The following is a 57,671-nucleotide window of genomic DNA, read 5'->3' as shown; positions in this document are numbered from 1 at the left end:
CCAGTCGTCCTCGTCATAGGCACCAGGTTTGCGAATCAAATCCGTCGAGAGTTTAACTTTGCCAATGTCATAAAAAAGCGCCGAAAATCCGAGCTGTGACAGGCGCGGTCGGTCGAGATTGAGCCGTACGCCCATAGTCAAGGAGTAGACACACACATTTGTCGAATGAGCGTAGGTATAGTCGTCAAAATTGCGAATTGCGGTGAGCTCGATTAGCGAGGACTCATCGCGAGTAATGTGGTCGATAAGACTGTGGACCACCCTGCGTGTTTTGGAGGCGTTTATTCCCTTATCCTTAGCTGCGCTGAGCACAACTTCCTCTACGACCGACACGGCTTGGAAGAATGTCGTTCGCGCCGCAGCCCTGACTTTCTGACGCACTTCTTTATTTTCAAATGGAACTTCGCTTCCAACCTCTTTGAATGACAGCAATTGAATCGACGGCAAGCCATGGTTCTTCAGTTTCCCGCTGAGAGATTCAATATTTTCCTCCGATGGGCGCATGGCGGAAATGAAGGTGAAAAATCGGCTCAACTCTTCAAGGGTAACCGACGATTCAATGTGAGCGCCAGCGACACCAAGCATTTTCCACTCGGCGACCACGCTTGCAGCGCCGGACAGACCCTGGTCATCGAAACGCACCATCTGTTCATTGACAAAATAACGACCTGAGATAATTTTGATGGAAATTCTGCTATGCTCAGAAGCAAGCCCTTTGAATATCTCGTAAAACCCGCTCAGACGGCTTTTAAAGGTTGCATTATTCTGCTCCAATATTCGCGCTGTTTTGTAGAGCACGAAAAAAGAAGTAAGCATGTTTTCTTCAGCCTTGCCAGCCAACAAGCGGGGCGCAGCGTCAGTTGCTGGACTGTTCATTTCGTTCCTCCGAATATGGTTTCACGCCGTCTGCGGAGAGTTTCCTGAGCCCGCTTGCGAATGCCGGGCCGCCAGCTTGAGCAGAGCCTGAGCAGAAGCTTCTCGCACCGTTCACTCTCATTGAATCTCAGGGACTCAAATGCAGATGCTCGCACAAATGAAAGCTTCTTGTTAAAACCAAAGTTATATTTGAGGATTTTCTCCGAGAAGAAATCGATGGCTTCAGCTCCTCCCAGCTTGGAGAAAGCGTTATGAACTGACTGACGCTCTTCTATATCCAGCGTGTCGAGTCGATCTCCCATAATGAGGGAATTAATAACAGTAAACGAACGAGGCGTTTGTTTTAAGACGATTGATTCGATAGCTTCTTTGCGTATTGCGGCCGAAGTATCAAAAACCATCATTCCCAAAACAGCCAATGATTCTTCCACCGGACTATCTTTGAGCCGGCTGATCAATTCCTTGCGCACAGCAAGGTTTTCATTTGAGGCAGCTTTACGAAGGTAGTTGAACGCAGCCGGATCCTCTATCTGTGCCAGGACAGTTATTGTATTGATAACTACATCGGGTCGCTTGTCGAATATCCCTTTGGCGATGATATGGATTTGTTCTTTACCCGCTTTGACGAGAAAATCAGAGAGCATGGCATAGTATCCCCGGTCGGTGATCCAGCCAACAAGTTCAGTTATTCCCAGAAGCGATTCTTTGCCGAAGACTTGCAGATACCTGCGAAGGTCCGCGGGGCCAAGATTCGGGTGAGTGTTAACCGAGTCGGCCAGCAGTCTAATCCGCTCACGGCTTCCGGCCATCGCCCTCGCTTCTTTCAGACGTTCCGCCCACATCGGTTTCTCTGCCCTGACAGCAGCATCGAGCGTCTCAAAGTATTCCAGAATTTGTCCGGCCTCCGTCAGACGTCCGTTTTCTATGAATTCGCCGTGTACTTTTTCGATAATGGTAACTGTCTCATAGAAACCAGTCATGTCGGTTTCCTGATGCAGCATCTCTTTGCAGAGTTCAAGAGTAGATTCATTCATATCGAAATCAGCATCGTGAGCAGTTAATGTTTTTACATACTCTTTCTCTTCCTGAGAAAGTTTGAGTTCATCATTAAGCAGCAATGCAGTTTCGATGACTGAGCGTCCCGAAAGTGGACCCGAACTGCCGGAAGCAGAGGTGGATTTACTTCCCACAGCATCTCGCGGGAGTTCTGCGGGGAAATTAAAAAGCTCCGAGATTCCGGGCTGGGAACTATTGCCACTTGCTTCTTTAAGGCCCAGTTCCTCAAGCTGCTCTGAATCGGAATCGCTATATCCGATCTTCTTCGCGCTGGAATGTGTTGGTTGGGACAGTCCGGAACCCGAGGCTGTTGGTTGTTGTCCCTGTTTTGGCGCTGGACTTTGTCCAGTCGTCATTCCCTGATTCTTCGCTTGAGGTATACCAAAGTTCCCATTTTCGATGAAAATGCTATCACCGAAAACTATTTCTTCATCAGCATTAGGGCTGCCATCATCGAGTATATCCCCTTCGGTAAAAATGGAATTATACTTGTCAGCGCTGTCTCCCGACGAATATCCGCCGCCACCTCTTTGGGTCTCTTTGACTTTAAGGTCTCCTTCGTAACCTGAGAGGGCGACATCTTCAACAGTATTGAAGGTGATGTTCGGGCTTCCCATTTCCCAGAGCAGGGCGACAAGGTCCAAAGATTTATTGGTCGCATTTACAAATGTTTTGAGCACATCAAGGAAGTGATAAATGTCGTCAACGCTTAATTCCGCGCCGAAACGAATCGTAGTAATCCCGCTGGTGAAAAAGAGTCCTGCAAGTGACTCTTCCTTGGATTTGTCAGTGTAGGCGACTTCGCCGTTATAGACAAGGTTGTCCTTATTGACTGTGACGGCAATCTCTCCAAAGTCTTCGATAAGGTCGACCAGCTTTTCTGAGAATGTACGCTTAAGCGAGGCCGGCAGAGGATTACCCTCCGGATACATCGAAACGACTTTGATTACTTTCAGCAGGTCTTTGAGGATGAGGCCAATACTCGAGAGTGTTTTTGAGTTAGCTGTTTGTATTTCTATCATAAAATATGCCTATCGATATACTATTCGGCACATTATGACTAATCTTGAAGGAGAGACAGACACAGAAAACCGACTTGAGACAATCAAGAGTTATCTCAATGCAGTTGAATAACCTATAAGGAAAAGCCTGTTAGAGTAATTCGATCTTCTGTCTGTTTTTGAGAACCTTTTTGGTCGCATTCCGGGTATCGAAAATAGCCTTTGACTTGTCCACAATCCACTGGTAATTATAAAGGGTATGGTCGGTTACGATAACCACAAGATCCGCTTTTGCCAAAACAGAGTCTGTCAACTTGGTCGATTTTGCCAATTTATCACGCCAATTGAACGTCGGAACATAGGGGTCGTTGTATGTCACCTTTGCCCCTTTGTCTTCGAGTAATTTTATTACGTCCAATGCCGGAGATTCACGGACATCCTGAATGTCTTTTTTGTAGGCCAATCCCAGCACGAGTACCGAGGATTTATTTAGGGCTTTGGCAAAACGATGATTCATGAATCCGGAAATACGCTCGACCACATATTCGGGCATGTGGCTGTTAATTTCCCCGGCCAGTTCAATAAATCGGGCGTAGTAGTTGAGCGACTTCAGTTTCCATGAGAGATAATGCGGGTCAATGGGAATGCAATGCCCTCCAAGTCCCGGCCCGGGATAGAACGGCATAAATCCGAATGGCTTCGTTGCCGCGGCATCAATAATTTCCCAGACATCGATTTTGAGCCGCTCGCACATCAGAGCGACTTCGTTAACAAGGCCGATATTCACCGAGCGGAAAGTATTCTCAAGCAGTTTGACCATCTCCGCGGCCTGGGTCGAGGAAACGGGATAGACGTTTGGAATTGTGGCTTCATAAAAAGTCTTAGCCACTAATGTGCAATTGGGTGTAATTCCCCCGACCACTCTTGGTGTGTTGCGGGTATTATACTTGGCATTACCCGGGTCAACGCGCTCAGGCGAGAAGGCAAGAAAGAAGTCTTTGCCGACTTTCATATCCCCCCCCTGCAAAAGCGGCAAAATCAATTCTTCGGTTGTACCGGGGTAGGTTGTGGATTCAAGGACCACAAGCGAGCCCTTTGTAAAATTGTCCTTCACAAACCCCATTGCCGAAAGGATGTAGCTGACATCGGGGTCTTTTGTTTTCGATAGCGGGGTCGGGACACAGATTGAAATTATATCAAGACCTGCAAGATCTTTCGGATTATCGGTCGCGAGAAACTTGCCGGTGGCCACAGACCCAGAGACAACCATATCAGGAATGTCGTCGATATCGGACTTTCCGGAGTTGAGCAATCTAACTTTTGTCGTTGAGATATCAAAGCCTGTAACTTTGAAACCGGCTTCGACAAGCGCCATTGCCAATGGAAGTCCCACATAGCCAAGACCTATGATGCCCGCTCTGGCTTTGCGGTCTTTTATCTTAGTCATCAGGGTATCGTAGTACGACCCTTTTACCTTTTTCGTCTTCATTTAGCCTTTCTTTCTCATTGATCGAACCTCAGTCCGCCAATACTGCAGTGTCTCCTGCAAAGTTTCACGAACACTGTATCGGCTTTTATACCCAAGTTGTTCAACCGCTTTCCGATTATCACCGCGCAAAATTGGAATATCTGATTTGCGAAGCCGCGCCTTGTCAACTCCCACTTTTATCTTCGCAGATGAGAGGCTCACCAGCCCCTCAAGCAACTTCTTTACCTCTACACTTTTTCCGCTGGAAAGTTGATAGATTTCGCCGGGTACTCCTTTTTCAACGGCCAGCCGGTAACCAGATACAATGTCTCGGACATCTGAGATATCCCGCCGCGCCGAAAGATCGCCCACACTGATAATCGGCTTTTGAATCCCGGCTTCGATCATGGCCACTTGCTTGGCAAACGATGGCACAACAAAGCTGTCAGTCTGCCTCGGGCCGCTGTGAGTGAAGGCGCGCGTAATGACTACTGGAAGACCATGTTGGCGAAAATAATACAAACTGGTCTGTTCCGCGGCCGCTTTGGAAATGCCATAAGGCGATATCGGATTGAGTGGCTGATTTTCTCTCAAGGTCTTATTCACAGGAGAAAATTTCCCATAGCAATCCGCAGAACCGACAAACAAAAAACGCTTTAGCGATCTCGTCTGCTTTGCCGCTTCAAGGAGATTGACTGTGCCACTGAGGTTTACATCAAAAGTCAGGCGCTCCATCTCAAAAGATTTCCCCACCGAGGCAATCGCGGCCAGATGAAACATATAGTCCGGTTTAAGGCGTATCACAATCTGTTCGGTTTTTTTCGCGTTTGTAATATCCAGTTCCACAAGGTTCAGTTTCTTCTGAATGTCTTTGAGATTACGAAGAGGCTCTTTCGTATTTGTTGAACCTGAAACAGTGTAGCCATGCGCCAAAAGCTCTTCGGCCAAAAACGATCCTGCAAACCCGGCGATGCCGGTGATAAACGCGTGCGGACGCTTCATTCGTTCAAAACGCTCTCAGCGCTGACAGACGCTTCATATCGGCATCGACCATCATTGTGACTAACTGTGTGAACGATACTTTTGGCTCCCATCCGAGTTTCTTGCGCGCTTGGCTCGGATCACCCAGAAGCAAATCAACTTCTGCCGGTCGGACAAAGCGCTGGTCGATGGTCACATATTTTTTGTAGTCCAAATCAAGGTGGCCAAATGCAAGTCGGACAAATTCTTCAACCGAATGCGTCTCACCCGATGCGATAACGAAATCGCCCGGATTTTCCTGTTGGAGCATAAGCCACATTGCCCTAACATAATCTCCGGCAAAGCCCCAGTCGCGTTTTGCGTCAAGATTGCCCAGCGCGAGGTTTTTTGCAAGTCCCAGTTTTATCCGAACGGCCCCATCGGTTATCTTACGCGTGACAAATTCAAGTCCCCTGCGCGGCGATTCATGGTTAAAAAGGATTCCCGATGAGGCATGCATACCATAGCTCTCGCGATAATTCACTGTGATAAAATGGCCGTAGACTTTGGCCACACCATACGGCGAGCGCGGATAGAAGGGGGTGCTTTCTTTCTGAGGAACTTCCTGCACCTTGCCGAACATCTCCGACGATGACGCTTGGTAGAATTTTATTTTCTTGTCGACATGGCGAATCGCTTCGAGGACTTTGGTGACACCCAGAGCATCGAATTCACCGGTCAAAACCGGCTGCACCCAGCTTGTGGGGACAAAAGACTGCGCGGCCAGATTATAAACCTCGTCGGGGTGGTGCGTATCAATTATCGAAATAATGGAAAGCTGATCAAGTAAATCGGCCTGTACAAGAGTCACACGATCGGTAATATGGTTTATGCGCTCGAAAGATTCAGTGGATGCACGTCGCACCATGCCGATAACCTCATACCCTTTTTCCAATAGAAGTTCAGCGAGGTAGGAGCCATCCTGTCCAGTTATACCAGTGATAAGAGCACGCATTCCGTATTCCTTATAGAGTCGGTTGTTTGTCCGTCGTTACTAAATCGGCAAAAAGCTTTCCAATATAGAACTGGCGGTTCAACGGGTCAACGGCTAAAGCAAGCAGGGATTTAGCTTTGTCTCTAGTTGAAATATAGGAAAGTATCGATTATACTTGAACGGATGCTACCACCAAGGAGACATAATGAGACTTTTCGTGTCCATCGGCACTATCGTATTAGCCATAGCCGCCATATTTATTGCGCCAGCAGATGCAATAGACCGAATATCCAAGCCAAACAAGGCAACTATGATTGATCCACAGGCTGAAATCACTGCCGATTCACTGTTAAAGCTGGCCGACTCGACCTTTCAAAAGCGCGACTATGCGACCGCGCTTGAACAATACGATTCGGCCGCCGCGCTGGCCCGCAAAGAGTTCAATCCGTCAATTGAGACCGAGGCCCTTTCACAGATGGCCCGTATGTATATTGGGCTGAACCGCATTGAAGAAGGCCGACCTATTCTTGAAAAAGCGAAGATTCGGGCCAATCAGAGTGACCAGATGGGCTGGAGTCGGTATTTGAGTGTGCGGGGACGCTTCGAATGGAAAGAGGACAGCCTTCCCAAATCCCGTGAGACGTTTATGGAACTGCATGAATACTGTCGAACCAACAACCTTTGGGCGCGGGCGGTCGATGCCGCAAATATGCTTGCGATTGTCTGCGAGAAACCCGAAGAGCGCATCGATTGGAGCCGACAGGGGATCGCCGCCGCCGAGGAAGGCGAAGTCCCAAGCTGGCTTGGGCCGCTTTGGAATAATCTTGGCGCCACATTTTATGAGATGAAAGCCTATGATAGTGCGCTTGCGGCCTATATCACTTCGCGCGAATACCACTGGCGTCATTCGGCTGAACGCTCGAAACTGTTTGCCGATTATCACATAGGCATGACCTATCGCCATCTGGGGGAATATGACGAGGCCGCAAAATGGATTCGCCCGATGCTGGCTTGGGCGGAGCGGCTGGAAGACCATGATGCCATCGCTCAGGCGCTTGAGGAGATGGGCGAAATTGAGATTGGGCTGGGCAAGACGAAACAGGGTGTTGAGACATTAAAGCAGGCGTTGAAAGAATATAGAATTGCTGGCAATGACAAGTCAAGACCTGATATTTTCAACGCGCTGGTCGAGAGGGTGAAGACGCTGGAGTAGGGGGGGTATTCTTCGAATTTATCCTATATCGATCAGACTGCATTTGTTAGTGATTGCTTTTTGAACAACCGCCTTTAAATCTTCATTCGAAATTCTGAGAGCCTGAGCCGTTGTAATTCTTATCAAAGAAAATCCATTCTTTTCACAAAGCATCGCTTTCTTGGAATCGTTTATCGTAATTCTTAAAAGATGCTCTTCTCCCCACACTGGCTTGAAATGTTGCTCTCCTTGAACTTCGATTGCAAGATTTTCACCAGTTAGTACGATGTCAAGTTCCAATTTTCCTAACCAGTCGAAGCCGCGATAATTGTAAGTAAAGCTTGTTGTCGGAAAGAGCTCCTTTAGTCTGTTTCGTAGAGAACGCTCCGCCTTACTAGATCCACGTATGGCCACCTGTCTTGCAAGCACGGCTGGTCCTATCATATCGAGATAAGAAGACAATAGTCTTAAAGCCTTTGCTTCTCGATTGTGATCACGGTAACGATATTGTGGCCAGCTCATGCTACCGTAAAGTTTGACATCTGTATCGTCCAAATGCTCTGGAGCGAGAAAGTCGGGATGTCGGAATTCTACGGCCACAGTTCCGTTATCCCACAAACACAGATTTGCAATACAAATATTTTCGCGAGTCTTGAATGATAGAAAGTAATTTGGTACAGTAGACTGTTCACGCGGATTTGATTTAGTCGCCACTAGTTCGTGTCGTTCCACTCCAGCGAGTAGTCTATTCGCCCGTGCTAATGATGCTGGGTCTGCTCGTTGATCAAATGTCTGTTTGGCCAAAATTGTCTCCCTTTATTCTATGCATATTATACATCTCAGATTGCTCTTGTTAAAACTAAATCCTCAACCCGTCATTGCGAGCCGCGGCTTCTTAGACGTGGCGTGGCAATCTCATGTTAGTCTGCTGCCGTGAGCGTCGCTTTAACTTTGGTGCGCGACCGGGACGTCCCGCACGAAGAACGGATATAGGGGCACCGGAAGGTATGATCTACGAATATCGGAGAACATGAGATTGCCACGTTTCACTTCAGAAAGTGAAACTCGCAATGACGTACTGAAACACTACACTCGTAATCTTGTACCACACTCGGCCACGGCGGGAAAGTGGGCAGACAGTGTTAGTCTTCGTGCGGGACGTCCCGGTCGCGCACCGATATTGATACCCACCGTCCCAACGAATGTCGAGACGCTTTGTGCGATGACAAAGAAATTTTATCACATGTCATTCCAGTCCGCCGTGGCGGAGAATCCATCTTCTCCGATAATTGTAGGTCAGGCAGCCCCGTCATTGCGGGCCGCGACTTCTTAGACGTGGCGTGGCAATCTCATATTTGGATTTGATCACCTCGGCGCTCGATATAAAATCAGAACTACTTGAGCGAATCTCTCAGTACTACGAAGTCAACGTCTGTCCTTTCTCCTTCAAGAAGTTTTGACCACATCCTCGAGGATTGTACTCTTGCAACATCGCTGAATCCCGGCGCTAGTCGGTCTATAGTTTCGAATAATTCGTCGTCGCTTACTTCAAAACAATACCGAAAGATATCGAGACCACTTGAGAATATTTTATCATACGCGTTCGACGGAGGAAAAATGTTTGAAAGACGCACGATGGCGTCCTTCAATTCGGGTTTTGGTAGGTAGCATACGACCGCCCAGCTTATGACTTTCAAAGCCTCGTACTCATTCCACTTTCTATCACAACTCCGTCTGCGAGTGCGGATTCTGCCACTGGCGCTAAGTTGTTCGAAATTCGTCAATATCTCAAAGAAAAAATCTGGCCATCGTTTCAAAACAAAATACCAGTAGTCTTGAAAAATATCCGAGTTCAATACCATTTCACCGCGATGGACGTGATAGAATTGCTTATATAATATCGGATCTTCATCCGAATTGATGCACCCTATAATAGATCCAATTACCTCTCGAGTAATTGTTCTAACGAGTGCGGAATATTCGATGCAGTCAGGTGCATAAACCAGATTATGAAGCAAGCTCAACTGGTGGTACTGTTGATAGAACTGGGCACTGGCGGACTCTGACTCTACCGGCTCAATATTTCTAATCTCAGTTACCAGTTCGGATGTGCCTCTTAAAGAACGATCCACCCCTGAAATTAGACCTTGTCCGGGACGCGGATTCAAGAGCGTTTGCTCAAAAGAATAGGGTAGGTTAATAACGCCCAATTCTCTAAGTGCCAAGTATTCAGGTTGTCGTTTTCCCATCAAGGGAAGGATGTCTTCACAATGCCTGGGATTTATTTGTGCCAAATTAATTATACTTCCAGGTATCTTGTCCAAATACCGAAACAATTTATCAAATAAACTGAAGCGAAGCACAAGTGATGAGCAGTCAACACCTCTTCCAGCCAACGAGGGGATTCCTCCATACTCTCCAAATATAGGATGTTCGATAGCTGGGAGCCAAAAATGAAGAAAGTAATCGACCGTCTCATCGGGGTAACACACTCGATCTTCTTCTTCTTCGTCTTCGTGCGAGGGTCTAAGTTTTTTGCCGATGGCAATATTTTTCAGGTAATCTGTCTTCCCAAGTAATTCCATGAGAAGGTCGGAACTGCCGCCCTTTTGAATGTGTGTGACAACCTGATCGTAATGATCCTGTTCCTCAAGATTCTCAATAAAGTACTTTGCCCACTCTAAATGTGCCTTGGTAAGCTCTGAACTGATCACTTCATCCAATAACAAGAAGTCGTGGAGCGTCTTGTGGCAAAGCTCGATTTGGTGTGACGGTGAATCGGGATAATCCCGCAACCATTGCCTTAGTTTGCTAATAACCGATTGCGTATACCGAGCATCTATGCCTCTTTGTTCGAGTATGGCCACCAAAACATCTAACCATACGCTACCTTCGGATACGAGCAATGTCGACAAAAATGGAACAATATGATCAAGAAACACTGTTCCATCGCTGTGCGACTTCCCCAAGTCATCAAGAGTCCGTTTATACAGGTCTTTCAATTTTTTTGGCAGTTGCTCGATTTCCTCTACGTTTAGATAAATATCATTCAAAACACCAATAACAACGTACTTTGCATATATAAATTGGCCATCTGTTGCCTTGGAAATTGCATTCGACCACTGTTCTCGAATTTCTTCGGAACGCCAGGTAGCGAGTTCACGTTTCACGTAATCAAAAATATCTTTTAGTTGTTCCTCATCTGTGAAGCTTAAAGTCATATCCGGATCACAGTCGAACTCTTTAATGTCTCTCGAAAGAATTACTGGAGTGACCAATCCCGACTCGGCTATTGTTTTGAGAAAGGCAATGATTTTTGATCTAGTCCCATCAGGCGCTTCATCGATCCCATCGACGATAAAGATAAACTTTCTTTCCGGCGAAGAGAATGTTTTGAGAACGTCAGACAACCAGTGCGCAATGTTAACGCTATCGAGATGTGGTTGTTCTTCTTGAGAAAAAATAGGCATATTCAATGAGTCGCTCAATTGCTTTGCAAGGCTGAGCCCCATATTGATGATCTCGTGAGTCAGGCTGTCATTATACAGGATATAATGAATGGCGACATAAATTGTTTGTTGCCCTTGTTGCCACTGTGGTTGTTTTAGTCTCCCGAACAAAGATGCCGCAATCGCAGATTTCCCAAAACCAGGTGGAGCAAAAAATAACCATGAAGATTTGTGTCTGGCTACCACCTCGTTTTCGATTTTGTTCATCAGATTTTTGCGACCGACAAACTTATCGGTTAAGGAACCAGTGCGGTTCTCAGTAATTTGGCTCAGCCAAGTAATGTTTTGCGGAAACTGGAAAGACTTAGAGTGGACCGATTTGGCTGATGGAGAGTCAGCCCGTTGGGACTCGCTATCGAAGTTATCTTGAAGGGTTTTCTTGATATCACTAGGAACGGACTCCACTTCTAAGGCATGAGTCTTAGAAGTTAAATCCTCTGGCGCTGAGAGAATTGCAAGCATTTTGGGTATTGAGGCTAGACCAGTTGCAAAATCTCTTTCGTTTCGAGGGGTACCGCCTTGGCGACGGCGATTGTGTGCGAGCGCATTATCCCTGAATTTTTTTACGTCATAGAAAACTTGTATGTCGGCCGGATCGAGCTTGAATTCCTTGCTGAAAAATGACAATCTTTAGGACAGTCTGAAAATCTTCATGGTCAAGGTGGCCGAATTTTCGGATTCGGATCTCGGCATCGCTTTTCTGCTTAGACGAGTCTAAAAGATAGTCATTCTCGAAAACTTGTTTCAACAATGTGGGGATAGAAGGATTGAATTTCTGGATTAAGAAAGGTAGGACGCTGGTATCAACAAAGTCGGAAATCTTGCCTTTTAGCTTAGGACTAATATCAGTCATATTGTATTTTGGATGACTCCTCGCTGCTATATATGCCATCATTCGAAGTCCAGCAAGCGAAATTCGCTGCCAGAGTGTGTGCAACGTGGTGTCGGGCGCCCCTACCCGACACATTTTAGACAGTCAGGCGGGGGCGCCTGACTGCACAAAATTTAAGGGGTCAGTCCGCCGCGGCGGACTGACCTACGAATATCGGAGAACTGAGATTGCTTCGTCACTTCGTTCCTCGCAACGACTCACTGCGAAATGACTGCGTGGATTCGGGTACCCCATTCCGGCGAGGTGGAGTGCACGACTATTTACCCTGGATACCCCGCCGCCGCGGGACTGACTTACGAATTAACTCAGCAATTCAAATACTCGTTCGCGAAAATCAGATCACCGGTGGTTTCATCCCCATGCCGCCCCATTCCTCAAACGATGGCCCGTATGCGCCGGTCACCGGCAGTCCCGCTTGGCGCATGAGAACTGTCATCTGGCCGCGGTGATGGGCTTCGTGGTTGATAAGTATCATGAGCGTCAGTCCCCGTTTCCACTGCATGCCGTACATGTTGTCTTCGTTGTGAAGCAGGCCATCGTTCCAGTCAGACTTGATCTTGGACAGCAATTCTTTTGAGGCAAGGTCATAGAGTTTGCGGATCATATCCGCGCTTGGCGGCATCGGATCCCCGCCCTGAACTTTGGTCAACTTAACTCCGGCCTGTCCCATCATTTCAGGAATGGTGGTTGTGATATGCCATGCGATTCTTCCAAGTGTCCTGTGATTTGAAGCGACAGCTTGCGATAGGGAGGCATCGGTCAGCGTCTGCAGGAGTTTGAGGGTTTTGCCAGATTCATTCTGCCATGATTTTGCGAAATCGTCGACTGTTGTAAACATAGTCTCCTCACACGTTGATGAATTGATATTTATTTGCCATAGTCTACATCATAATAGGAGGTTCTGCCATCACATTTTTTCCGGCGTTTGAGGCTCTTTGAACGGAGAAAGCACTGGCTGTATATCTCATCAGTAAATCACTTGTGCAAGATTCCGCTTATCGCTACCTTCCCACCATTAGCGGGCGGGCGGGCCTGAATTAAACAGCTAACAGTCTCATTTTTAGGGAATTTCTAATGGCGGAACAATATATTTACACGATGGCTGGCCTGAACAAACATTACGGCCAGAAGCATGTCCTCAAAGATATCTATCTCAGTTTTTATCCCGGCGCCAAAATCGGCATCGTCGGCTCAAACGGTTCAGGAAAATCGACCGTCCTGCGAGTCATGGCTGGAATTGACCAGGAATTCAACGGCAAGGCTGAACTCAGTAAAGGGTATCGCGCCGGGATTGTGATGCAGGAGCCTAAACTCGATGACTCGCTCTCGGTTCGCCAGACACTTCAATCGGCTTTTTCCGAGACGATGAAACTGGTGGCCGATTATGACAAAATAACCGCCTCACTTGCCGAACCGATGTCTGATGATGCCATGACTGCCGCAATGGATAAAATGGCGACACTTCAGGATAAACTCGATGCCGCCGATGCCTGGAATTTGGATCAAAAACTTGATCAGGCAAGCGACGCCCTCTGTTTGCCCGATGATGAGCGTGTGGTAAAAACCCTGAGCGGCGGTGAACGCAGGAGAGTCGCGCTGTGCAAGGCGCTCTTGGAACGTCCCGATTTGCTCCTTCTCGATGAACCGACCAACCATCTTGATGCCGAAACGGTCGACTGGCTCGAAAACCAGCTCCGCGAATATCCCGGTACAGTTATCATTGTCACCCATGACCGCTACTTTCTGGATAATATTACCAAATGGATTTTGGAACTCGATATGGGACAGGGGATACCTTACGAAGGAAACTATACTTCATGGTTAGAACAAAAGCTCGGTAAACTCGCCGCGGCTGAGAAAAAAGAAAGTCATCGTGGACGCGCGCTCGAACGCGAGTTGGCCTGGATTAAGATGAGCAACAAAGATAAACATGAGCTTACCCGCACCCGCCTTATTGAGTATGAGCAGTTGGTTGCGCGTGAGAAATCATCAAAGGAACGGGATGATGTTTCCGGGATTCAAATCGCGCCCGGCCCGGAACTCGGCGATAAAGTTATTGAGTTTGCATCAGTCTCCAAAGGGTTCGGCGGAGAGCCGCTGATTGATGATGTGAGTTTTTCAATTCCCAAAGGGGCAATTGTCGGACTTATAGGGCCGAACGGAATTGGCAAAACAACTCTGCTCAAATTGGTAACGGGAAACTTGAAACCTGATTCCGGGCAGGTGTCAATCGGTTCCACGGTTAAATTTGCTTATGCCGACCAAGGCCGCGAGGCCCTCAAATCTGGCCAAAGCCTGTTGCAGGAAATTGGCGAAGGAGCCGAAGAAATTATGATAGGCAAACGAGCAATCCCGTTACGTACTTATCTCTCTATGTTTGATTTCAAAGGTTCTGATCAGCAAAAACAGGTCACAGAACTATCGGGCGGAGAGCTCAACCGCGCCTACCTTGCCAAAGTCCTCAAAGTCGGCGGCAATGTTGTGCTTCTCGATGAACCGACAAATGACCTTGATGTCAATACCCTTCGCATGCTCGAAGAGGCGATTCAAAATTTCAGCGGCTGCGTGCTTGCGATAAGCCACGATCGGTTTTTTCTCGATAGAATCTGCACCCATCTTTTGGTCTTTGAGGGGGCTGGTCAAGTCAGGTGGTTCACCGGCAATTTCCGCGATTACGAAGACTGGCGCGCCAAAGAACTTGGCGGCAAACTCTTTGAAAACCGCAGAAATAGGTATAGGAAACTGGTCAAGGCATAGGGGTAATATTCCAACGACTTATTGGTGGGGAACGGGCGTCGGATTCTTGTACCACATTCCCGACATTCGTCGGGACGGTGTGATCTTCCCCAGTTCCGTCTGGTCTTGCCGACCTTCTTAGGGCGGTGTGACCTGACGGTCTTCCTTCATAATGAGAAAAACTTGTACCACACTGCTTGAGGTGCGATCTTTTCTTTACCCTTTGCTTCTGGGAGATATGAGGGTGAGGGTTTATTCGTGTGGAATACAGAATCGCCGAACCACGGGTGTTCGTCGCTACAAGAGAAAGAGAACTGAGTTGCCGCGGCCTGCCCGCCGTGGGGGAACGTACACCAGCCACCAGTTCTCTTAGCCGTGTCTGAAAGCTCTTAAAATATGAGTCATTTAGGTCAAAATCGACCTATTTTTACCCGTTCCTTGTGAAATTTTCCACATATTTCCCTTTTAAATTGACAAATAAATTTAAAACGCTGTATCTTCACGCCCTGTTAGACATCAACAAGTACTTAACATGTTATTGTTATTGTCCGACAGCGAATGAGTGGGGAGTAAAAGCCTCCGTCTTATTCTGGTGCAGGCCATTGAATGGCAAGCCGTTAAATGGTAGAGTAACAAACATTAATAAATCGGAGTTGCGAATAGCTCTCACAGCCGCAGTTCCACAGTATTTGTCCGGAAGGGCAAGAAGGAAGAAAGGATCAGTAATGATTAAGAAAGCCGCACTCGGTCTCACACTCGTAGCGTTGCTCGCATTTGTTGGTTGCGGCAAGGCTCCCGATGCCGAAATGACCGCCGCGCAAACCGCTTCGCAGACTGCCATGTCAGCCGAAGCCGAGCAGTATGCTCCGGCCTCATACCGTATGGCAATGGACACTTTGAATGCCGCCATGGCCGCCAAGACCGAACAGGATAGCAAATTTGCGCTTTTCCGTTCGTACGGCAGTTCCAAAGATATGTTTGTCCGCGCCGAAGCATTGTCCAAACAGGCCGAGGCCGATGCCGCGACTGCCAAGGAAGCTATGAAGCAGGAAGTCATGACCATGATTACCAACGCCCAGGCTGCTCTTGATTCAGCCAATGCCGTTGTCGCCAAAGCCCCGGTGGGCAAAGGTAACAGAGCAGAAATTGAACTCATTAAAACCGACCTTGTCAGCGTGGCTGCCACCTTCCAGGAAGCTCAGAATGATTTCAATGCCGGAAGCTATATGACCGCCAAGACCAAGCTTGAGGCCGTTATGGAAAATGCCAATCGGGTCGCCAGCGAAGTTGCCAATGCCGCTGCGATGAAGTCAGGAAAGATGTAATTATCTTCTGAATCGACCAGATTGCGGGGCGGTATAAACTGTTATGCCGCCCCATTTTCTTGAATGTCAGAGAAAACATGAAGAAACCGTTTACTATCATTTCGATGCTGACCGAAGCTGTCAAACAACTATGGCTTTCGGCCGCGCTCATTTTTGTTTTGTCACTTTTTATAAGCTGTCAGGATGCTCCTCAAGCACTTTTATCGACAGCAAAGCAATCGGTGGAAACGGCCGAAACGGCCGAAGTCGACCGGTATGCGCCGGAATCTATGAAACTCGCAAAAGTGCTTTTTCAGACAGCCCAGCTTGAGATCGCAAAACAGAATGGACGGCTCGCTCCCTTTCGGGACTATGCCGGCGCCGATTCTCTTTTGCGTTTAGCTGATGTTGCCGCATACAAAGCCCGGAGAGACGCCGCTGATTCACTTGGCTTTCTCCGCATAACCGCCTTTACCCAAGTGACGGCGGTCGGAAAAGATCTGTCAGAATGGCGGAAAAAAATCCAGAGCTCGCTCGCAAAACTTAAATTCCGCCAGGAATGGTACACCGCCGATATTGCATACAAAACCGGCCGCAAACTTTTCCAGGCTGGCGAATACGAATCCGCGCTTGCGAGTCTGAGTAAAGCCAAGTACGCGCTTGTGAAACTCGAAACAAAGATGGATAACATAGTCGATGGAGACAATCAGCGACTGCCTGTTTGGCGTGAGTGGGTCGATGAAACGATCAAAACATCAAGAGCCGAAAGCACATACGCCATAATAGTGGATAAGTCGGCTCGCAAAACCTATCTCATCAAATCCGGCCGACTTGTGCATACCTATTCCTGTGATTTAGGCTACAATTCTGGTGATCATAAATTGCGTTCAGGCGATGGAGCAACCCCGGAGGGGATGTATCAGGTGACAATGCTCAAAGCACGCGGCAGTAAATACTATAAGGCCCTGCCCATTAATTATCCCAACCAAGCCGACAAGAGACATTTTGCGGAAAATAAGAAAGAAGGCGTTGTTCCTCGTCTTGCCGGAATCGGCAGCGCGATTGAGATTCATGGCGAAGGCGGCCAGAACAAGGATTGGACCGAAGGATGTGTGGCATTGACCAACAGTGATATGGATCATATCTTTAAATATGTGAGGGTCGGCACACCGGTCACGATTGTCCGACGCTCTGATATGTGGCCATGAACAAAAAAGTATTTCTCAGCATCTTCTTTCTCGTTGCCGTTGTTGCCGTCGGCGCCTATTGGTCGATGACGACTCAGTATGGCACAAAAGCGGACAATGAGAGAGCATTGGCAAGCGCTGATGCAGCGGTCACCCGGCCCTCGCCGACGCTCGCCAATCCTACCGCAAAAGATATTCAGAAGGCGCGCAAAGCCCTCGGTAAGCTCAAACCAGTCAAATACTATATTGTCATAAACACCCACGACAATAAATTGACTTACCGCTCAGAAGACTCGGTCATTTTTGTGGGCGAGTGCTCGACAGGCTCAGGCGGAGAATTAACAGACAGCGCGACCGGCCGAAAGTGGATGTTCGATACACCGCGCGGGGTGTTCAAAATCAAAGGTAAAATCAAAGAGCCGTGGTGGCGCAAACCGGATTGGGCCTTTATCGAAGAAGGGGAAGCTGTTCCTAAAAATGATCAGGAACGTCTCGACCCGAATGTCATGGGAGATTACGCGCTTGATTTTGGCGATGGCTACTTCATCCACGGCACGATCTATGAACGCCTGCTCGGTGTCGGTGTTACTCATGGCTGTGTCCGGCTCGGATCAAAAGACCTCGATGTCCTCTATAAGAAAGTCCAAATTGGCACGCCCGTTTATATTTTCTAACCAGTCATTTTCACTCAGACATTTCTATCCTTTTTTTGTCTGGCTTACAGCATTTTTGTTTTGCGCCCTTATGGCCTGCGGGGGGGATGAAGTTCCCAAACCTACTGAAAAAGCAAAGGCGGCGATACCGTCGTCAAAGCCTGCCCCGAATCAAGAGCAGTTGTCATTGGAGTACAAGCGGCTCAATGCCGAACTCGATTTGGCTCAATCAAAAAAGCCGTACATGATTCTTGATTTGAAGCGCAAACTGCTTGTGTTGAAACTCGGGGGGGCCAAGGTTTGGGATTACGCCCTAACGATTGCCGATGCCGATTCGGATGACATTGCCGATTTTGGGAAGCGTTTGTCAAATCCGGAGAGCGGATTCACTCGACGGGTAAAGGCAAAGCACCTCTTTGCCGCAAAAGACCAAACACCCGATTCCATTCTGTCCATTGTCGGTGGCGCGCTCAAGGTCGACCCGACATTGATGCAGCGCGAACTGCCGGAAAAATTCCAGCTCGTATTTGACGATGGTTTTATCATGGAGTTTCGAAGCGATGTTAAAGGTGAAACCGAATCGACTTTGAAAAACACATATCTAACCGCAAGTCAGGCAATAAAACGTCTGTTCGGCAACGTCTATATCGTGACGACGATCGAGCCTGAGGCCGCGATGACTCTGTATCGTGCCGCTGATGTTGGTTTGGCGATGATGGTCGTCACGGATTGAAGTTCGTTTTTTTTCATTGTAAGAAGGCCGCCTAAAAGCGGGCAAGCAAATTCAAGCAGACACTACCGGCAAGTCGTTGCGAGGAGCGAAGCGACCCTCCACGGCGGAGTGCCATTTACCTTGTATGCTGTCCGGCGTCCTGAGAAAGAGGGCAGGCACAGGGACCTGCCCCTACATAATCTATAATTAATGGCGCTCTTATGCTTCTGTAGGGGCAACCCTCCGTGGTTGCCCAATTTTTTCTTCGTGCAGGCCGTCTCTGGCCTGCACCGACAGGGAGATCGCACCGACCCTCGCGGCGGAGGGGATACGCTAACTTAATGCAGACATTCCCGACACTGTCGTTGCGAGGAGCGAGGCGACATGGCAATCTCATATTCGTCTTTATCTTTGGTGCGCGACAGTCCGCCGCGGCGGACCGCACGAATATTAATACTGGATTCCCGTTTTTACGCCCGTCGGACAGGCACGGGAATGACATAAATGAAAGACACTCTTATGTTGATTCGCCCCCCCCTATAAAAAAATGCGCCATCAGGGATTCGAACCCCGGACCCACTGATTAAGAGTCAGTTGCTCTACCAGCTGAGCTAATGGCGCATTCTATCGATACAATTTTATGAGGGTGGATGGGATCGAACCATCGACACCCTGATTAAAAGTCAGGTGCTCTACCACTGAGCTACACCCCCATAAAACATTCGAGGGCAGAATATAGTCTGCCTAAAATACCCTCACGAGAGCTATTGTCAAACGGTTTTTCCTCCACTTTATCACGTAGTTCACCCATCCGCCTTTGGTAATCCGGCAATTTTACCCTATATTGACCCGAGTGCAAAAATGAAACAAAAGCCATGAATATCAATCAATTTTTCGATTTCACCTCCGGCCAACTGCGGATTCTTGCCCTCCTGACTGCGTCAGCAATCATAATGGGCTGTTATATTCTCATCAAGGCATATTCCACGCCGACATCGACCGCAATTTCGCTTCCTGTTTTTCTATCCGCCGAAGAGCGCACCTTGACCGGGGTGTTTGTTCTCGACCCCAACACCGCGCCCGCAGACTCGCTCGAGCTTTTGCCCGGCATTGGCCGGACGCTGGCCGATCGGGTTGTTGCCTATCGCGTGGAAAATCCGTTTGAACGCGAAGTGGAAATCACCGAGGTGAAAGGAATCGGGCCAAAATTGTTCGAGTCGATCAAGCCATACCTGAAAGTCAAACGCTGATGCAAACCAGCAGCGTGGGAATCGAAATCGGCCTTGAGACCCACACACTTGTGCAGGTCTCATCCGACGGTGGTCGCCCCGAAGTCAAACAATTGCGACTTGTCGATCGTGGGCAGTTGTCTGAATCACTTGCAATACATCCCAAAGCTATGTCGGTTGTGCTGCCGGACAGCGAGACCATAGTAAAGATGATTTCATTGCCGAATCATGGCCATCTTGATAAAAACGCCGTCGCCGAATTTGAGTTTGCGCAGTCACTGCTCGATGACAAGAATGCTTTCAGATTTATCACCATGCCTGGATTTGGCGAAGAGAAACAGCTTGGTGTGGCATTTCGCAAAAGTCGCGAGGAGCATTTGGTCCAGACGATTGTTTTATCACATTCCCTCCATGGAACCGCAATTGACACCATCCCTCGCGCACTGGCGCTTGGGCGCGGGTACCTGAATTTCTGTCTGCCCGATGAAAGCGAATTTCTCTGTCTGGTCGATGTGCATAAGCAGACAGAACTTGGTGCCTCGATCTGTTTTCTCTATAAAAGAGCAATCATTGGCCTTGCGAGAGTCGGGTTTGAACAAGCTGGCGCAGAGAGTGACGAACAATGCAAAGCAATTGGTTTTGAGCTCAAAACCATCATCAACTTTCATCTGGCCGGTTTGTTCGATATCGGCCTGACCCGTCCGCTCGGAACAATTTTGCTTTCCGGCGAACCGGCAACAAATAGGCTGTGTGCCACTCTCACGACTCTTTTCCCAGTCGGTGTTGCTTCACCGAAAGCGAACTATGGTTATTTTACGAATGTAGACGAGGCCGATATTTTGCCGGAGAATTGCCTGGCCGCACTCGGTGCGACAGTTTCGATTACCCAGACTGCGCCTACTGCGCATCAATAAGTTGTAGCTTGCCTCTTGTCATCTCTCGGCGTATGTTTTGGCCGATTATAATGTGGATATTAATATAAAATGAATGCAAATAAACCTAAATCCCTTGCCGTCTATCCCGGAACTTTTGATCCGACTACCAACGGGCATATTTCGCTTATTGAAAGGGCCCTGCACTTATTCGATGAAGTCATCGTGGCTGTCGCTTCGAGCGGAGCGAAGGGGCCGCTTTTCGATGCCGATGAGCGTCTCGATTTAATGAAAACCTCGATTGCCGAAATAACCGGCGGTGAGCGTGTGAAAGTTCTCAAATTCGATGGCCTGCTTGCGACCCTTGTCGATGACCTCAAAGCTCAAGCAATCATCCGCGGCCTGCGGGCCATATCAGATTTTGAATATGAATTCCAGATGGCTCTTATGAACCGCCGATTGGTGAAAGATGTCGAGACCGTGTTTCTGATGCCGGCGTTGTCATGGGTCTATCTGTCATCGACAATCGTAAAGGATGTTGCGCGGCATGGCGGCGACATAGCCGGACTAGTTCCGATACATGTGGAACTTGCGATAAAAAAGAAAATTGCCGGATCAAAAAAAGAATAGTATTGCCGCGACAATAGTTAATTTCAGCCAAGAGTTAGAACAGCACAGTTAGTATGAGCGAACAGAAACATAACAATAAAGCAGAACCCGCACCCGAAGCGGAAATTCAAGCCCCTCTCGCGGATCTCATCCGAATACGACGCGAGAAAATCCGCCAGATTCGGGAAATGGGAATAAATCCCTACCCCTACCGTTTCGAACGTAGCCACCATCTGAACGAACTGCTTGAGAATTTCGATACTCTTGCCGCAAACGAGCAATCAGTTTCAGTCGCCGGGCGAATTATGACGCGCCGCAAAATGGGCAAAGTCTATTTTGCAGACCTAAGGGATTCATCGACACGAATGCAGATTTATCTGCGGAAAGATGATGTCGGCGAAAGCGCCTTTGACCTGTTCGATATGCTCGATCTGGGAGACATAATCGGTTGCAAGGGAACTGTGTTTATCACCAAGACTGGCGAGAAGACTATTAAAGTCACACACTTGGAATTGCTCACAAAGACCCTGCACCCGCTTCCCGATAAACATGCCGGGTTGACCGATATTGAGACGCGCTACCGGCGACGCTATGTCGATCTTATAGTCAATCCCGAAGTGCGCGAGGTATTTGTCAAACGGACTCAGATAATTCAGTCGATACGGGATTTTTTGAACGGTCACAAATTTCTCGAAGTTGAAACACCGGTTTTGCAGCCGCTCTATGGCGGGGCATCGGCGCGGCCATTCAAGACGCATCATAACACGCTCGACATCCCGATGTATATGCGTATAGCCGATGAACTGTACCTCAAGCGATTGATCGTCGGCGGCTACGACAAAGTCTGGGAGTTGTGCAAAGACTTCCGCAACGAAGGAATGGACCGTCTGCACAATCCGGAGTTCACCATGATTGAGCTCTATTGGGCCTTTGCCGATTACAATGATATGCGGGCGCTTTTTGAATCGCTCTTGCGGAATACCGTGCATGCGCTCTATGGGAAACATACCATTACCTACAGCGAACATGAGATTGATTTTGGGCCGCCATTCAGATGGGTATCTATGATTGATTCGATAAAAGAACAGACCGGAATCGACTTTACTGACTTTTCATTCGAAGATGCCAAAGCCGAAGCCAAAAAACTCGGTGTTCAAGGCGCGGAATTATTTAATCGCGGAAAAGTTATCGAAGCCGTGTGGGAGCAGAAAGTCGAACACACCCTCATCCAGCCTACATTCATCACCGATTTTCCGGTTGAGATTTCACCACTCGCCAAGAAACATCGCAAAGATGACCGCCTCACAGAACGCTTCGAATTATTTATCGCCGCGCAGGAGATGGGAAATTGTTTCAGCGAGTTGAATGACCCGGTCGACCAGCTTCAACGGTTTCTGCAACAGCGCAAAGCGATGGCCGCAGGAGACGAGGAAGCGCAGCCGCTTGATGATGATTTTATCACCGCCCTGACCTATGGCATGCCGCCGACTTCGGGATTGGGTTTTGGCATAGACAGACTGGTAATGCTTCTGACTAATCAGCATTCGATTCGGGATGTGCTCTTTTTCCCCCAAATGAAAGACACAAAAGACGGCACAATTCCAGTCTCAAAGATACTCACGCAGCTAATCGAGGAAGAAGAGAAATAAACGCAAATGGCCGCAAGCGGATCTTTTGTCATTCGACCAGCAGTCGAAGCCGACACATCCCTTCTATCGAGGTTCATCCATGAACTTGCCGAATATGAAAAACTCTCACATGAGGCAATTGTTCCAGAGAAATTACTTAGGGAATCTTTGTTTGGTAAGCTGCCATCGGCGTATGCGATTATTGGAGAGCACGACAGTAAACCGGTTTCTTTTGCCATCTACTTTTTTAATTTTTCGACATTTTTGAGCCGACGCGGGTTATATCTCGAAGACCTCTACGTCAAACCTGAAATGCGCGGACATGGCTTTGGCAAACAACTGCTTGTCCATCTTGCGAAGATAGCCCGTGACAATGAATGCGGAAGGTTTGAATGGGCGGTACTTGACTGGAACGAACCCGCTATCGGCTTTTATAAAAAGCTCGGCGCAAAGCCGCAGGATGAATGGACAGTCTTCCGTCTTGAGCGAGATGGGATTGAAAGGCTGGCCGTGTCGGAGAAGTAGTTTATTTTATCGGTTTAACCCTTACATTGACATCCCAGTGAAGACCGGTAGTCGGTGTTGATATTCGTGCGGTGTGTTTCCAGGGGACTGGCCCACACCAAGTGACCGCCAGGTCACATCTTTGTCGTTGCTGCGCTTAGCCAAAGCCAAGACCTAACGGAAAAGAGAAGCCGCCACTGCGGACAGGCATCCGCGAGGACATAAGAAAAGCTGGCGATTTCGCGCCAGCTTTTCTTTGAATCAAAATCTTTGAGCTTTTGGACTCTCGTTCACTTAGAATTGAGCAAGCGCTCCACTTCATTTACGAGGTCACTGAAAACCTTGATCGTCGCATCGACCGGCTGTGATGTGGTCATGTCCACTCCGGCGTCTTTGAGAATATCGACCGGATACTTCGAGGTGCCGGTGCCGAGAAAACGATGATAGGTTTCGAGGGCGCCCTTTTCCTTTTTTAGAATCTTCTGTGACAGCGCCTGAGCGGCTGCGTAGCAGGTCGCATACTGGTAGACGTAATATTCATTATAAAAATGCGGGATACGTATTCCGGTCAGGTCATTCACACTGTCGATGACAAGCTCGGGGCCGTAGTAGCGCTGATTGATATCCCGCCAGGTTTTACGAAGGAAATCGGCTGAGAGAGCGCCCCCCTTCTCTACACGGTCATGGATGGCCAGCTCAAACTCCGAGAAGCTAACCTGGGTGTAGAATGTACCGATAATTTGATCAATGTAATGAATGAGCAGACGGAGCTTTTCGGTTTTGTCGCTGGTCTTTTCGAGCAGGTATTTCATGAGCACGGCTTCGTTGCATGTCGAAGCGACCTCGGCAGTGAAAATATAGTGGTCGCCGTATATAACAGGCTCGTGGAGGTTGGTATAGAAACTATGCATGCCATGCCCCATCTCATGGGCAAGGGTAAAGACGGCATCGAGGGTTCCATTAAAGTTTAGAAGAATATGCGGGTGTGAAGAGTGCGTTCCCCAGTTGTAGGCTCCTGAGCGTTTGCCATCGTTTTCGTAGACATCGACCCAGCGGGAGTTTAGGCCTTTTTCAAAATCAGCCAGATATTTTTTACCCATCGGAGCAAGACCCGCGATGATTTTTTGTTTGGCTTCATCGTAGGTATATTCTTTGGCTTTGCCCGGCAGAAGCGGCGCGCTCATATCATAGTTATAGAGTGTGTCCACACCAAGAATGCGTTTGCGGACGGCCGCCCATTTATGGAGCGGAGCAAGATTGGCATTTACCGCATCGACCAGATTATGATAGACGCTCGGCGGAATATTGTCGGCATCGAGGGCCATCTCAAGGCAGGTGTTGTAACCGCGGGCTTTCATCTGGAAATAGTCTGATTTAACCGATCCGGCCAGAGTCGCCGCAAGAGTGTTGACATGTTCAAGGTAGCCGCTATTGAAAGCGTGATTGGCGTCACGTCGCACACGTCGGTCAGGGGATTCGAGCAAAGCATAGTAGCGTTCTTTGGTCAGCTCGACTTCCTGACCAGTTTCATCTTTAATTGTGCCGTATGAAATATCGGCATTGTTTATCATTTCAAATATCTGCTGCGGCGATGAAGTTACCGGTCCTGCCATTGCCAGAAGTTCTTCTTCACGTTCGGAGAGAATATGCGCTCGTTGACGAGCAATGTCTTCGAGATAGAAGCGGTAGACATCAAGCTCGGGTGTGCTTTTGAGAAATGTCTGTAATTGATCGCCGCTGAGTGAGAGAATTTCAGGCACAATAAACGAAGTGGCCTGTCCAAATCGAGAATATAGCCCGGAAACCCGGTCCGACATTTCCTGCGCTTCGCTCACCTGCTGGTCCTCATCGAATTTCAGGTTGGCGTAGACATACAAATTGGACATGACCAGCCCGAGCGAGTCATTGAGTTTGAGCACTCCAACAAGCTGGGAGGGCGAGTTTTTGAGTGTGCCTTTATAGGCATCGAATTTGGTCAGGCTGGCTTCAAGGCTGCTGTATTCCTTTTCCCAAGCCTCTTTGGATGCATAGAGGCTGGTCAAATCCCATTTGTCTTTCTCGGCGATTTCAGAGCGTTTTTGGACGGCTTTGGTTTGGGCCAGAAGGATGGTTGCTCCCAATAAGAATACGAGCAGCAATCCAAAAAGGACATATCCAAATCCGGTCAATGTTAGGGGGCGGTTCATCTGTACTCCTCTGTTTTGTTTTTCTCTCTGGCGGGCAAAGTAACATTATAATTTACTTGTACACAAGATTGTATTTACTGAATTTTAGACGTACGTTACGGTATAGTTGTTCAATCTAATTCTTATTGGCAGAGGTCAGAATGGCATTTGTATACGCATCATCAGTAAAAATGCACCACACCGATGCGGCGGGACTGCTCTTTTTCGCACATCAACTGGCTTTTGTCCATGACTGCTATGAGGCATTTTTGGAAGAAGCGGGCTGTTCGATGCGGTATATACTCTCCGAATCAGATTTTCTTCTGCCGATAATCAAGGCCGAATCTGAATACAAAAAGTCGCTTTTTGTGGGAGACGAGCTTTGCATCGAAATGACTTGCGAAAGCAATTCGACACATGCCTTTGTCCTGGTTTATCGCCTGCTTAATGTTAAAAAAGAGTTGGTCGGAAGCGCGAAAACGGTACATATCTGTATCGACAAGACAACGCGCGCCAAGAAAGAACTTCCGAAGAAACTCCGCGACGCCCTTATTCACTGCTGCGAATAGATTTGGCCATCTGAGCTTCCGCATATTTTTGCAATGCTTTTCGGTCGCGCTTTATACCCGGCGAACTTAAATCTACATTATCAGGTAATAAAAAGAAGGCGGATGGTATCTTGAAACGGGGCAGAATGTTGGCGAGTGTTGCCCGGATGCGTGGTATCAAAGAGTCTATCAAAACGTGATCGGAGCTATTGAAGAGTCGAATGAGGGCGACCGGTCGGAAGCCAAATTGGGTATCGCTCACTGGCACAACAACAGCTTCGACAATCCCCTCGATTGTGGATAAAGCTCTCTCGATTTCCTCGGGATAAATATTTTCTCCGCCGGAAATAAATAGATTGTCTTTGCGGCCAGTCACAATCAAATCGCCCGAACTATCGAGTTTTCCCATATCTCCGGTGTGATACCATCCTCCATCATCAACCGGTTTGCGCACTGATTTGCCTTTGCAGTATCCTGCAAAAAGTGTTTGACCGCGCGTCAATATTTCACTATTGGCATCGATCTTCAATTCCCGGTAGGAAAGCACTTTGCCGGACGATCCTATCTTTGTGTCACTTCCCGATGTGATTGTCGCTGTCGATGTCATTTCGGTCAGGCCGTATGATGTGAAGACCGGCAATCCGAGCGAAAGAAGGCTTTGTATCAATCGATCCGATAGCGCGCTCCCACCGAGAAGAATGGCTTTAAGAAACGGGAATTGAGTTCGATGGATCGTCAGTTCTTCAAACAAACGCTGAGCCTGGGTTGAGACTATCGAGAGATGTGTGATTCTATTATCAACGAGTGATTCTACGATACTTTGCGATGAGTCATGGAAGACAACTGTCCCATGCGCAATTATCGCACGAAACAGAATGCCAAGTCCGCCGACATGGCAGAGCGGAAGTATCTGCAGCCAGCGACTACCTGTCTCAAATCGAAGAGCCTGATTAACCCCAAGCGCGCTATAATAATGATTGCCCAGTGTGTGCAATGCTGCTTTGGGGTTACCTGAACTGCCAGAAGTAAAAATCATAGTTGCCAGTTGGTTGGCTGATTGCTTTGATGGCAATGACATCCGGGACTTGGTGGTATTTTCAGCCAATAGTTCTTCCGCGGAATGCACATTAACACTATCAAAACCAGCGGCCGTCATATCACCATTTAGTATGACTAAATGGCTTGCATCTATTTGATTCAGCTGCATGGCGATAGCTTCTGTCGGCAGTCGTGTGCTTAAAGGTGCGGCGACAACACCGGCCTGGATTGCGCCCATCACAAGCAGGGCATAGTCTATAGAATTGCTGCCAATAATTGCAAGGCGGTCCCCGGGTCTGAGACCTGCATCTTTCAAATTCGAGGCAACCTGAGCCGCTCGCTGAAAGTATTTGGAATACGAAAAGGTTTGCCTGATGTCAACAAGCGCCGGTAGGTCGGCAAATTGTCCATCTAAGCTTTCAAAAAGTTGTAGCGTTTCAGACATTGCCAATCTCGATTAGCTTCTCAAAACAGATATGATCCTGGATGTTGTCATGAACTCCCAAATCGATCTTGCCATCAGCAATTGATAGAGGGGAACTTAGGATATCATCAGCGAGCCAGGAGAGCGTATCAAAACCACAGGCGATTTGCGGATCAGGCAATGCAGATGCAAACGAAGCCAGCGCATAGATGCCGAGCGATGATTCGAAGGCGGAACTGACAACTGGCGTGATATTTTGATCCGCTGCTTTTTTTGTCAACAGCAAGCTTCGCTCGAATCCGCCCAAAACCGTTGGACGAATGACGACAGCCACAAGCCCCCCAAATACCTGAAGTGTCAGACTTGGGCTATCTTTCGCCGTATTCGCATCTGAAAGAGACTCGTCCAGACAAATAGGCATTCCCGTTTGCTCATAGAGTTCCTCAAGCCTTGTGGAATCCGCGAGCGGTTCTTCGATGTATTCAATCTCGCACTGCGCAACACCTTTCCCAAATGAAACCGCATCTTCAAACGACCATGCCCGGTTTGCGTCGAGTCTGAGTTTTATTTCCGTTCCTATTGCCTGTCGAACAGAATTGATTAGGGAAATCTCTTCGCTAAGCGGCAAACGGCCAACTTTAATTTTGAGGGTCATGTAACCTTCAGCAACAAACGCAATAGCTCTCGATTGTATTTCCTTAACAGTCCCAACAATCAAGCCATTGACATTGACAAATCCGGCGGATTTTTCTAAAAACAGTTTGCGTAGTGGAAGCTGTTGCTGCGACGTTATAAGATTTAGTCCTGCCATTTCCAAACCCATGCGCACCGATGGATAAATCCTCTGGCCAAGGCAGACATTCTGTGTATAGAGCCATCGTTCGAAACCGTTATTGTGCCCGATTACATTTTCCGGAATTGCTATTTTCAATAATCTCTGCCGCAAAAGCTTACACTGAGTTGTAGCCTCATCCACCGACTCCGCGCTCACACCCGGCAAAGGCGCACATTCTCCATAACCAGTGACGCAATCCGTATCTGTCAGGCCAATAACCAGCCCCACCCGAGTCGAAATTATCTTATGTCTAAGTGTCAGTGGCCGACGAAGCGGCAACTCGTAACGATAAATCCGAATATCTGAAATTGTCATAAAAGCCAGCCGAGCGAAAACAAAAGGGTGTGAGCCAGCATCAATTGCCCGGTTGCGCCAAGCATTGCATTGAGCACTTCAGGATCACGGGTGCTGAATATCTTCCTTGATATAAAGAAAGCGAATGGTAATGTTATCAGTGAAAGAATTGCCCATATCTGGCCGGAATTGAGCACTACAACCAGAAGCGGTACCTGTAGCGCAAGCATGACCGAGAGGAGGTACTGCATTCGCGTCCATTCCGCGCCAAATCGAACAGCCAGCGTTTTTTTGCCAGCGTACCGATCTCCTTCAATATCGCGCAGATTATTTACCGTGAGTATCGCAACCGAAAATAATCCCGGAGCAAAACCGGCGATCACAACCGAGGTGTTCAGATCAAGCGCTTGGATGTAATAGGTTCCAGCGACAGCTATCGGGCCGAAAAATATGAAGGCAAAAATTTCACCAAGCCCGTTATATCCCAGCGGAAACGGCCCGCCCGTATAAAGAACACCGAAGAGAATTGAGAATAGCCCAATTGTCACAATCGGCCACCCGCCGCGGGAGACAAGATAAATTCCGGCGATAAAGGCAAGCGTAAAGGCGGCAATAGTCGCGCGGATTATGGCATGTGAGGAGACCAGACCCGCCTGTGTCACTCGTTTCGGGCCGACCCGCTCATTTGTGTCGCTCCCTTTGATAAAGTCAAAATAGTCATTGGCGAGATTTGTGCCGATTTGGATCATCAAGCCGCCAAACAAAGCGGCAAGCGCTGGCAAAAGGTGGAAGCCATTGTCGGCTTTGGCAAAAGCGCAGCCGAGAATTACCGGCGAGACAGCCGCCCAGAGAGTTTTTGGACGGATGGCCAGAATCCAAATGTTAAGAGCTGATAACGGCATTATGAGTCAATGTTATGGACGGCGCGGAAACTTTGAAAAATCCGGCTTACGTTTTTCAACAAACGCATTGCGGCCTTCCTGCGCTTCCTCGCTCATATAATAAAGGAGCGTCGCGTTACCGGCCAATTCCTGCAGACCGGCCTGGCCGTCGCAGTCGGCATTGAGCGCGGCTTTGAGTGTGCGAATTGCCATCGGGGAATTGGCCAGAATCTCGCGCGACCATTGGATTGTTTCGGCCTCAAGTTCAGCCAGCGGCACAACTGTATTCACCAGTCCCATCGCCAGAGCCTGCGCAGCGTTATACTGGCGGCACAAAAACCAAATCTCACGCGCCTTTTTTTGGCCGACCAGCCGAGCCATATATGAAGCCCCATACCCACCATCGAATGAGCCGACTTTGGGGCCGGTCTGTCCGAAAATGGCATTATCGGCGGCGATAGTAAGGTCGCAAAGCATGTGCAAAACATGACCGCCTCCGATGGCATAGCCGGCTACCATGGCGATTATCGGCTTGGGACACGTGCGCATCTGTCTTTGAAAATCCAACACGTTCAGTTGATCTATGCCTGTTGTGTCAGTGTAACCGGCATCGCCGCGAATTTTCTGGTCGCCGCCACTGCAGAATGCCTTGTCCCCGGCGCCGGTAAGAATGACGACCCCTATTGTCTGATCATGGCGGGCATCAGAGAGGGCCGCCGACATTTCATTTACCGTGAGCGGTCGGAAGGCATTGCGGATTTCGGGTCGGTTGATTGTGATTTTTGCGATGCCGTCGGCTTTGTGATAGAGTATGTCGGTATACGAGCCGTGTGATTCCCACTGAACAGTTGAAACGGGCATTTGCTTATCCTCAATGTCTGGCGTCCAAAAATTGTTCTATACTTTCGCATATTGCCAAGGGCTTCTCAAATGGAAGCGCGTGGCCTGCCGATTGAATAATACGCAGTTGCGCCGACGGGCACAAGGAGGCCATTTCTTCAGCGATGGCAATAAATTTCGGGTCGTATTCTCCTACAGGAAGCAGAACTGGCATCTGAATAGTAGGAAGCTCTGGCCAGAGTGATGGCTGTGCGCCAGTTCCGGCGTGCTTGAGTGAGTTCATGAGCCCCTGAGCATTGTTATTAAGCCTGCTTTGACGAATAGCTTTGAATACTTCCTCGTGTTCTATTAGGGACGCAAAAAGTTTTTGGCTATACCAAAAATCGATAAAAGTCTCGAGCGGATCGATTGCAAGTCTTGCTCTCAGTTGGGTATCCTGCGCACGCCGAAGATGTCGTTCCTGGTCTGTTTTCAGTCCGGGAGATGCAGAGATGAGAGTTATGCTTCGTATTCGAGTCGAAAAGCGCAGCGCAAGAAAGAGAGCCAGCCTTCCGCCCATCGAATAGCCCGTTATATCTGCCGCAACGATCTTTTCCCTATCCAATATCTCGATAATAAGTTTCGCTGTTCGCTCGAAAGTATAGTCGTTTTCGTTCGAGAGCAGTGATTGTCCATGCCCCGGCAAGTCAACTGCAAGTATGCGGTGTGTCCCCGACAGTCGCTCGGCGATTTTCTGCCAGTCATGAACGCTTCCGAGAAATCCATGCAGAAGAATGAGTGTGGGAAGTTCCTTGTAACCGGAAAGAAAGTAATTTAGGGAAACAGTCATCAGAGTTGTTTTTATAATTGGGAGAGTTTTTCTGAGACTTCGGTTACGATTGCTTTGTGCAACGCCATATCCTTTTCGCGGTCCAGAGTGATTTCAATTATCGCAGATTTCCCAGACTTTACTCCCTGCTGATACTGATTCACAAAATCCGATCTTGTCCTGGGATTGACATAGGGAATTAAGAAAAGTTTCGCGGCATGTTCAAAAGAAAGATTATGAGGTGTTATAAAATACTTCTCAAAAATAGTATCGAACTTCGCAATTGGCAAATGGGCAAATATCCCGCCCCCATTATTGTTCAAGATGACTATAATAATTTGTTGTGAAGATTGTTTCACAAGCGCCAACGAGTTTAGATCGTAGAGAAAGGCAAGGTCGCCGATGAGCAGGGTGACTGGCTGACCCAATCCTTGGGCAAACCCGACAGCCGAGGCGATTGTGCCATCAATGCCGCTCACTCCTCTATTTGAGCCGACCGTGACATTGTAATTGCTTTTTGAACCGTACATATTCATCAAGCGAATAGGCATGCTCGAAGCCAAAAACAGCCCGCTGTTATCAGCGATTTGTTTCGATAACTCAAATACTACTCCAACATCTGTTAATGCTTCGGCCTTGGAAAATTTGCCGCAAATTATTTGTTGAGATATCTCTGAGGATTTAGTCAGCAATCCAGTTAGACGTGATTGGCTCTGATTTCTCTTGGTTAGAAGCTGAGCGCAGAAAGTTGCAATATCTGCCTCTATCCGCTGGGTTAGCTGGTGCGATGGGTCTATTATCCGGGGCACGCTGTCAATCTGAACAAAATGAACTGGCCTTGTTTGTGCGATAAAATCCTGAAGCATTCTCGAGACAAATTGTCCGCCAATATGCAAAATAAAATCAAGGTTGATTTCTCTCCCATGCACTTCGCTTCCGAGAAACAAATCATAATGCACAATCAGACTGTCAACTGAAAATCCAAAGTATAAGCCAGAAGTCACATCCGCAAACACTGGCCAATCAAGTGTTTTGCAGAGCAAGGCAGCACTTTCCCGCTCTTCTTTTGTTCGTAGCTGTCCGACAATGACCAAGCCTCGTGATGATTGACCTATTTCGGAGGCAAGATGGTCGATGGCTGTTTTATCGCAGGTGGATTTGCCAACCTGATGCCGAGTATTCGGATTGTTGTTTTTTGACCAGGTTTCGACAGGTTTGAGATATGAGAGAAAATCCTCGCCACTCTCTATCGGAGCAAGCGGCTCACGAAAGCGACAATTGATATGTACGGGTCCCGGCTCGGACCCATGGGCCAAACGAACCGCGTAGTCGACAGTGGCAAGGACAAACAAAGAACTGATAGCGATATCGGGGCAAGGCAAATCAATCGAGTGCCGTGCATACCTGCCAAATAATCCGGCTTGGTGTATCGTTTGATTCGCCCCAACATCATGAAGCTCGGTCGGCCTGTCGGCAGAAAGAATAATAAGCGGAAGATTGTCCATTGATGCTTCTATAACCGAAGGGAAATATTCTGCGACCGCTGTCCCACTTGTACAAATCAGCACCGCCGCTTTTCTGGCTGCGCGCGCGTAACCAATGGCGCAAAAAGCCGCGCCCCGTTCATCAAAATGAATTACGCTCTCGGCTCTACTATTTTGCGCAACTGCGGCTACAAGCGGTGTCGAGCGCGAACCGGGCGAAATATAAAACTGTGTGATATTATGCCGGGAAAGTTCTTCGATGAGTAAACCCGCCCAGACACTATTAATGTTGGCGGTAGAGAAAATCATTGTCCGGTCGCGGCCTCTAACAATCCCGCCACCTTTGCCTCGATCTCATCCCACTCTCCTTCCGGAGTTGAGCCCTTGACGATTCCGGCTCCGGCATAGAGACACAGGCGATTGTTGCTAATAAGTCCGCAACGTATAGCAACGGCAAACTCTGCCGAATCATAGCCCACCCAGCCAACCGGGCCGGCATACCAACCGCGGTCAAATTGTTCAAGTCCAGCGATACGGACGCGGGCGTCATCGATTGGGAAACCGCCGACTGCCGGAGTAGGGTGAAGCGCGGAAATGAGATTGGCATCGGTTACGGTGTCACGGAGCTGTCCATTAAACCGTGAGATAAGATGGTGTACACGGCTGAGAGGCAATAACTCGGGTTGATTTCCTGAGTCGAGTTTGTCGCAAAGGTTTGAGAGCCGTCCTTTTATTCCTTCGACTACGAGCGCATGTTCATGTCGGTCTTTGACCGAGGCAAGCAATGCCTGCCTGAGTTTACGATCTTCGTTTTCATCCAAGCCGCGCCGAATCGTTCCGGCGATAGCCTCACTCGAAACTTTCCGTCCTTGGCGATAATAGAGCAGCTCCGGAGATGCCGAAACAAATGCCGTCAGGTAGGCCGGCTGGAAGCCGATGAGGAAGGATGGCTCATTCTCCTGGCTGAGTTTGGATAGGAAGCTCCAAGGTGAGACAGACTGTGAAAAATCAAGCAACGCTTGGCGGGACAAAACTATTTTTTGTGGTTCTCCTGAACGAAGCGAGCTTATTGCTTCGCCTGCAGCTAAAAGCCATGATTTCTCTTCGGGAAAATTGACCCTGGTCGTGAGTGAGCTTGCGCTCCGGTCCCTATCAGATGATTCTGGTGAGAAAACAAGCTCATCAATTTCCTCACTCAGATTTACCAGAGAGCCATCGGTCAATTCATTCCCCATCAGGTTGATGGCAAAGCAAAGATATCCGCCTTTTCGATTCAACTCAAATCGCGGAAGAATAAACAGCGCGTCTCCATAAGGCTCCCAAGCTGGATCATGGTGGCGGCTGTATGGATCAAACCGAAATCCGCCATAGAGGCGGAGCGTCGGATACTCTTTTGCGGTAAGGCTATGCAATTTCCCGAAAAGTGAATGATAGGTGTCGCCCGGTAAAGAACGGACAATTCTTGAGGCGCCAATGCCTGCTGTTTCATCGCGCGACTCACGCTCCCGCCAATAGAACTTGAAATCGTTCTTTTGCAAAGCAAGCCAATCGAGCAGATTGAGATTGTCCATCTCGAATTGTGTTTCGACGCGGATGACCGATGGATCACCCTCGGTGGAGGAAAGTTTCGCACGGTTTAATGGATTAGTCAGAAGTTCTTTGATCTGTCTACGAATTTCACGTTGATTGCCATATGACAACGTGGAAGCTGTGCCGGGCATTATTTACGTCCTGTGTACATGGTTGCAATTCCGAAAGTCAGTGGATGGGCGCTCGTCTGTTTAAAGCCTGAATCAGACAGTATAGTACAAAACTGCTCGCCGTAGGGAAAGCTCTCTACCGTTTGATTCAGGTATCGATACGCGCCACTGTCGCCTGAGATAAGTCCGCCGAGCCGCGGAAGAATCTGCCGAAAATAGAACAGATAGAGTGCCCTCATGAGGCGGTTGGGCGGCAGCGAAAATTCGAGGATGATAATCTGTCCGTCAGCTTTGAGCACTCGTCTCATCTCGGAAAGCGAGGTTGTGATATCCATCACATTGCGAATACCAAAGGACATAGTAAGAGTATCAAAGCTGTTGTCTTGAAATGGAAGTTTTTCCGCCGACGAGAGCATAAGCGACAGTTTCTCGGTTAGATTTCGCTCTTCAATTTTCTTTCGTCCGATCATCAGCATCTGTTCGGCAGGGTCAATGCCCATCCCTCTGACGACTTTTCCGCTGTCATAGGCCGCCAGCAGCTGATCGCCGGTTCCGGTAGCGAGGTCCAGCAGATGCAAATTGTTTCCTTCGATTGTGTCGGCAACTTTGCGACGCCATTGTTTGTCACGGTTGCCGGAGAGAAGGTGATTGAGGAGATCGTAACGATGGGCTATACGATCAAACATGCCGGGGATCGGATTTCTTAAAAATTTTTGCGACGCCGGTGAGACGGAATTGTCGCTGGAGGAACGTAAGATGGTTACTAGTCTGGTCGCGCTCATTTTCTCCTTCTATAACCCGCAATATGATAAACTGGTTTCGACCAAGTTGGCTTCGCCTCCAGTTCCAAGCTGATAATATAGTCTGACAAAATGATGAGGCAAGGATTATCCAAAAAAACTCCCTCAGACTTTGATTCTCAAGATCGTCCAGCCATGAAATCAGTTACCGAGAGAGCCCTGACTGGCTATACTGCTTGTTGTTATGGGACAAAGGAGTGAAGGAGAAGTGAACCCACCACAGCGGGCAGGCATGAGATTGCCGGTTCGCTGCAGACCCGGCGTGATGGGACGAACGCTGAGTTCTTTAATTCCTGTAGCCCACCCAACGGGTGGGTTTTTATATGGCTCGTATGAGGACAGACTGTTTGATGAGATATGGTGCGGGGCAGAGACACCCCGCACGAACATTTCGGGTACCACACTCCACCTCGGCGCACTGGAAAGACAAGAAAAAACGAACTGAGATTGCCGCGTCATTCGGCTTCGCCTCACTCCTCGCGCCGACGCACTGGGGGATTAGCTGGTGCACGAGGCTCTCAAGTCCGACGGGAGTGGAACGTCACCAACCACTTAAAGAAGCTAAACCGGACTGGAATAATCAAAATGCATCGAAACAGGAATTATTAACCAATGACATCACCCCAGCCCCTACTTCTTGACCGTGAACGAGTGACACTTGCCGACTTCCATGAAAATGTTGTCCGACGCATGTACGCCGAATCAGTTCTCGACGACACAATTGTCGAGCGAATTACCTACCTCTCCGATGGTCTTCGAGTCAAAGGCTATCTTGCCAAACCGAAGGCGCCGGGAAAATATCCCCTTCTTATCTGGAATCGTGGAGGATACGGGACACGAGGAGCATTGGATGACCTTACAGCCTATTTGATTTTGGCCTCTACCGCAGTTTGGGGATACATCCTCCTTGCCACTCACTATCGAGGAAATCTCGGCGGCGAGGGCGTCGAAGATTGGGGAGGAAACGATGTTCATGATTCGCTCAATCTCATCGATGTTGCCAAGGAATTGCCAGAGTGTGATATAACGCGAATTGGCATCGAAGGCGCCTCACGCGGGGGGATGACCACCTATAGGGTTCTGACAATGTATGACAAATTCCGCTGTGGAATCATCCACGCCGGAGTTGCCGATCTTTTTAGGCTCGCGGGAAAAAAACCGAGCTTCACATCGGTCATCAATCTGCATTTAGGAAATCTGAGCGAAACTGATCGTAACAAAGAGATCAAAAAACGCTCAGCGGTCTGCTTTGCCGACAAACTTCCCAAAAATGTTCCATTGCTTCTTCTGCATGGAACCAAGGATCAGACCGTCCCGATCGAGCAATCTCAACTACTCGTTGCGCAACTCAAAGCCCATAATATACCGCACGAATTTATCAAGATTCAAGACGGCGGACATGTCTCACTCAAGGATAAATCGTATATCGAGATTGACCGCTATCGAAGGAAATGGCTTGAAAAATATCTGAAGTGACAAGGTCTCATTTTTTTAATACCCTCCTGTCTAGGCTGTCAAAACATACGCAATCTCTAACTGTATAAAAGATAGGCGAATACGAGCCTTCGGTTGACTGGCATGAGTTACCTCCAAAGCCATTATCTCCTTGCCTCGCAAAGGGATTTTGGTATATTAGTCGACTCTGGAGGAACGGCTTACGCGTTTTTCCGAGGTTTTGTATTGCGTAATTTTTTATCGAAGGAGTTCACCGACTCAAAAGTTGATACGGTGAGTGGGTTGTAAATGTTTTCCAGTTTGACCGATAAGCTTGAGCTTGCCTTCAAAAAACTTCGTGGGCACGGAAAGCTTACCGAAACCAATATTAAGGACTCGATGCGCGAGGTTCGCCAAGCGCTGCTCGAGGCAGATGTCAATTATAAAGTTGTCCGCGATTTTATAAAAAATATCGAAGAGAAAGCGCTCGGGACCGAAGTCCTTCAAGCTATTGATCCGGGTCAACTTATAGTCAAAGTCGTTCATGACGAACTCGTTGGATTGCTTGGTGGGGCATCGGAACCGCTTGCGCCGATTGACAAATCTCCAACCGTGTACATGGTGTGCGGACTGCAGGGTTCAGGCAAAACGACGCTTGCAGGCAAAATTGCCCTTATGGCAAAGCGGAAAAATAAAAAGCCGCTTCTTGTCGCCGCCGACATTTATCGTCCGGCCGCGGTCAAACAGCTCAAAGTCCTCGCCGATTCGATAGGCGTCGAGCACTTCTTTGTCGAAGGGAAGACCCCGCCGGAGATTTGTCTTGAGGGATTCAAATACGCCCAGAAAAATTTTATTGATCTGGTTATTCTTGACACCGCCGGACGTCTGCACATAGACAACGATCTCATGAATGAACTTGAGGACATTAAAAGGCTCGTCAAGCCCGATGAGATTCTTCTTGTCGCCGATGCAATGACCGGCCAGGATGCAGTCAATGTCGCCGAAAAATTCCACGCCAAGCTTATGATAACCGGTGTCGCGCTGACAAAACTTGACGGCGATGCCCGAGGCGGCGCGGCCTTGTCAATTCGTAAAGTAACCGGCCGCCCGATTAAATTGGCTTCAACTGGGGAAAAACTTTCGGACCTTGAGGTGTTCCATCCGGATCGCATGGCATCGCGAATCCTCGGTATGGGGGATATTGTCACCCTCGTTGAAAAGGCGCAGGAGACCGTCGATGTCGAGCAGGCCCAGAGAATGCAGGAGAGACTGCTCAAAGCCCAGTTTGATTTTGAGGATTTTCTGACGCAGATGAATCAGCTAAAGAAAATGGGACCGCTCGAATCTGTTATTGGAATGATTCCCGGAGTCGGCAAAGCGCTCAAAGGAGTCAAAGTCGACGAAAAAGAAGTCGAGCGCACCGCGGCAATTATAAAATCTATGACCCTCGAGGAACGCCGCAAGCCGATAATAATTGACGGCTCACGTAAGCGGCGTATTGCCCTTGGGTCGGGCACATCGGCGCAGGAAGTGAACGCGCTGATCAAGCAGTTTTTCGCAATGCAAAAGATGTTTAGTTCATTTGGTAATAATAAAAAACGGTTCACTGCAATGGCCCGAGGGTTGCGTCATTAGGACGCCTCGCGGTATTGCGCGAACACAGAGGAGGTATCATTGGCAGTTCATCTGAGACTACGGCGTATGGGCACCCACAAGCGCCCCTATTACCGTATTGTCGCGGCTGATTCCCGTCGCGCCCGAGATGGCAAATTTTTAGAGCTTCTTGGCACTTACGATCCGATTACTGTACCTGCGAAGGTAACAGTGGTCGAGGACAAGATAACCAAGTGGCTCGATCAAGGCGCTATCCCAAGTGACACCGTCGGCTCTTTGCTCACGCAAATCGGTTTTATTGAAAAATATCATCAGGCAAAAAAGGGAGTCGATGTTTCGGCAATCGTGCTGAAGTCCACGATTAAAGAGCGAAAGAAAAAGACGCGCAAAATGAAAAAGGCATCGGTCACTGCCGAGGCTCCAGCCGCTGTTTGATTCTGACAAGACGTCGGAAGTATACCAGCAGTGTGATCTGACTTCACGTGATTCGTGCGCGTTAGTTTTTTAGCTTCGATTTTAGATTAAATCGAATAAAGAGCAACGGTCCGTCGGCGAACATAACTGTCTTACGAAAGGACTCAGACATGAAGGAATTCATTGAATTCATTGCCAGGGCATTGGTCGACCAGCCGGATAAGGTCAGCGTGAATGAAATTGAAGGAGAGCGGACAACCATCTACGAGCTTCGCGTCGGCGATGGCGATCTCGGGAAAGTTATCGGCAAAGCCGGTCAAACGGCCAAATCGATCCGCACGATACTTGCCGCCGCCGCGGCCCGTACAGGAAAACGGGCGGTGCTTGAGATTCTGGAGTAAGACAGGTTGACACCGCGATATGTATCGGTCGGAAAGCTGGGAAGACCGCGCGGGGTACATGGCGAGATTTGGATAACGCCGGACACCGATTTCCTTGAGCGCTTTGCCGATTTGAAATTGATTTATTTGCGTAATCGCGCCGAGTGGGAGGAATTTAAGGTTATCTCCTCGCGGGTTATCTCAAATCGACCAGCCATCCGGCTTGAGGGAATAAAGACGCCGGAAGATGCCAGCCGACTAACTAATCGAGAACTCGCGGTGATAGCGGAAGATATAGTTGAACTGCCGAGCAATACATACTATCAGTTTGATTTGGTCGGCTGTAAAGTGTACGACGATGAGAAAGGCGAACTGTTGGGCGAACTAGTTGACATCCACCATTATCCGGCCAACGATGTCTATGTCATTCGAGGCGTTCATGGCCGCGAAGTCCTTTACCCGGCAGTGAAGCAATTTATAAAAACTGTTGATGTTGAAAATAAACGGCTCGTGGTAGCCGAGGCAGGACTGTTCGGCGAGTAATACAATGCTTGCCTGACTGAAAAGATGAAATTTGAAATAATAACGCTCTTCCCGGACTATTTTACGCTGTCGCTGAAACAGTCTCTGCTCGGGAAAGCGCAGGAAAAAAAACTCTTTGAGATCGAAATTATACAATTGCGGGATTTTGCAACTGACAAGCACCATACCGTCGATGACACCCCCTTCGGCGGCGGAGGCGGGATGGTGATGAAAATCGATCCGCTCGATGAATGCCTCAAGAGTCTTGGCTATGAGCACAAAAATGCTGGTGGAAGTGTGAAGGAGGACAAAGCGCATCTTGTGCTTACCTCGGCGGCAGGCAGGCCGTTCACACAGGATATGGCGATCCGCTATTCGTTATCTGACCGAATGACCATCATTTGCGGACACTACCTTGGGATTGATGAACGAATAAATGACCTCTACGATGTAGAAGAAGTCTCAATTGGCGATTATGTCCTCACCGGCGGAGAACCCGCGGCGGCGGTAATGGTCGATGCGGTCGGCAGGCTGATACCGAAGGTGCTCGGTAACTTTGAGTCGGCCTTGGATGATTCATATATGAATCAGATGCTTGGCTCGCCATGCTACACCAAACCTGCCGAATATGAAGGTATAGCTGTCCCGCAGGAATTGCTTTCCGGCAACCATGTCGAGATAAAAAAATATCGCCGCAGAGCAGCTATTAGAAAGTGTTTGAAATACCGCCCCGATTTGCTCCAGCAGGCGGAAATGAACAATGATGAACGGCGATTCATGGAATCGCTCCAAAAATTAGATAAAGTGAATTAATAAGAGTACGTATAGAGAAAGGATGTTTCGGTGAAACAGATTGAACAGATCGAAAAGATGTATCTTCGGGATGATTATCCTGAATTCAATCCAGGTGATACGATAAAAGTACACGTGAAAATTAAAGAAGGCGACAAGGAGCGAATCCAGGTCTTTGAAGGAATCGTCATTGCCCGGACCGGTTCTGGCACAGGCGCGGCGTTTACAGTCCGTAAAATGTCCCAAGGGATAGGGGTCGAACGAACATTCCCGCTCTGCTCGCCAAACATTGCCAAAGTCGAACGTATGCGTGTCGGTCTGGTCAGACGAAGCAAATTGTATTATCTGCGCAATCTCACCGGTAAATCAGCTCGTATCAAAGAGCAGTTGGCCGATGTGAGCAAAGAGGGCAAGAAGTAGTTTTTTTCGCTTCTCTTTTGGTCTCTGACGAAATAAAAATTCCGCTCTGTTGATTCGGAGCGGCATTTTTTTGTTTATACAAGCTGACTCGCTTCCGTCGGATCTTGCCCACTCCGAGGCAACGAGGAGGAGTGCTGAGGCGACCGAAGTCCGCCAGTGGTGGATGACCTGACGGTCACTTAGTGGCTACCGTGACGTCCCGCACGACGAACGATACTCAGTGGTTGGTATACGTTCCGGTGCACCAACATTCTCTAAACGTGTCGTTGCGAGGAGTGAGTCCGCTAATGAGGGCGAGCGACGTGGCAATCTCAGTTCTTGAAATGCAATTATTCCAGTTCGCAGTGGTGGAGAATCCATCTTCATCTTCGTGCAGGCCGTCTCTGGCCTGCACCACCTCTAAGTCTTAATCTTCGTTGGAATGTGCGGTCCCCACAAATGCGACTCCTCATCCAGTCTTCGACATCCTTCCATCAGAATCGACTCATTTGGGGCGCTCGTGTTGCGCTCGGGGATTTCTTCCGGTTTCACCGGCTGGGTAGACCAGAATCCTTTGGTAAAGGCAATTCCTTCATACACTGCTTCGGCTCCGAATTTGCCGCAGCCATGAGCATGAACAATTTCGCCCTGATTGAGAAAAATCACAAGTTCTTTGCTGTCGTGCAAAAGCGTGATCCGGACAGACTTCCTGCTTGGTCCCAAAGCTTGAAGCAGGTCAATCAGATTCATGCTTTCAATATTACCAATTGACCCGGTTGAGTCATGGTGATCTTCGCGGGTCTGCGCGCCGGATTCAAGACGCGACTGTACTTTTGTCATTTTGGCGACGAGCAGATCATAGCTGTTATCAAGCGGCAGCAGGTCTTCGATACCCCGTTTAAAAATTGAGGTAAGATGCGGGGTCATCCAGTGGTCGACTAAAAGAAAGACCGGAATCGAGGCCAGCTCTATTCCTCTGTCAGCGAAGGAGTCTATAAGTCTATGGATTACGCTTGGCTCACCATGCTGGGCCAAAACCATCATATCCGGCCTTCCCCTCTCAAAGAGGTCGCCAAAATTATCGGGCGCATGTTGCACAACTGCGCGGAAGCCTTCTTTACGAAGTTTATTTTCAATGCCGCTTCCGAGCGCGACATCCTCGCAGAATATCATGACTTGATTGAAACGACCGCGCGGAGGCGAAATGAGCAGGTCGCTCTGAATTAGCGTGATAAACGATTCAACAACCTCGGTCAGGAAGAGTTTGCCAACCAGAGCTTTTAATTTAGCGCTGAGGACATCGAACTTATCGAGCGACATCTTCTGACTGGTTGGAATGTTATCACAGAAAATATCAATGATAGTCAGGATATTTCCGCCAAGCGCTTCAATTGGCAGTCGCTTTTGGTATTTGTCGTGGAGATTTATATACATCTTTTTCAGAATACCAATCACGACCGGCGAGTAATTCAGGGAGTCCAGAAGTTTGACTGTTAACAAAATGGAATCGCGGCTGTCTTCGGGCGATTCACTGCTCCCGTAATATGTCTTTGCCAGATCGTGCAGATATCCCGCAGTTGCTATCACAAGCCGGTCTTTGGCCGGGAGTCCCATCTGTTTGCACAGACGCTCGGCATAGAGACCGACCGTTCCGCTGTGATTTCCGGGACGGTTATCTTTTGAGGAGAGTATCGATGTAAAAAGATGCAAACTTTTCAAGTGCAAATCTATCTGGGCTTCGTCCATATTTTGAAGCAACAGACCGGCCATCGATTCGTAGTATCGCACACTCGTGCGAGGCGAGGATTTTCTCAGGCGGTCGATGAGGTCGAGGTAGTCTCCTTGAACGGTATCACGGATAAATACCGTGTCAAACTGTCGCCCTGACATAAGGTCCATTGCTTCGTCCGCCGAATCAGCGGTTTTGACCTGATATTGATCGTGCTCGAGTGACCCGCGAAGGTGATTGTCTGCTTGCGGATCGTCGGTGACCAGCAAAATTGACATACGCTGAGGATTGAGTGTCAGCGGCACAGAATCATTAAATCCGCCTTCAGCGGACGCCGAAATTTCAGTCCCGGGTGGCTGCGGCGAAGCCTGAGCCAGACGCGGGAGATAGCGCTCAGCAATGACGCTTTTGAGAGCAATTTCTGCGGCCACATAAAGTTTGATAATTTTGCCCCGCGCAACAAAATCCAATTCTTCAATGAGTCCTGCGGCATGCGGGTCATCGCAGGCGACTTTCAACGTATTATCTTCGGGATCATAATCAAACGGCACAACCATTCTCGACACGGCGACCTTTGCCGATATGAAGCGAATGACCAGATCGGGAATGTCGATCGCTGATAGCACTACGCCATCGCAGCGATATTGTTTGGCAAGCGCTCGCACAAGTCCGGCTTCATGGATATATCCCCGCCTGAGAAGATGCGATCCGAGCTTGCCACCATATTCCTTTTGGTAGCGGAGAGCCTCTTTGACTTGATCCTCAGTGACAAGACCCTCCATCATGAGGATCTGGTCCAAGCGCATTGGGAGTTTTTTTTCTTCGGGGTTCGTGCTCATAGTCCTTTGCGGGCGAAGTTGGAATAGAGGTTTGTGTTTGTCCAGTGCGAAGCGGGCTTGTGTTCCGCCTACAGAGGCTTGCGTCTTGCCATACCAAACCGTAGAAGTGTCATACGTCGCACAATCGCAGCCTTAATGACATACCGTCGGCTGGTAAAACGCAGCCAAAGAAGCGGCGAGTAGCGCAAAAGTCGAATATGTCTCTGAAGTCTATTCATACACTGCCTATTGATGAATAGTATCGGCTTATGACGGGGATATTAAAGCTACTAAAGTAACAGTTGGCATGTTCAATTTTTGCGCACCAGTAGTTAAAGAGGAGATAACGGTCTCGCACCCAAGGTAAGAGAACCTGAGATTGCCAGTGCCAGCCCGCTGTGGCGGAGTGAGGTACCCAAAAACTTCGTGCAGGCCGTCTCTGGCCTGCACCATATCTAAGAAACATTTTGTTCTCACACCGCTCGTATGGTCTGCCTGAGGCTATCCGAAGTGATAATGGTCCTCCCTTTGCGACGACGACCGTCGGCGGACTCTCCCTGATATCTATTTGGCTCCTCAGACTGGGTATTATCCCTGAGAGAATTGCTCCTGGAGTCCCGGCTCAGAATGGCCGTCATGAACGCATGCATCGGACGCTCAAAGCCCAGACGGCTTCTCCGCCCAAGGCAACCCTGCGTGCACAACAGAGAGCTTTTGATGCCTTCCGCCATGAGTATAACAATGACCGTCCTCATGAAGGCATAGGACAGAAGACGCCGCAGAGTCTCTTTGCTCTCTCGCGGCGGACATATCCGTCACGACTGCCGGAGATAAAGTATCCTGACCATTTCCTGGTTCGCACGGTTCATGGACAAGGCGACCTCAGATGGAAATCACGACAAATTTATCTCAGCGCTACCTTAGCCGGACAGCACATAGGCATGGAAGAGACTGAGACTGACCGCTGGACTATTTGGTTTGGACCGATTAGATTAGCCGTGCTTGATACGAAAACATACTGTCTGCGACATTACCCGAGACGATGGAGACATCGGAAAGAAAGATGACAAAACCACAAAAGTGTCAACCATGTCCCTGGATAGATATGTCAACTATGTAACCGTTCATACAGTATAAAAACCCACCCGTTGGGTGGGCTACAAATGATAAAAAATAACATAGTCCCGCCCGCCCCCCGCGACGGCAGTCAGGCGCCACCAATCCCACATCAGTATACTCAGACAGAAACCTGTTGTCTCGCCTTCTCCGGGGCAGGTGTCCAGTAGCAATCTGGTCAAACAGACTGGTATCCTATCTCCGAGAATAAGAAAAAAATGACCCCAACGGGAGTCGAACCCGTGCTACCGCCGTGAAAGGGCGATGTCCTAACCACTAGACGATGGGGTCAGACAGATAAATTGCAGTCGAAAGTATACTTCCGCTTCCAGCGGGATGTCAAGCTCTTTTGCGCCTGACAATCTTTGGCTTACTAACTGTAAAACGCGAACAATGCTCACAAAGGTCTCTTCGCCAGCTCACCATTATACACCAAAGCAAAAAAATAAAAGCAGGCGATTGCTCACCTGCCCTCGTTGCTCTCTTACAAAAAGTCATAAGAGAAATTATACCGTAATATCTGCAATAAACTTGAATTCGACAAGAATTAATTCACAATGCAGTCAAGAATCAGCAGTTTTTTTGTACTACGAAACGGATCATCAAAGCAAGCGTGTGACCGATCGAACACGCGCTACGAAGAACCAGAGGATGCCATCCAACGGAGTCGGACGCGTCTGTTACAAACTATTTCCTCGCCCGAATCATCAGAAATAAGCCCACCAGAAAAAACAGGCCGTTGATTCCCCAGGCTGCGACATCTTCCGAAATCTTCTGATTGTAGCCCGACGACTGGCTGATGCGAAAAAGCACAAAATAAGAAAGCGCGATAAGCGCTCCCGCGGCAAACGAGGCCGCAATGCCGCCCCTTCGCGGATTTGCCGCGAACGGCACGCAGATCAGCACAACGACAAACGAAGTCACCGGGAACGCGTATTTGATTTTGAGATCGAGTGATTCATGGGTGTACTGGCCCCCGGTACGTTTCATAACCTCGATATAATGCTTCAACTCATCGAGACTCATATCTTCCGGCTTGCCGAGCCGTTTGGCCAATTCGGACGGAGAATCTCTTATTTCTGTCAGAGCCAGAGTGTCAAAGGTATCGAATGTTTCCTGCTTGGATTTATCGAAGGTTCGGACAAATCCAGCTATGGCCTGCCAGCGAAGATCGATAAAAACAATTTTTTCGGCTGTCATAAGCCGGCTGAGAGTGTTGTTTTCGGTTTTATAGAGTTTGAAATCAGTTCCCTCGTTTCGATCGGAATTGTAATTACTGATTGTGTAGAAATGCCCTGGACTAATTTGGCGGTAGAGATTACGCACCGACGCTTGCGACGACCGGGATTTGTTTTCTATCACAAACTCTCTCATCTCGATCCGCTTTTTGTTGGCTGCGGGGAAAATATACTCATTGTAGTAAAAATGACCGACCGATAAGAGCGCCCCGACGACCAGAAACGGAAGCGCGATTCGATACAGAGAAATTCCCGATGCCTTCATCGCAAGTATCTCTTGTCGGCGAGCGAGTATTGAAACTGAGAAAAGACTCGCAAGCATGACAAACATCGGCAGAAAAGATTTAATCACCCAGCCTGCAAAATAAAGATAGTACTCAAGAACAATCAGAATTGAAGTGTTTTTATCCACAAAATATCTCAGCATATCGACCATATTGATAACAATAATCATAAGCCCAGCGGCAAGACTAACCACAAAAAGTGACTGGAAAAAATACGTGAGCAGGTATCGATCGAGTGTTTTTAACATGACACTAAAGATTTGATTTCCTGAAAAATGAAAATATCGGACGTTCGGTAACTACTTTGATGATTAAATAGAGCCCGAGCACGCCGAGAAGAATATTCGCTGACCACATCGCCCAGAAGGGCGAGAGCAGGCCACGATCGGCGATGTCCTCTCCGCCTATAAGAAACGCCCAATAGAGAATGAAAATCCCGATGGAAATGGCAATCGCGATCCCCATCCCGCCTTTGCGTGTGAGCATGCCGATAGGCGCTCCGACCAGGATAAAGGCAAGTGTCGCCGCGGGAATCGAATATTTTTTGTACAGTTCGATTTGATACTTATTTCTGACCTGCGATTGGGCGAAAATCTGGTCATTGCTCTTTTGCAATTGATTGGCCATGACAGCCGCATCGGTTTTGACTATTTGATACGCGGCCGAATCGGTCAAAGAATCTTTGAAGCTGTATGAGAAAGTGTCTGCAAAAAGATAGGTGAGCCGGGTTCTGAGAAAGCTCGCAATCTGTTCGCTATTCGGAGCCATTGACAAAGTCGCTCGATCCACATTCTCTTTTAATTCCTGGATATTCATCTCACGGTCAGAGCGATATTCTGTTTCACTGCGTTGAAGCTCGGAGCCGGTTCCCGTTACATTGAAGACCTGTGTCTCAAAGTCAATTTTGCGATAGTTCTCCGGCTGGCTCAGGTCAAGCGAGTGCAATTCGCCGTTATGGAGAGTGAATTCTGTGGTTGCGCCATTGTCGACTGTTTTCAAAAAGCCGTAGTCAGCCACAATAATTCGCGGAGTGCTCGGGACTTTGGTCTCGGTGATGCGCACGCCCTCGACTCGCGATGTCGTATGGTCAATTTTGTCAATTAAGATAAGATATCCCGGGACATCGGTGATGAATGTTCCGGAGCGAAAAATAAGTGTGGGACGCATCGAAGCGATGTCTCCCCACAGTATGCGGGCCTTTTGGTTGAGATCGGGCAGGACTTTGTCATTGAATTGAACCATCCCAAAACTCAGCAGGCCCCCGATAACCAGCAGAGGCATAAGTACATGAATCAGATTTATCCCGGAGGCTTTGACGGCAGTGATCTCAAAGTCCGATGACAGTCGCCCGAAGGCCATAAGCGTCGCAACCAGCACCGCCATGGGAATCGAAAGCGCGAGCATCCAGGCCAGGTTCAGCCCCACCAATTCCAGCGCGATCCAGATTGAGAGATTTTTATCTATGACATGATCGATAATGCGCGGGACATGGTCGATGACAAGCAGAAAAGTTATCGTAAAAAAGGCAAACAAGAACGGGGCGATGTGCTCACGGATTATATATCGAGTTAGTATTTTCATAAGCGTTTGACAATATAGCAGTTATACAATGCTGGGCAATTCCTATTGTAAGCTCCCTGTGTTTCAGATTTTCTTGCGATTCTGGCCATACTAGTTATATTATGACCACTGTGGAAGCACGACATATCAAAGATTTTTCAATTGAGGACAAGATCGACGGGTTTTTTGTCATTCGCAAAGTCGAAGTCAGAGAATTCACCCGCGGGCAATTTGTTTCTCTGGAGTTGGGTGATTCTACTGGCCGAATCAACGCCGTCCTGTGGGAGCCGGATCAATTTGCCCTTACAGAGCTAACAGAAAGCATGGTGGTCAAAGTCCGCGGGCAGGTCGGCGAATACAATAACAAACGCCAGATAACGCTCAGTAAAATGCGGCTGGCGCTTGAAAACGAATACAAAATAGAAGACATCCTGCCGCATTCAAGCCAATCGCGAGAGGAACGTCAGGCGCGGCTTTTCTCACTTACCGAAAAAATCGAAAACAACTATATCAAAACTTTGGTCAATGCGTTCTGGCAGGACCCGCATTTTCTGGATAAGTTTCTTGTCGCTCCGGCAGGAAAACTATGGCACCATGCCTATATCGGCGGTCTCTCCGAGCACTCGGCTTCGGTTGCAGAACTTGCGATTCGAGTCGCGGTTGGCTATGAGCATATCAATAAAGATTATCTGATTTTCGGCGGACTGCTTCACGATGCCGGCAAAATCGATACCTATACGAGCGACATGGTCATTGATTTCACCGATGAGGGCCGGCTTGTCGGTCACATCTGCCTTGCCGATCACTGGATCTGCCAGCGTGCGGCGCAGATTCCAACCTTCCCCGATTCACTGTTGATGAAATTGCGGCACATGCTTCTCGCGCATCAGGGAGAATATCAAAATCAGTCGCCGGTCCGCCCTCAGATGGCTGAAGCATTTTTGTTGTATTATTGCGATGAAATCGATGCCAAAATGAATGCCATCGACCGCTACCGGGCGAGACAACAAAAAGGGAACTGGTCTGAGTTTGTGAAGCTGTTGGACAGACATCTCTATTTCGGCAATGACGGCGCGAAATAGCAAAGGCGAAGACGCCCGACACCATGGAAGTGAATACGCCCTCACCCTGCCCTCTTCCAGAGGTAGAGGGTAATAAGGAATCTTACAACACGTCGTTGCGAGGAGCGACTTCCGAGGCGTCCGCCGTGGCTGACGGCAATCTCATATTCTCCGATATTCGTAGGTCAGTGACCCTTGGGTACTGACATCTGTTCTTCCAATTTTAACCCGTTCCGACGGGTCTTGGGAATATCGTTGCGTGAGCGAGGATACAGGTGCTGCGGCCTCCGAAGTCCGCCCACGGCGAATGACCTGACGGTCTGTAAGAATCCGCAAGAACCAACCGACACCACAGAATTACGGCCAAACCCTCACCTTCGCTTTCGTCTTGCCTTTTTGGTCGTAGATCGTACATTGTCCGTTCCCGCGTCTGCGGGATCTGAATCGACCGACGGAGAGATGGCCGAGTGGTTGAAGGCGCACGCCTGGAAAGTGTGTATAGGTAACCCCTATCCAGGGTTCGAATCCCTGTCTCTCCGCTGTTTTTGAAGCACCGAAGTCACTTGCTTCGTATTTCGTAGCTGGTCCACGAGGCTTTCAAGTCCGCCCCGCCACAGCGGGCAGGCGTGGTGGGACGTACACCAGCCACGGAAAGAGACCCGATGGCGGAGTATGATGAGATTTGTAGGTCAGTCCGCCGCGGCGGACTGTGGTTGGGCGACACATTGTCCGCCGGCCATTGCGAGTCCCGCTTCTGAGTCCGCCAATGCGGACGACCCGACGGTTACAGTTCATCTTTTTCTGCGCAGTCAGGCGCCCCCGCCTGACTGTTGTAACCATAGTGTCGGGCGAGGGCGCCCGACACCACAGACAAGCCCTCCGCCCACAGAAATTCCCCACTTTACAACCGCCATATTTGTTGTAAATTAGTCCGTCCGATCGACCCCATGTCCGCCGGTTCTCACGACCTGTAATGGAGAGGCGGCAGAGTGGTCGAATGCGGCGGTCTCGAAAACCGTTATATCGAAAGGTATCTAGGGTTCGAATCCCTGTCCATCCGCTGTTTTTGAAATTTGTGAAGGTCAAAATTGAAATCCAACGACGATAGCCGACCACCAAAAGTTGTAACAAAGTGAAAACGGAGTCCAACATGCCTAAAGAAGCTGACAGTGCAACAGTCGAAAGATTCCAAGAACTAGTTCGCGATTTTGAGAAACTACCAAAAACAAGCAAGACTTTCATGGAGATTTCTGGTTATCCCCATTATGAAAACGTTTGTAGCAATATCCTTGCTTTCTACTTTGATCCCAAAGGAGAGCATGGGCTCAAGGATCTACTTCTAGTTGCATTCTTACAAATGAAACAAATCGATGAGGTGTCTAACCTTGGGAAGGTAACGGTTAAACGGGAGTGGGGGACGGATGACCGCAAACGGATTGATATTCTCATCGAACTGGAAAAGTACACTATCGTGATAGAGAATAAGATTTATGCTACCCTTTACAATGACCTCAACGACTATAGCCGGGCTGTTGATAACATGCAGGGGTGTAAAATAAAAGTCGTGCTTGCTCTCCATAAAAAAGTGCTAATAGAACAATCTAGTAATGGATTTGAAAGCTTCACTTATTCTGAACTTTGGAAATGTGTGAGGGACAGTATTGGTGATTACATTGGGCAAGCGAATCCAAAATGGCTTACTTACTTTTTAGAGTTCATGCAAACAACTACTAATCTTGCAGGGGAAAATATGGCAAATCAGAAATCAGACGAATTCTTCGAAACAAACCGTAAAGATATTGACGAGATGTTCAGTAAACGGAAAGACTTTCAGGAACAACTAACCAAGCAAAGAGAACTGCTTAGAGATCTGTTTGAGAAAGCAGATTCTCTAAATAGTCGATTTTCCGGACCTCGGCCGCATAGCTACGATACTATTTTTTTCAATTTGCTTTCCAGTTCTCCAACAATAGCTTTTGATTTGGTTTTAGAGCGCGGAGAGTGGCAATTGCAGCTGTTCGAAAGATATGCCAAATCCGTCTTGCAGATTAAGAGGCGGATCATTCATCCGTATCTCCGCGATTTAGTAAATAAAGCCGAGACCGTTATTAAGGATGAAACACCGCGTCTCGTCGTCAAAAAATGGCCGATTGGAACTGGTTTGGAAGCAATCAAGAGCGACGTCCTCGAATGCATGAAATCGCTCGTTCTGTCTGTAGAGGCGCCAAGTAATTAGTCCCCTCTATGACCGCGCCGCTACCAAACCAATGCCCTCTGCCGTTATTACACTCGCGGGCCGCAGCAAATCGAGAGTATCAGCGTTGAGACAGTCAGGTCAGACAGTGACCGTCACACGCATGAAAGAGGCGGAGATTGAGGTGCGGCCATCTGGCGCCGTATTGTGCTCTCTCGCCAGTTCGACCAGTTGACGGTGGAGTTCGTCCACCTTGCCGTCTTTCCGCGCGGCATCATAGGCATTCATCGTCGGGCCATAAAATTGCCGAAATTTTTCGATATAGTCGGCGGGGGAGTCGGGAGAGATAAAGGTATAGGTGTCGCGAGACATCGAAATCCGCTCCGGGGGTATACCGGCCCGTCCAAATCGCTCGACAATATGCGACTCCACACCCCAGGTCAGCGGGCTGACAAAATCGGCTGGCGGAGGCGGGGTGAAGGCTGAGCTTACTTTCAACAATTGCGAGACAAACGAAGTCGGGTCATTGGGAATCCAGTTCCCCATGACGATACTTCCTCCCAGTCTGGTAACCCGGACCATCTCTTTGGCGACATCGAACGGTCTTGGCGCGAACATGGCGCCGAAAATCGACATGGTCAGATCAAAGGACTTGTCGCCGATACCCTGCAGATCAGAGGCATCCCCTTCCTGAAATTTCAGGTTGTCGAGACCGAGCGAGGCGGCGCGCCTGTTTCCGGACTCGACAAGATTTCTGGCGATATCCACCCCAAGGACATCCATGCCCATGCGCGCTAGCGGAACTGCGGTCGTGCCATCGCCGCATCCGAGATCCAGCACCCGAAGGGGAGGCTGTAAACCGAGGGAGGCAACCAGCGCTTCGCCGGACTCGCGCATATACGCGGCGATCGCAGTGAAATCACCTTTCTCCCAGAGGGCTTTATTTGGATTCGCGGTAGTATTCATAGTTGTTCTAAAAAAAGTTATATTCATTGCCGGGTGCAGTCAAGACTAAATTGCCGACTGAAAAGTTTATATGAAGAAGCTTGATTGGATTTAGAGTTCCGTTGGGTCTTGCACGCCTTCTTATGCAGAGGTGCTGAGGCTTCCGAAGTCCGCCCACCGCGGATGACCTGACGGATACTCGGGTGCATCCGACGGCACAGAAACAAACAAATGTTTGACTGTCACCTATCTTATCCAACAAACACTATATTACAGACATGGCGAAAACTACCCGAATCAAACCGACCCATAAAGCCATTAAAAACTACTATTCGGCTATCGAAGCCTTCAAAGGCCAGCGAATTACCTATGAGCTTGCTATCAAAACGGCCTTTCAATCTCTCCTAAGTGAGACCGGGCGGTCATCCAAATGGACATTGATTCCGGAACTACAAAGGCGCAATGGCTACAAGTCTGTCATCCCTGACGGCACTTTCAGGGATGAATACTATATGGAACGCGGATATTGGGAAGCCAAGGACGCACAGGACGATCTTGATGTCGAGATAAAGAAAAAGATCGCCAAAGGGTATCCAATATCTAATACTATCTTCGAAGATTCTCGCACTGCCATTCTCTTTCAGAACGGAAAGGTTTCTCAAAAGGCTGACCTGACCAAACCGCAGGAACTGTGCGACCTGCTTAACAACTTCTTTAGCTTTACCGAACCGGCCTATCTGGATTTTAATAAAGCGGTTTCGGAATTCAAACTCCGCGTGCCGGAATTAGCGAAGGGGCTGGTAGAGAAGATTGAAGCCGCGCACAAAAACAATAAAGAATTTAAGACAGCCTTCGCGGATTTTTTTGAACTCTGTAAGACCTCGCTCAACCCAAATCTGAGCAAGGCCGCGGTCGATGAAATGCTTGTCCAGCACCTTCTCACCGAGCGGCTCATCCGTCGGATTTTCGACAATGCCGATTTTACCCGACGGAATGTGATCGCCAATGAGATCGAAAAAGTCATCGATGCCCTCACTTCTCATTCATTCAATCGGGATGAGTTCTTGAAGTCTCTTGATCGGTTCTATGTGGCAATCGAATCCGCGGCCAGTACAATTGAAGATTTCAGCGGCAAACAACATTTTTTGAATGTCATCTATGAGCGCTTCTTCCAAGGCTATTCGGTGAAAACGGCCGATACTCATGGCATTGTCTATACGCCGCAAGAAATAGTCGATTTCATGTGCGCCTCAGTCGAAGAAGTACTCAAATCAGAGTTTGGCAAAACCCTTGGCTCAAAAGAGGTCAATATCCTCGATCCCTGCACCGGTACGGGGAATTTTATTGTAAACATCATGCGGCGTATTCCAAAACGGCATTTGGAAGAGGTCTACAAAAATCAACTATTCGCCAACGAAGTCATGCTCATGCCCTATTACATCGCGGCCTTGAATATCGAGCATGCCTATTACGATCTTACCGGAAAGTACGAGCCATTTGAAGGATTATGCTTTGTCGATACGCTGGAGCTGGCTGAGACAAGTCAGCAGCGATTTGGCTTTATGGCCAAGAGCAACACGACCCGAGTAGAGCGTCAGAAGAAGACTCCCATAACCGTCATAATCGGCAACCCCCCCTATAACGTGGGACAACTCAACGAGAATGACAATAATAAGAACCGAAAGTATCCGCATCTCGATCAAGCTATCAGAAATACATACGCGAAGGATTCATCGGCCACCAATAAAAATGCTCTTTCAGACATGTATGTCAAGTTCTTCCGCTGGGCGGTTGACAGGCTTGGCGACCGCGATGGTGTGCTCTGTTTTGTATCCAACAACGGGTTTGTCGACGGTGCGGCATTTGATGGCTTCCGCAAACGATTGGCGAGTGACTTTACAAAAGTCTACCATATCGACCTGCATGGGAATGTACGAAAAAATCCAAAATTGAGCGGTACAACGCATAATGTGTTCGGCATACAGGTGGGTGTTGGCATCACGCTTTGCATTCGCACAAAAAAGACAGAGACAAAGGAACTCAAATACCATCGGGTGCCCGAAGACTGGAGAAAAGAACAGAAGCTTGGATGGTTGGCAGAAATGGAAGAGATGGGGTCGACTCCTGTTCTAACTCTTCCATCAGATAAAACTGGATCATGGAAGACTTCGACTAATATTGACACATACCGTTCATTTACTTCCATCGGATCGAAGCTGTCGAAAAAAGCGAGCAAGTACCACCGAAACATCTTATTTGGAACATATTCAAGAGGAATCCAAAGTTGTAGGGATAAAGTTGTTTATAACTTCAATGAAAGTGAAGTATTGAAACACGTAGACACTTTTATTAAAGCATATAATAATGAAGTCGATCGGTATAAGCGATCAGGTAGTCCAAAACCGATTGACAATTTTGTTGATTATAGCCAAATAAAATGGGATAGCACACTTAAGTTGCATATTCAAAGATACCGTTATGCTTCTTTTAATAGTTCGGCTACAACAAGAGCGACCTACAGGCCATTTACCTCCAAATTTCTTTATTTTGACCCTTTGATTTTGAACAGCGTTCATAGAATGCACTACTTTTTCCCGCGCTCTTGCATCAAAGAAGACAATTTGGTGATTGTAGTCTCAGATATCGGATATCGGGCACACTCATTTAGCACTCTGTGTGTTGATAAAATGCCGGAGCTTCATCTTGCGTCCGTTTCCGATAGTCATCAGTGCTTTCCATTTTACAGCTACAATACAGACGGCACCAATCGCAAGGAAAATATCACCGACTGGGCGCGGGATCTATTCAGAACTCATTACAAGCAGAAATCTATTAGCAAGTGGGATATTTTCTATTACGTCTATGGAGTTTTGCATCATCCCGGCTACCGCGAAACGTTCGCTGAAAACCTGCGCCGTGAACTCCCCCGGATTCCATTCGCCGAATCATTTGATGACTTCACTGCGTTCAGAAAAGCTGGCGAAAAGCTTTCCAAACTCCATACCGAGTATGAGGAATTGAAACCGTGGGATTTGACCTGGGTCGAAAACGAGAAAATCCCGCTTAGTTACCGAGTGGAGAAAATGCGGCTGTCCAAAGACAAGACACAGGTGCAGGTCAATGATTTTCTGACACTCTCGAATATTCCGCCGGAAGTGTTTGAATACCGCCTTGGTAACCGAAGCGCATTGGATTGGGTAATCGACCAATACAAAGTAGCCAAGGATAAGGAAGGTAGTATCACCAGTGATCCGAACCGCGAGGATGATCCTGAGTATATTGTCCGGCTGATTGGACAGGTTGTGCGGGTGAGCGTGGAGACGGTTGAGATAGTACGGTCATTGCCAAAGAATTATGGAAGTGGAATGAAGACGGCGGCCAAAGGGAGTGGTGGAACCGCAGCCGAGTAAGGATAGATTCTTGGCCGATGGCGGAGTATGATGAGATTTGTAGGTCAGTCCACCGCGGCGGACCGTGGTTCGGCGACACATTGTCAGCTGGCCTTTGCTGGCGGGCGCGGCGTCCTGCACGAAGAGAAGCTGGCGGGTCGACTGGTGCGAAATAATAGCGAGTACACGCGCAAGTCATCCATAAAGCTACTGACAGTCCAAATCGACCGTAAATCCAATTTAGAACTTCACTTATGGCTTTGTTTTTGCTATCATATTGTTCGGTTAACCGCACTTAAAAATGCATTAACTACCCCTCGGTCGTTTCGGCGTCCAAGAAAGCTCGTAGATGATTGCATTGCAAACATCTACGCATAATTGAACGATGGCTCTACAGGAGTTTAGGGTTATTACTATGAAAAATGGTTCACATAGGATTGTGCATGAATAAGACTATTTTCACCAAAAGTCTCGGACTTTTGATTTTTGCATTGGGGTTTATTGGCCAGACCCAAGCCCAGTCAGATATATTTCAGGATAACTCCGAGCCAATTTCAGCAGGGTCGTTCATGGCCGTAGACCTTCTTCCGGACATCTATGTCGCGCCGAATTATCTCTACGATAACGACATTTCGACCACCACCATCCCCGGCCGAAGAGTACTCCGGCTTTCAAACGGAACCGCAAATATCGGGCTTGGAAAACTTTATATTTACGGAACTCTGCCAAGTAACGGCGACGGCACACAAAACATAAATCAGCGAATCTACCGAACCGACGGGACATTCTATGACCGCCCGGCGGGACGATTCATTTTCCATGCAGGCCATGATCATATCCATGTTGAGAACTGGAGCATTTTTCGGCTTCGCCAGATTCTCCCCGGCGACGGAGTCGGCGCAGTGGTAGCCCAAGGGGCAAAGACCAGCTTTTGCATTCTTGATCTCCAAGTCTACAACAGTTCTCTGCCCAATTATAATCCAAGAGGGCAGTTTCTTAGTTGCGCTTCAACGATTCAAGGGTTGTCTGTTGGTTGGGTTGATATTTACGGCAAGCATCTGGCCGGGCAAAATATCGATGTGACGACTCTGGCCGATGGAGTCTACTGGCTTGAATCCGAAGTCGACCCCGGCAACACGTTTCTTGAATCAAACGAGACCAACAATATCTCGCGGGTTAAAGTAACCATTGGCACGCCTGCCCCAATAAACGCCGATGCCTATGAGCCCAATAATTCTCTTGCTATTGTCAATGATCGAGTCGAAGGCTCAATCAACAGCCCGAACCTTGGGCCATGTGCTCCAATTAAAAATATCTCCGGCTTGACCATCCAAGGAAGCTCGGACCCTGACTTTTTTAAATTCTATCTCAACTCAACGGGCGGTCCTTCGGATTATGTGAAGACGACTTTCACTCACGCGCTCGGCGATGTAGACATGGTTCTGCTGAGCTCAGCCAATGTTCAGTTGGCGAAATCAGAAGGAATCGTAAACAACGAAACGATCTCGCTCAATGGCCGCGCCAAGGGCTGGTATTTTCTCCGAGTCTACGGCTACAACGGCGCAACCAATCCATCTTACGGCGTTATTGTTGATCCGCCAGCCAACGGCTCTCCATCGATTACGACGACCGCTCCGCCAGTTGGAAATGTCAATGTCCTGCATGCCATCGACAACTACAGTGTCAATTGGACATTTTCAGACCCGGAGGCTGATAAATGCTGGGTCACAGTTTATGTCAATTCCGCGCCTGTGCTCAATGGCAGCCAAGTCCTCTTGCCGACATCCATAAATACCGATGCCAGTGCTGGGCTTTTTAATATCAATACTTCAGAATTGCCGCTGGGTACATATTACGTCTATTGCCAAATCAGCGATGCCGGTACTGTGACCGGTTCATGGGCGCCGGGAACCATCACACTGGTCGAGAATAATATTTCCGGAACGATTGCCGGGACGGTTACCGGAGCCGGGGGGTTGCCTTTGGCTGATCTCACAGTCACTCTGATCAACACCGGCTCAACAGCGCGAACCAATAACAGCGGCCAGTATGCCTTCAACGGTTTATTGAGCAGTAGTTATGGTCTGAGCTTTTCGTATGCCGGATATTTTGATACGACTGTTTTAGGTCTAATACTCAGTGCGCCGAATACAACGTTCCTGGATATGCAGATGCGTCCTATCCCTCCACCCGTTGGCACAATTTCCGGAATAGTGCGGAATCAATCTGCAGTCGCGCTTCCAGGTGTGACAGTCCAATTGCTGTCTCCCTTGCTGAACAGCACGACAGATATTCTCGGTCAGTTTTCTTTTTCAAATCTGCTTTCCGGAGTATACAGTCTGAAATTTTCGTCAGTTGGTTATCTCTATACGACCGTGGTCGGCACTGTGGTTAACGCGCCAGCCACAACAAATATGACTGTCATCATGCGCGCTGTTCCGACGCCTGTGGGCACGATCTCCGGAATAGTGCGGAATCAATCTTCAGTCGCGCTTCCAGGTGTGACAGTCCAATTGCTGTCTCCCTTGCAGAACAGCACGACAGATATTCTCGGTCAGTTTTCTTTTTCAAATCTGCTTTCCG

44 protein-coding genes, 5 tRNA genes and 1 pseudogene (1 of these 50 running past the window's edge) are annotated in these 57,671 nt (G+C 48.5%); 26 read left to right on the top strand and 24 right to left on the bottom strand.

From position 1 onward, the window contains the following. From SGI97_05015 to gmd, 5 genes are all read right to left on the bottom strand, one after another. A protein-coding gene (locus tag SGI97_05015; protein MDZ4723245.1) for an HD domain-containing protein crosses the window boundary here: on the bottom strand, positions 1 to 876 show its 5' portion. It extends 573 nt beyond the left edge of the window; only the first 876 of its 1,449 coding nucleotides appear in the window; its start codon is at positions 874 to 876; the stop codon falls past the left edge of the window. Next, positions 873 to 2,954, bottom strand: coding sequence for a HEAT repeat domain-containing protein (locus SGI97_05010; protein MDZ4723244.1), 2,082 nt, complete (start codon positions 2,952 to 2,954; stop codon positions 873 to 875). Before SGI97_05010 ends, SGI97_05015 begins: the two co-directional genes overlap by 4 nt. Before the next feature lie 130 nt (positions 2,955 to 3,084). Beyond that, positions 3,085 to 4,422, bottom strand: coding sequence for a nucleotide sugar dehydrogenase (locus tag SGI97_05005; GenBank protein MDZ4723243.1), 1,338 nt, complete (start codon positions 4,420 to 4,422; stop codon positions 3,085 to 3,087). After that, positions 4,423 to 5,403, bottom strand: coding sequence for a GDP-mannose 4,6-dehydratase (locus tag SGI97_05000; GenBank protein ID MDZ4723242.1), 981 nt, complete (start codon positions 5,401 to 5,403; stop codon positions 4,423 to 4,425). Between the two features lie 4 nt (positions 5,404 to 5,407). After that, positions 5,408 to 6,376, bottom strand: coding sequence for a GDP-mannose 4,6-dehydratase (gene gmd, locus SGI97_04995; GenBank protein ID MDZ4723241.1), 969 nt, complete (start codon positions 6,374 to 6,376; stop codon positions 5,408 to 5,410). A 184-nt stretch (positions 6,377 to 6,560) separates the two neighbouring features. Here gmd and SGI97_04990 point away from each other — a divergent pair, with 184 nt between their 5' ends. Continuing rightward, positions 6,561 to 7,568, top strand: a complete 1,008-nt coding sequence (locus SGI97_04990) for a tetratricopeptide repeat protein (GenBank protein ID MDZ4723240.1) — start codon at positions 6,561 to 6,563, stop codon at positions 7,566 to 7,568. An 18-nt stretch (positions 7,569 to 7,586) separates the two neighbouring features. Here SGI97_04990 and SGI97_04985 read toward each other — a convergent pair whose 3' ends face one another. The 3 genes from SGI97_04985 to SGI97_04975 form a co-directional block, all read right to left on the bottom strand. After that, the gene (locus SGI97_04985; GenBank protein MDZ4723239.1) at positions 7,587 to 8,351 is read right to left on the bottom strand and encodes a hypothetical protein; all 765 of its coding nucleotides are present in this window, start codon (positions 8,349 to 8,351) and stop codon (positions 7,587 to 7,589) included. 590 nt (positions 8,352 to 8,941) lie between these two features. Beyond that, positions 8,942 to 11,683, bottom strand: coding sequence for an ATP-binding protein (locus tag SGI97_04980; GenBank protein MDZ4723238.1), 2,742 nt, complete (start codon positions 11,681 to 11,683; stop codon positions 8,942 to 8,944). Positions 11,684 to 12,282: 599 nt separating this feature from the next. Continuing rightward, positions 12,283 to 12,786 (bottom strand): DinB family protein, encoded by a 504-nt coding sequence (locus tag SGI97_04975; GenBank protein MDZ4723237.1) that lies wholly within the window; start codon positions 12,784 to 12,786, stop codon positions 12,283 to 12,285. Between the two features lie 236 nt (positions 12,787 to 13,022). On the opposite strand from SGI97_04975, the gene ettA reads away from it, so the two are divergent. From ettA to SGI97_04950, 5 genes are all read left to right on the top strand, one after another. Then, entirely contained in the window at positions 13,023 to 14,705 is a 1,683-nt protein-coding gene (ettA, locus tag SGI97_04970; GenBank protein ID MDZ4723236.1) for an energy-dependent translational throttle protein EttA, read from the top strand. A gap of 704 nt (positions 14,706 to 15,409) precedes the next feature. Further along, positions 15,410 to 16,009, top strand: a complete 600-nt coding sequence (locus SGI97_04965; protein MDZ4723235.1) for a DUF4398 domain-containing protein — start codon at positions 15,410 to 15,412, stop codon at positions 16,007 to 16,009. Positions 16,010 to 16,086: 77 nt separating this feature from the next. Next, positions 16,087 to 17,196: a L,D-transpeptidase gene (locus tag SGI97_04960; protein ID MDZ4723234.1), complete on the top strand. Its 1,110-nt coding sequence runs from the start codon at positions 16,087 to 16,089 to the stop codon at positions 17,194 to 17,196. Continuing rightward, positions 17,193 to 17,849, top strand: a complete 657-nt coding sequence (locus tag SGI97_04955) for a L,D-transpeptidase (GenBank protein ID MDZ4723233.1) — start codon at positions 17,193 to 17,195, stop codon at positions 17,847 to 17,849. The genes SGI97_04960 and SGI97_04955 overlap by 4 nt, the downstream gene beginning before the upstream one ends. Next, positions 17,824 to 18,561 (top strand): hypothetical protein, encoded by a 738-nt coding sequence (locus tag SGI97_04950; GenBank protein MDZ4723232.1) that lies wholly within the window; start codon positions 17,824 to 17,826, stop codon positions 18,559 to 18,561. The genes SGI97_04955 and SGI97_04950 overlap by 26 nt, the downstream gene beginning before the upstream one ends. Positions 18,562 to 19,088: 527 nt before the next feature. Here the strand turns inward: SGI97_04950 and SGI97_04945 are convergent. Together SGI97_04945 and SGI97_04940 are read right to left on the bottom strand one after the other, a co-directional pair. After that, positions 19,089 to 19,161 (bottom strand) — tRNA-Lys (locus tag SGI97_04945). A gap of 20 nt (positions 19,162 to 19,181) precedes the next feature. Continuing rightward, positions 19,182 to 19,253: transfer RNA gene (locus tag SGI97_04940), tRNA-Lys, on the bottom strand. A 162-nt stretch (positions 19,254 to 19,415) separates the two neighbouring features. Here SGI97_04940 and SGI97_04935 point away from each other — a divergent pair. The 5 genes from SGI97_04935 (at position 19,416) to SGI97_04915 (ending at position 23,403) form a co-directional block, all read left to right on the top strand. Further along, positions 19,416 to 19,790 (top strand): helix-hairpin-helix domain-containing protein, encoded by a 375-nt coding sequence (locus SGI97_04935; GenBank protein MDZ4723231.1) that lies wholly within the window; start codon positions 19,416 to 19,418, stop codon positions 19,788 to 19,790. After that, entirely contained in the window at positions 19,790 to 20,683 is an 894-nt protein-coding gene (locus SGI97_04930) for a hypothetical protein (protein ID MDZ4723230.1), read from the top strand. Before SGI97_04935 ends, SGI97_04930 begins: the two co-directional genes overlap by 1 nt. Before the next feature lie 69 nt (positions 20,684 to 20,752). Then, positions 20,753 to 21,271 carry a pantetheine-phosphate adenylyltransferase gene (gene coaD / locus SGI97_04925; protein MDZ4723229.1) on the top strand — a complete coding sequence of 173 codons (519 nt, stop codon included), beginning with the start codon at positions 20,753 to 20,755 and terminating at the stop codon, positions 21,269 to 21,271. Positions 21,272 to 21,324: 53 nt separating this feature from the next. Beyond that, positions 21,325 to 22,899 (top strand): lysine--tRNA ligase, encoded by a 1,575-nt coding sequence (gene lysS / locus SGI97_04920; GenBank protein ID MDZ4723228.1) that lies wholly within the window; start codon positions 21,325 to 21,327, stop codon positions 22,897 to 22,899. 6 nt (positions 22,900 to 22,905) lie between these two features. After that, entirely contained in the window at positions 22,906 to 23,403 is a 498-nt protein-coding gene (locus SGI97_04915; GenBank protein ID MDZ4723227.1) for a GNAT family N-acetyltransferase, read from the top strand. Positions 23,404 to 23,672: 269 nt separating this feature from the next. Here the strand turns inward: SGI97_04915 and pepF are convergent, their stop codons facing one another. Then, positions 23,673 to 25,568 (bottom strand): oligoendopeptidase F, encoded by a 1,896-nt coding sequence (pepF, locus tag SGI97_04910; GenBank protein MDZ4723226.1) that lies wholly within the window; start codon positions 25,566 to 25,568, stop codon positions 23,673 to 23,675. Between the two features lie 140 nt (positions 25,569 to 25,708). Between pepF and SGI97_04905 the strand changes: the two genes are divergently transcribed. Beyond that, positions 25,709 to 26,116 (top strand): thioesterase family protein, encoded by a 408-nt coding sequence (locus tag SGI97_04905; GenBank protein ID MDZ4723225.1) that lies wholly within the window; start codon positions 25,709 to 25,711, stop codon positions 26,114 to 26,116. Here SGI97_04905 and menE read toward each other — a convergent pair. The 8 genes from menE to ubiE are packed head-to-tail and all read right to left on the bottom strand — an operon-like array spanning position 26,097 to position 35,085. Continuing rightward, positions 26,097 to 27,578 carry an o-succinylbenzoate--CoA ligase gene (menE, locus tag SGI97_04900; protein ID MDZ4723224.1) on the bottom strand — a complete coding sequence of 494 codons (1,482 nt, stop codon included), beginning with the start codon at positions 27,576 to 27,578 and terminating at the stop codon, positions 26,097 to 26,099. The two genes, SGI97_04905 and menE, sit on opposite strands and share 20 nt — an antisense overlap. Next, complete coding sequence (gene menC, locus SGI97_04895; protein ID MDZ4723223.1) at positions 27,571 to 28,707, bottom strand: o-succinylbenzoate synthase; 1,137 nt, start codon at positions 28,705 to 28,707, stop codon at positions 27,571 to 27,573. The genes menE and menC overlap by 8 nt, the downstream gene beginning before the upstream one ends. Beyond that, a complete protein-coding gene (locus SGI97_04890) occupies positions 28,704 to 29,588 on the bottom strand; it encodes a 1,4-dihydroxy-2-naphthoate polyprenyltransferase (GenBank protein ID MDZ4723222.1) in 885 nt (294 codons plus the stop codon). The genes menC and SGI97_04890 overlap by 4 nt, the downstream gene beginning before the upstream one ends. Positions 29,589 to 29,600: 12 nt before the next feature. Next, positions 29,601 to 30,428, bottom strand: a complete 828-nt coding sequence (gene menB / locus SGI97_04885) for a 1,4-dihydroxy-2-naphthoyl-CoA synthase (GenBank protein ID MDZ4723221.1) — start codon at positions 30,426 to 30,428, stop codon at positions 29,601 to 29,603. Between the two features lie 10 nt (positions 30,429 to 30,438). After that, positions 30,439 to 31,236, bottom strand: coding sequence for a 2-succinyl-6-hydroxy-2,4-cyclohexadiene-1-carboxylate synthase (menH, locus tag SGI97_04880; GenBank protein MDZ4723220.1), 798 nt, complete (start codon positions 31,234 to 31,236; stop codon positions 30,439 to 30,441). A gap of 11 nt (positions 31,237 to 31,247) precedes the next feature. After that, positions 31,248 to 33,008 carry a 2-succinyl-5-enolpyruvyl-6-hydroxy-3-cyclohexene-1-carboxylic-acid synthase gene (menD, locus tag SGI97_04875; GenBank protein MDZ4723219.1) on the bottom strand — a complete coding sequence of 587 codons (1,761 nt, stop codon included), beginning with the start codon at positions 33,006 to 33,008 and terminating at the stop codon, positions 31,248 to 31,250. Then, positions 33,005 to 34,420, bottom strand: coding sequence for an isochorismate synthase (locus SGI97_04870; protein ID MDZ4723218.1), 1,416 nt, complete (start codon positions 34,418 to 34,420; stop codon positions 33,005 to 33,007). Before SGI97_04870 ends, menD begins: the two co-directional genes overlap by 4 nt. Beyond that, positions 34,420 to 35,085: a bifunctional demethylmenaquinone methyltransferase/2-methoxy-6-polyprenyl-1,4-benzoquinol methylase UbiE gene (gene ubiE, locus SGI97_04865; protein ID MDZ4723217.1), complete on the bottom strand. Its 666-nt coding sequence runs from the start codon at positions 35,083 to 35,085 to the stop codon at positions 34,420 to 34,422. The genes SGI97_04870 and ubiE overlap by 1 nt, the downstream gene beginning before the upstream one ends. A 726-nt stretch (positions 35,086 to 35,811) precedes the next feature. Between ubiE and SGI97_04860 the strand changes: the two genes are divergently transcribed. From SGI97_04860 to rplS, 7 genes and pseudogenes are all read left to right on the top strand, one after another. Beyond that, complete coding sequence (locus SGI97_04860) at positions 35,812 to 36,675, top strand: prolyl oligopeptidase family serine peptidase (GenBank protein MDZ4723216.1); 864 nt, start codon at positions 35,812 to 35,814, stop codon at positions 36,673 to 36,675. Between the two features lie 267 nt (positions 36,676 to 36,942). Further along, positions 36,943 to 38,268, top strand: a complete 1,326-nt coding sequence (ffh, locus tag SGI97_04855) for a signal recognition particle protein (protein ID MDZ4723215.1) — start codon at positions 36,943 to 36,945, stop codon at positions 38,266 to 38,268. A gap of 39 nt (positions 38,269 to 38,307) precedes the next feature. Then, positions 38,308 to 38,559, top strand: a pseudogene (gene rpsP, locus SGI97_04850) (30S ribosomal protein S16). 272 nt (positions 38,560 to 38,831) lie between these two features. Further along, a complete protein-coding gene (locus SGI97_04845) occupies positions 38,832 to 39,062 on the top strand; it encodes a KH domain-containing protein (GenBank protein ID MDZ4723214.1) in 231 nt (76 codons plus the stop codon). Positions 39,063 to 39,068: 6 nt separating this feature from the next. After that, positions 39,069 to 39,584, top strand: coding sequence for a ribosome maturation factor RimM (gene rimM, locus SGI97_04840; protein MDZ4723213.1), 516 nt, complete (start codon positions 39,069 to 39,071; stop codon positions 39,582 to 39,584). Positions 39,585 to 39,608: 24 nt separating this feature from the next. Beyond that, on the top strand, positions 39,609 to 40,376 hold the full coding sequence (gene trmD, locus SGI97_04835) for a tRNA (guanosine(37)-N1)-methyltransferase TrmD (GenBank protein MDZ4723212.1): 768 nt from the start codon (positions 39,609 to 39,611) through the stop codon (positions 40,374 to 40,376). A 30-nt stretch (positions 40,377 to 40,406) separates the two neighbouring features. Beyond that, entirely contained in the window at positions 40,407 to 40,775 is a 369-nt protein-coding gene (gene rplS, locus SGI97_04830) for a 50S ribosomal protein L19 (GenBank protein MDZ4723211.1), read from the top strand. Between the two features lie 399 nt (positions 40,776 to 41,174). Here rplS and SGI97_04825 read toward each other — a convergent pair whose 3' ends face one another. Next, positions 41,175 to 43,289, bottom strand: coding sequence for a DUF4388 domain-containing protein (locus SGI97_04825; protein ID MDZ4723210.1), 2,115 nt, complete (start codon positions 43,287 to 43,289; stop codon positions 41,175 to 41,177). 479 nt (positions 43,290 to 43,768) lie between these two features. On the opposite strand from SGI97_04825, the gene SGI97_04820 reads away from it, so the two are divergent. Beyond that, the gene (locus SGI97_04820; GenBank protein MDZ4723209.1) at positions 43,769 to 44,368 is read left to right on the top strand and encodes an integrase core domain-containing protein; all 600 of its coding nucleotides are present in this window, start codon (positions 43,769 to 43,771) and stop codon (positions 44,366 to 44,368) included. Between the two features lie 268 nt (positions 44,369 to 44,636). Here SGI97_04820 and SGI97_04815 read toward each other — a convergent pair. From SGI97_04815 to SGI97_04805, 3 genes are all read right to left on the bottom strand, one after another. After that, positions 44,637 to 44,708, bottom strand: a tRNA-Glu gene (locus SGI97_04815). 396 nt (positions 44,709 to 45,104) lie between these two features. Next, a complete protein-coding gene (locus tag SGI97_04810) occupies positions 45,105 to 46,187 on the bottom strand; it encodes an LptF/LptG family permease (GenBank protein ID MDZ4723208.1) in 1,083 nt (360 codons plus the stop codon). A gap of 4 nt (positions 46,188 to 46,191) precedes the next feature. Then, a complete protein-coding gene (locus SGI97_04805) occupies positions 46,192 to 47,520 on the bottom strand; it encodes an LptF/LptG family permease (GenBank protein ID MDZ4723207.1) in 1,329 nt (442 codons plus the stop codon). A 101-nt stretch (positions 47,521 to 47,621) separates the two neighbouring features. On the opposite strand from SGI97_04805, the gene SGI97_04800 reads away from it, so the two are divergent. The 4 genes from SGI97_04800 (at position 47,622) to SGI97_04785 (ending at position 50,796) form a co-directional block, all read left to right on the top strand. Beyond that, positions 47,622 to 48,581, top strand: coding sequence for an OB-fold nucleic acid binding domain-containing protein (locus SGI97_04800; GenBank protein MDZ4723206.1), 960 nt, complete (start codon positions 47,622 to 47,624; stop codon positions 48,579 to 48,581). A 432-nt stretch (positions 48,582 to 49,013) separates the two neighbouring features. After that, a tRNA-Ser gene (locus tag SGI97_04795) sits at positions 49,014 to 49,099 on the top strand. A gap of 436 nt (positions 49,100 to 49,535) precedes the next feature. After that, positions 49,536 to 49,620 (top strand) — tRNA-Ser (locus SGI97_04790). A gap of 90 nt (positions 49,621 to 49,710) precedes the next feature. Beyond that, on the top strand, positions 49,711 to 50,796 hold the full coding sequence (locus SGI97_04785; GenBank protein ID MDZ4723205.1) for a PD-(D/E)XK nuclease family protein: 1,086 nt from the start codon (positions 49,711 to 49,713) through the stop codon (positions 50,794 to 50,796). A 99-nt stretch (positions 50,797 to 50,895) separates the two neighbouring features. Here the strand turns inward: SGI97_04785 and SGI97_04780 are convergent, their stop codons facing one another. After that, positions 50,896 to 51,720 (bottom strand): class I SAM-dependent methyltransferase, encoded by an 825-nt coding sequence (locus SGI97_04780; GenBank protein MDZ4723204.1) that lies wholly within the window; start codon positions 51,718 to 51,720, stop codon positions 50,896 to 50,898. A 257-nt stretch (positions 51,721 to 51,977) separates the two neighbouring features. Here SGI97_04780 and SGI97_04775 point away from each other — a divergent pair, with 257 nt between their 5' ends. Together SGI97_04775 and SGI97_04770 are read left to right on the top strand one after the other, a co-directional pair. Further along, positions 51,978 to 55,109, top strand: coding sequence for a type ISP restriction/modification enzyme (locus SGI97_04775; protein MDZ4723203.1), 3,132 nt, complete (start codon positions 51,978 to 51,980; stop codon positions 55,107 to 55,109). Between the two features lie 422 nt (positions 55,110 to 55,531). Beyond that, positions 55,532 to 57,671, top strand: a 2,140-nt coding sequence (locus tag SGI97_04770; GenBank protein MDZ4723202.1) for a carboxypeptidase regulatory-like domain-containing protein, incomplete at its 3' end; no start/stop codon positions are given.

The sequence above is a fragment of the Candidatus Zixiibacteriota bacterium genome, assembly GCA_034439475.1.
Taxonomy (GTDB): domain Bacteria; phylum Zixibacteria; class MSB-5A5; order GN15; family FEB-12; genus JAWXAN01.
Note: the sequence above shows the minus strand (reverse complement) of the source record. Positions and strands in the feature narration are given on the sequence as shown.

Coding starts and splice junctions, on each gene's coding strand:
- ffh (MDZ4723215.1), top strand. CDS start 36,943: ATGTTTTCCAGTTTGACCGATAAGCTTGAGCTTGCCTTCAAAAAACTT.
- SGI97_04805 (MDZ4723207.1), bottom strand. CDS start 47,520: ATGAAAATACTAACTCGATATATAATCCGTGAGCACATCGCCCCGTTC.
- menE (MDZ4723224.1), bottom strand. CDS start 27,578: ATGTCTGAAACGCTACAACTTTTTGAAAGCTTAGATGGACAATTTGCC.
- gmd (MDZ4723241.1), bottom strand. CDS start 6,376: ATGCGTGCTCTTATCACTGGTATAACTGGACAGGATGGCTCCTACCTC.
- SGI97_04915 (MDZ4723227.1), top strand. CDS start 22,906: ATGGCCGCAAGCGGATCTTTTGTCATTCGACCAGCAGTCGAAGCCGAC.
- pepF (MDZ4723226.1), bottom strand. CDS start 25,568: ATGAACCGCCCCCTAACATTGACCGGATTTGGATATGTCCTTTTTGGA.
- SGI97_05005 (MDZ4723243.1), bottom strand. CDS start 4,422: ATGAAGACGAAAAAGGTAAAAGGGTCGTACTACGATACCCTGATGACT.
- SGI97_04930 (MDZ4723230.1), top strand. CDS start 19,790: ATGCAAACCAGCAGCGTGGGAATCGAAATCGGCCTTGAGACCCACACA.
- SGI97_04905 (MDZ4723225.1), top strand. CDS start 25,709: ATGGCATTTGTATACGCATCATCAGTAAAAATGCACCACACCGATGCG.
- SGI97_04825 (MDZ4723210.1), bottom strand. CDS start 43,289: ATGCGCTTGGACCAGATCCTCATGATGGAGGGTCTTGTCACTGAGGAT.
- ubiE (MDZ4723217.1), bottom strand. CDS start 35,085: ATGTTTGATCGTATAGCCCATCGTTACGATCTCCTCAATCACCTTCTC.
- SGI97_05010 (MDZ4723244.1), bottom strand. CDS start 2,954: ATGATAGAAATACAAACAGCTAACTCAAAAACACTCTCGAGTATTGGC.
- SGI97_04870 (MDZ4723218.1), bottom strand. CDS start 34,420: ATGCCCGGCACAGCTTCCACGTTGTCATATGGCAATCAACGTGAAATT.
- SGI97_04960 (MDZ4723234.1), top strand. CDS start 16,087: ATGAAGAAACCGTTTACTATCATTTCGATGCTGACCGAAGCTGTCAAA.
- menC (MDZ4723223.1), bottom strand. CDS start 28,707: ATGACAATTTCAGATATTCGGATTTATCGTTACGAGTTGCCGCTTCGT.
- SGI97_04975 (MDZ4723237.1), bottom strand. CDS start 12,786: ATGTTTACAACAGTCGACGATTTCGCAAAATCATGGCAGAATGAATCT.
- SGI97_04935 (MDZ4723231.1), top strand. CDS start 19,416: ATGAATATCAATCAATTTTTCGATTTCACCTCCGGCCAACTGCGGATT.
- menB (MDZ4723221.1), bottom strand. CDS start 30,428: ATGCCCGTTTCAACTGTTCAGTGGGAATCACACGGCTCGTATACCGAC.
- SGI97_04965 (MDZ4723235.1), top strand. CDS start 15,410: ATGATTAAGAAAGCCGCACTCGGTCTCACACTCGTAGCGTTGCTCGCA.
- SGI97_04890 (MDZ4723222.1), bottom strand. CDS start 29,588: ATGCCGTTATCAGCTCTTAACATTTGGATTCTGGCCATCCGTCCAAAA.
- SGI97_04955 (MDZ4723233.1), top strand. CDS start 17,193: ATGAACAAAAAAGTATTTCTCAGCATCTTCTTTCTCGTTGCCGTTGTT.
- SGI97_04845 (MDZ4723214.1), top strand. CDS start 38,832: ATGAAGGAATTCATTGAATTCATTGCCAGGGCATTGGTCGACCAGCCG.
- SGI97_04860 (MDZ4723216.1), top strand. CDS start 35,812: ATGACATCACCCCAGCCCCTACTTCTTGACCGTGAACGAGTGACACTT.
- SGI97_05000 (MDZ4723242.1), bottom strand. CDS start 5,403: ATGAAGCGTCCGCACGCGTTTATCACCGGCATCGCCGGGTTTGCAGGA.
- menH (MDZ4723220.1), bottom strand. CDS start 31,236: ATGACTGTTTCCCTAAATTACTTTCTTTCCGGTTACAAGGAACTTCCC.
- coaD (MDZ4723229.1), top strand. CDS start 20,753: ATGAATGCAAATAAACCTAAATCCCTTGCCGTCTATCCCGGAACTTTT.
- trmD (MDZ4723212.1), top strand. CDS start 39,609: ATGAAATTTGAAATAATAACGCTCTTCCCGGACTATTTTACGCTGTCG.
- SGI97_04800 (MDZ4723206.1), top strand. CDS start 47,622: ATGACCACTGTGGAAGCACGACATATCAAAGATTTTTCAATTGAGGAC.
- SGI97_04990 (MDZ4723240.1), top strand. CDS start 6,561: ATGAGACTTTTCGTGTCCATCGGCACTATCGTATTAGCCATAGCCGCC.
- SGI97_04785 (MDZ4723205.1), top strand. CDS start 49,711: ATGCCTAAAGAAGCTGACAGTGCAACAGTCGAAAGATTCCAAGAACTA.
- menD (MDZ4723219.1), bottom strand. CDS start 33,008: ATGATTTTCTCTACCGCCAACATTAATAGTGTCTGGGCGGGTTTACTC.
- lysS (MDZ4723228.1), top strand. CDS start 21,325: ATGAGCGAACAGAAACATAACAATAAAGCAGAACCCGCACCCGAAGCG.
- SGI97_04810 (MDZ4723208.1), bottom strand. CDS start 46,187: ATGTTAAAAACACTCGATCGATACCTGCTCACGTATTTTTTCCAGTCA.
- SGI97_04775 (MDZ4723203.1), top strand. CDS start 51,978: ATGGCGAAAACTACCCGAATCAAACCGACCCATAAAGCCATTAAAAAC.
- SGI97_04780 (MDZ4723204.1), bottom strand. CDS start 51,720: ATGAATACTACCGCGAATCCAAATAAAGCCCTCTGGGAGAAAGGTGAT.
- ettA (MDZ4723236.1), top strand. CDS start 13,023: ATGGCGGAACAATATATTTACACGATGGCTGGCCTGAACAAACATTAC.